The following is a 55,990-nucleotide window of genomic DNA, read 5'->3' as shown; positions in this document are numbered from 1 at the left end:
ATGGTTACCGGCTATAACGAACCGCTGTCGCACCTGATGCAGGCGGGATCCGACGCAATCCTCATTCCGTCGCGCTTCGAGCCCTGCGGGCTGACCCAACTCTACGGCCTGCGCTACGGTTGCGTGCCGGTGGTTGCCCGTACCGGCGGCCTCGCCGACACCATCATCGACGCGAACGAAGCCGGGTTGTCAGCCAAGGTGGCGACCGGATTCCAGTTCACGCCGGTCACCGCCGACGGGTTGCGTCTTGCGATCCGGCGCGTCTTCCGTGCATACAACGAACCGAAAGTCTGGGCGCGTCTGCAGACCCAGGGCATGAAATCGGACGTTTCCTGGGCCAGAAGTGCCGAGCGTTACGTCTCACTATATTCCGGTCTTCTCGGGAAAGGCTAAGTCAGAATGATAAGAACAGTCACCACCACACCCTATGGCGATCAGAAACCCGGCACGTCGGGCCTGCGCAAGAAGGTTCCGGTGTTCCAGCAGAAGAACTATGCCGAGAACTTCATCCAGTCGATCTTCGACGCGCTCGAAGGCTTTGCCGGTCAGACCCTGGTGATCGGCGGCGACGGCCGCTTCTACAACCGCGAAGTCATTCAGATCGCCATCAAGATGGCGGCCGCCAACGGCTTCGGCCGCGTACTCGTCGGCCGCGGCGGCATTCTGTCGACGCCGGCCGCCTCCAACGTCATCCGCAAATACGAAGCCTTCGGCGGCATCGTGCTCTCCGCCAGCCACAACCCCGGCGGCCCGACCGAAGACTTCGGCATCAAGTACAATATCGGCAATGGCGGTCCGGCACCGGAGAAGGTCACCGACGCGATCTATGCCTGCAGCCAGGTGATCGACACCTACAAGATCTCGGATGTCGCCGACGTCAACCTCGATGCCGAGAGCTCGCAGGAGATCGACGGCATGACTGTGACCGTCATCGACCCGGTGGCCGACTACGCCGCGCTGATGGAAAGCCTGTTCGACTTCGGCGCTATCCGCAAGCTGATCTCGGGCGGCTTCCGCGTCGTCTTCGATGCAATGAGCGCGGTCACCGGGCCTTACGCCAAGGAGATCATCGAGAAGCGTCTGGGCGCGCCGAAGGGCTCGGTCATGAACTTCATTCCGCTGCCGGACTTCGGCGGCCATCACCCGGACCCGAACCTCGTACACGCCCGCGCGCTCTACGAGACAATGATGGCGCCCAACGCCCCCGATTTCGGCGCAGCCTCCGACGGCGACGGCGACCGCAACCTCGTCATCGGCCGCGGCATCTTCATCACCCCGTCCGACAGTCTGGCGATGCTGGCCGCCAACGCCCATCTGGCGCCGGGCTATGCCAAGGGACTTGCCGGTATCGCCCGTTCGATGCCGACAAGCGGCGCCGCCGACCGTGTCGCCGAAAAACTCGGCATCGGCCTCTACGAAACGCCGACCGGCTGGAAGTTCTTCGGCAACCTTCTCGATGAAGGCATGGCAACGATCTGCGGCGAGGAAAGTGCCGGCACCGGCTCCAACCACGTCCGCGAAAAAGACGGCCTCTGGGCGGTCCTCCTGTGGCTCAACATCCTTGCCGTGCGCAAGGAAAGCGCGCTCGACATCGCCCGCAAGCACTGGGCGACCTACGGCCGCAACTACTACTCGCGCCACGACTACGAAGAAGTGGACAGCGATGCCGCCAACGGCCTAGTGGCAGCGCTCCGCGACCAGCTCGCGACCCTGCCCGGGAAATCCTTCGGCGCGCTCAAGGTCGCGACATCAGACGACTTTTCCTATCACGATCCGGTCGACCATTCCGTCAGCAAGAACCAGGGTATCCGCATCCTGTTCGAGGGCGGATCGCGCGTCGTCTTCCGCCTGTCGGGCACCGGCACATCAGGCGCAACGCTGCGTGTCTACATCGAGCGTTTCGAGCCGGATCCGGCCCGCCATGATATCGACACCCAGGAGGCGCTCGCCGACCTGATCCTCGTTGCCGATGAGATCGCCGGCATCAAGACCCGCACCGGCCGCACCGAGCCGAGCGTGATCACCTGACGGAGCGCCCATCAGGGGCGCGCAAGAGACTGATATAGCAAGAAAACCCGAGGGGTGACTGATTAATGCCGACCGATGCATTGTTACCCCTCGGCGCCACGCTTACCCCTGACGGTACACGGTTTGCCGTCTGGTCGCGCAATGCTGCGTGCATCGACCTCTGCCTGTTCGACAAGGCGGGCGCCAAGGCATTGCGTCAGCTGCCGATGTTGCGCGACGGCGATGTGCATAGCCTGATGGTTGCCGATGCGCCGAAGGGAACCCGCTACGGTTTTCGCGCTGATGGGGTCTATTCGCCCGACCACGGCCTCTGGTTCGATCCAGCGAAGCTGCTCGTCGACCCCTACGCCATCGAACTCGACCGGCCTTTCCGGCACGATCCGAGGCTCACCATCTTCGGCGAGGACACCGCCGATCTGGTGCCTAAGGCAATCGTCAGGGACGTCAAGACAGCCAAGCCGAAGCCGCCGATCTTCAGGGCGGGCGGGTTGATCTACGAGATCGCCGTCAAACCCTTCACAGCGCTGCATCAAGGCATTCCCGAGGCGAAACGCGGCACTGTCGCAGCGCTCGCCGAGCCCGTCATCATCGACCATTTGAAGCGGCTCGGCGTTTCCGCCGTCGAACTGATGCCGATCGTCGCCTGGATCGACGAACGTCACCTGCCGCTACTGGGGCTCAGCAATGGCTGGGGCTACAATCCGATCGCGCCGATGGCGCTCGATCCACGGCTGGTGCCGGGCGGGTTGAAGGAACTTCGCCAGACTGTCGAGGCACTGCGCAAGGCCGGCATCGGCGTCATCCTCGATCTGGTCTTCAACCATTCCGGGGAAAGCGATCGGCTCGGCACGACGCTGTCGATGCGAGGGCTCGACAACCTCGCCTATTATCGCCACGTCACCGACAGGCCGGGCGATCTCATCAACGACACCGGCTGCGGCAACACGATCGCCTGCGACCACCCTGTCGTCCAGGCGCTGATCCTCGACAGCCTGCGCCACTTCGTGCTGGCCGCCGGCGTCGATGGCTTCCGTTTCGATCTCGCCTCTGTCCTCGGCCGCGACATGACCGGTTTCCATCGGAACGCTCCCCTGTTTGAGGCAATCCAAGCCGATCCGGTGCTTGCCGACCGCGTGCTGATCGCCGAGCCCTGGGATGTCGGCCCCGGCGGTTACCAGCTCGGCAATTTTCCCGCTCCGTTTCTGGAATGGAACGACCGGGCGCGCGACGACGTCAGGCTCTACTGGCGCGGCGACCGGCACGTGATCGGTGCGCTTGCGACAGCGCTTGCGGGCTCTTCGGATACGTTTTCCCGCTGGGGCGACACCGGCACCCGAACGGTCAACTTCATCGCCGCCCATGACGGTTTTGCGCTTGCCGACATCGTTGCCTATGCCGGCAAGCATAACGAGGCCAACGGCGAAGAGAACCGTGACGGCCACAACGAGAACCATTCCTGGAACAACGGCGCCGAGGGCGCGACAACCGACCCCGAGATCACGGTTGCGCGCCGGCATGACGTGGCGGCGCTTCTCGGCACCCTGTTTGCGTCCCGCGGCACGATCATGCTGACCGCCGGCGACGAAGGCGGACGCAGCCAACGTGGCAACAACAATGCCTATTGCCAGGACAACGCCATCACCTGGATCGACTGGAGCGCGATGGATGAGACGCTGGTCGCCCATACGGCAGCGCTTTCGTCGCTGAGGAAGCGCTTCGGTGTGTTCGGCGAGACGACATTCTTTACCGGCAAGGACGATGTCGAATGGCTGCGCCTCGATGGTCGCCCGATGGCGGTGACCGATTGGGAGCACCCGGCAACGGACAACCTGACGATGGTGCTTGCCACACGCGACGGCAAGAAGACGCGATCGACGCGGCTTGCCGTCGTCGTCAATCGCAGCCACGCGCCGCACCCGATCCATCTGCCCGAAAGCCTCGACGGCCAGTGGCAAGATGCGCTTTCTGCAGAACTCCCACCCACCTTTGTCCCTCCTCGCTCCGTTTCCTTCTTCGTCGAAAATTTCTGAACTATTCCCACCACTTGCTAGAACTCACCCGACCGTCCTATAGATTCGTTGGGGGGCCACTTTCAGGACAGCCATATGCTGAAGGATATTTCACTTTCCGAAATCAGACCGCTGGTCGGCACCGAGATCGGCGTCTCCGACTGGATCACGGTCACGCAGGACACGATCGACAAGTTCGCCGAGGCAACCGGCGATTATCAGTATATCCATGTCGACCCGGTGCGCGCCGCCGCCGAGACGCCGTTCGGCGGCACGATCGCCCACGGCTTCCTGTCGCTGTCGCTGTTGTCGGCGATGAATTACAGCTGCCTGCCCAAAATCCGCGAACAGACGATGGGCATCAACTACGGCTTCGAGAAGGTGCGCTTCATCGCACCGGTGAAGAGCGGCACCCGCGTGCGCGGGCACTTCACCATCGCAGACGCGCGCTTCCGTGGCAGCAGCATGTTGATGATCACCTATGAGGTCACGGTCGAAATCGAGGGTGAACGCAAACCGGCACTGACGGCCACCTGGCAGACGATCATCCAGTTCGATCCGAAGGACCGCCCTGCCGATGCCTAAATCCTGCGATGGCAGCCCAAGCTCACCCTCTACGGCGCGGCTCTGATCAAAACGCAATCACGTGCCGGATGACCTTGCCCTGGTCGAGCAGGTCGAAGGCCTCGTTGATCTCCTCGAGCGGACCGGTGCTCGATAGCAGCCTGTCGACCGGCAGCTTGCCACGCCGATAAAGCCCGATGAAGCGCGGAATATCGCGGCTCGGCACGCAGCTTCCCATGTAGCTGCCGCGAAGCGTGCGTTCTTCGGCGACCAGGCTGACGGCTGGGATGGCAATCTGGCTTGAGGGATGGGCAAGGCCGGCCGACGCGGTCGCTCCGCCGCGGCGGGTGATGCGATAGGCAAGCTCGAACGCCTTGACCGAACCGGCCGCCTCCAGCGCATGATCGACACCGCCTGACGTCGCCTCGCGGATCGCATCCCCCACATCCGGATCGGTGGCGACAAAAGTGTCGGTCGCGCCAAGCGAGCGTGCCAGCGCCAGCTTGTCCTTTGAGAGATCGATCGCGACGACCCGCTCCGCGCCCGACGCGACCGCTCCGAGCACCGCGGCAAGCCCGACGCCACCGAGACCGACGACGGCGGCCGACTGGCCCGCCTGGACGCGGCAGGTATTGACGATCGCACCGACGCCGGTCAGCACCGCGCAGCCGAAGAGTGCCGCCTCGACCAGCGGCAGGTCCGCCTCGATCTTCACTGCCGAATGGCGCGAGACGACCGCATAGTCGGCAAAGCCGGAAACGCCGAGGTGATGATGGACTGGAACAGCGTCGCAACGAATCCGGCGCTCGCCGGAAAGCAGCGTTCCCCTGCCATTCGCCTCGGCACCTGGAATGCAGAGCGCCGGACGCCCTTCCGCACAAGGCTGGCAGTCGCCGCAGCTCGGCATGAAGCTCATCACCACCCGATCGCCGGGCTTGAGATCGCGCACTGCGCTGCCGACGGCCTCCACCGTGCCTGCCGCCTCATGCCCGAGCGCCATCGGCACGGGCCGTGGCCTGTCGCCGTTGATCACCGAAAGATCGGAGTGGCAGAGACCGGCAGCGCCGATGCGAACCAGCAGTTCGTCGGGTCCCGGTGTGTCGAGGTCGACGGTCTCGATCGAGAGCGGTCGCGACCTGGCATAGGGCCGCTCGACCGGTGCGTGCCTGAGCACTGCTGCCCTGCTGCCCGTGTCTTCAAGATGTCCTCCCGCTTGCAAACGGGGGCAGCTTAGCCGCCGGAGAAGGCCGGCGGCAAGGTCGGATTGCGGACCCGGCCACAGGGCGTTGCGCATCCCGAAGATCGCGCAGCAATTTGCCGGCCCGAGAGCGTTTCCAGCTTAACGCCTGAAAACGCTATATTTCTTTGTTGTACGCATTTCCTGACGAAAGAGCGCTTCGCAGTTTTCCTGGAAAAGCTTTAGTGGCCAGCGTCCGCCGCTCCTTCGGACAGCATGCCGAAGACATAGGGGGAAAACGACCGCCAGCATTCGACGCGGAACGTGTCCTCGGCGAGGCGCAGCAATACGATCTCGACCTTTCCGAGGATGGTGCGCGAGCAGGCGCCTACCGGGAAGATCGGCAGCGACAGGTCCTGCGGGCAGCCGCTGTTGATCGCGACTTCGGCGCCCGGACCGCTGACGATGACGGCGACGTTGCGATGGGAGACATCGACCGCCGAGTGCAGCGTGCCGCTCGATGCGGCCGCGGCCATCAGGTCACCTTCGCTCTCGTCGATCACCAGCCACTCGTCCGGCCCGAGCCAGAGCGCATGGCGTTTGCCGCTCAAAGCCGAGGTCTTCGGCCGTGCCGGCAAGGTCACGCCGAGTGCCGCCGAAAGACCGGAGAGCGCATCGGCACCGGCGCGCAGCGACAGGCGCGAAGCGGCGGGTGCCGGCGTCAGGACCACCTCGGCGAAACCGCCGCGGGCAGTAAGAGCAGCCTTGCGGGTTGCAGTTGCCAGATCAGCCATGGAGGCGACCCCCTTCCTTGTCAAAGAACACCATGTCGCTCACCTCGACGGCGATCGTCCTGTCGGCCATCGGCACGTACAGCGTCTGACCGAGGCGTGCGCGGCCACCAGCAACGACGGCGAGCGCGATCGAACGGCCGCAATTTTCCGACCAGTAGGACGACGTCACATGGCCAAGCATCGTCATCGGCTTCGGCTGGTTCGGATCGGCGACGATCTGTGCGCCCTCCTCCAGCACCACCTTCGGATCCTTGGTCAGGAGCCCGACCAGCTGCTTACGACCATCCTTGACGAGGTCAGGGCGCTTGAGACCGCGGATGCCGACAAAATCGGCCTTCTTCTTCGAGACTGCCCAGGACAGGGCAGCATCGTCGGGCGTCAGCGTCCCGTCGGTATCCTGGCCGACGATGATGTAGCCTTTCTCGGCGCGCAGCACGTGCATGGTCTCGGTGCCGTAGGCGCAGGCGCCCATGGGTTCGGCCCGCTCCCAGATCGCTTCCCAGACCGCCTGGCCATAATCGGCCGGCACGTTGACTTCGAAGCCGAGCTCGCCGGTAAACGACATGCGGAACAGCCGGGTCGGCACGCCGCAGATCTTGCCCTCGGTCACGCTCATATGCGGGAAAGCCTCGTTGGAAAGATCGATGCCTTCGACGAGCGGAGCGATGATCTCGCGCGCCTTCGGACCCTGCACGGCGATAACGGCCCATTGTTCCGTCGTCGACGTCAGCCAGACCTTCAAGTGCGGGAACTCCGTCTGCAGGTAGTCTTCCATATGGTGCATCACCCGCGGCGCACCGCCGGTGGTGGTCGTCACGTGGAAGCGGTCCTCGGCAAGCCTGCCGACCACGCCGTCGTCATAAACGAAGCCGTCGTCGCGCAGCATGATGCCGTAGCGGCAGCGGCCGGGCTTCAGCGTGTCCCAGGCGTTGGTGTACATCAGGTTGAGGAACTGGGCCGCATCCGGGCCGACCACCTCGATCTTGCCGAGCGTCGAGGCGTCGAACAGGCCGGCGACCTCGCGTACTGTCTTGCATTCGCGCGCGACCGCCTCATGCATGCTCTCGCCCGCCTTCGGGTAGAACCAGGCACGTTTCCAGTTGCCGACATCCTCGAACTCGGCGCCATGCGCCTCTTCCCAGGCATGAACAGGCGTCTTGCGGGCAGGATCGAACAGGCTTCCACGCGAATGGTTGACGATCGTGCCGAAGGTTACCGGCGTGTAGGGCTGGCGGAAGGTCGTCAGACCCACCTGCGGAATGTCCTTGCCAAGCGCTTCGGCGGCAATGGCAAGGCCATGCATGTTGGACAGCTTGCCCTGGTCTGACGCCATGCCGTTGGTGGTGAAGCGCTTGATATGCTCGATCGAATGCATGCCTTCGCGCACCGCAAGCCGGATATCCTTGGCGCAGACATCATGCTGGAAGTCGATGAAGGCCTTGACGGTGGTGTCGGGTCCGGCCCCTTCGGCAGCGCCGATCATGCCGCCGGTCCAGCTGAAGGCATTGTCGCCGTGGAGCGTCACCTGGGCGCCACCTTCGGCGCCTGCCGCGCGTGCGGTCAGTTCGCCGGCTGCCAACGCCTCGTCGATCGTTGCCTGCAGGTCGTCGGTGCCGTTGCAGGCGCCGATCGACAGGCAATCCTGCAGATAGGTGCCCGGCAGGAAGCGCTGCGTTGCCGCATCGAACTTCACCTTGCCGCGTGACTGCGAGAACAGGTGCACCGACGGCGTCCAGCCGGATGAAACCAGCAGCGCATCGACCGCGATCTTGCGCGCCGACCCGCCGCCATTGCGGGCAACGCTGATCGAGGAGACGCGCAGCTTGCCGCCGGCATTGACGACGAAGTGGCCGGTCAGCACCTCGATACCGAGGCGACGGGCTTCCGCAAGCACCGCTTCGCCGGGATTGTCGCGGCAGTCGACGATGGCAGGAACGGCAACGCCGGCGCGCTTGAGATCGAAGGCCGCCTCATAGGCGGAATCATGCGCGGTGTAGACGCCGACCTTGGAGCCGACGGCAACGCCGTAATGGTTGAGATAGGTACGTCCGGCCGAAGCGAGCATGATGCCCGGGCGGTCGTTGTTGGCAAACACCATGTGGCGTTCGATCGAGCCGTTGGCGAGGATCACCTTCTTCGCCCGCACCTGCCAGAGGCGCTCGCGCGGCAATGCCTTGTCGAGCACGGACAGATGGTCCGTCACCCTTTCGACGAGGCCGACGAAATTGTGGTTGTAGTAGCCAAAGCCGGTGGTGCGCGTGAGCACCGTGACGTTGTCCATCGCGGCAAGCGCCCTGGCTGTCGCCTGCGCCCAGTCCCAGCCGTCCTTGCCGTCGATCGTCGTGCCGCCTTCATAGCGCAGCGCGCCACCGACTTCCGGCTGCTCGTCGCAGACGATCACCTTGGCACCGGCCTTGGCTGCTGCAAGCGCTGCGGAGAGGCCGGCAGCACCGGCGCCGATCACCAGCACGTCGCAATGGGCATAGCGACTGGCATAATGGTCCGGGTCGGCTTCCGTCGGCGCGACGCCGAGACCGGCCGCACGGCGGATGAAGGGTTCGTAGATCGCGTGCCAGGCAGCCTTCGGCCACATGAAGGTCTTATAGTAGAAGCCGGCGGCAAAGAACGGCGACAGCAGGTCGTTGAACCCGCCGACGTCGAAGGCGAGCGACGGCCAGCGGTTCTGCGATTCCACCTTCATGCCATCGAAGACTTCCTGCACCGTCGCGCGCACGTTCGGCTGGCGGCGGGCCGCATCGCGCGAAATATCGAGCAGCGCGTTCGGCTCCTCGGCTCCGGCGGAAAGAATGCCGCGCGGACGGTGATACTTGAACGAGCGGCCGACGAGATGGATGCCGTTGGCAAGCAATGCCGAGGCGACGGTATCGCCTTCGAGCGCCGTCAGCGTGCGTCCGTCGAAGGTGAAGCGGGCGGTACGCGCCGGCGTCAGACGGCCGGCACCTGCAATACGGTTGGTGCCGCTCATCGTGCCGCTCCCTTGTCCTGCTCGCTGTTCAGAATGGCGGCAACATCGGGCTTTGGTTCGCCCGCCTTGTAGGTGGTGTAGAACCGGTCGCTGACCGTATCGCGCGCGGCATTGAAGAAGCGGCCGCAGCCGTGGATATGGCGCCAGCGTTCGAAGATCAGGCCCTTGGGGTTCTGCCGGAGGAAGAAGAATTCCTCGAACTCCTCGTCGCTGATCTCGGCAATGTTGGCAGGGCGGACGATGTGGGCGTCACCGGCATTGCGGAATTCGAGCTCGGAGCGCTCTTCTTCGCAATAGGGGCAATAGATCAAAAGCATCTCGAAATCCTTGGCAATCAGTGCGCAACGGCGGCAGCTGCCGCCTCGTCGATCAGTCGGCCGGTGCGGAAACGGTCGAGCGTCAGCCCGGCAGCCAGCCGATGCGGCTCGCCCCTCGCAATGAGGTGCGCAAAGAGGTTGGCCGAACCCGGCGTCGCCTTGAAGCCACCCGTACCCCAGCCGGCATTGAGGAACAGGCCCGGAACCGGGGTGACACCCTGGATCGGCGAACGGTCCTGTGTCACGTCGACGATGCCGCCCCACTGCCGCATCATCTTGACGCGGCGGAACATCGGGAAGAGTTCACAGATCGCATCCAGCGTATGGGTGATGATCTGCAGGCCGCCCGTCTGGGAGTAGGAATTGTACTGGTCGGTGCCGGCGCCGATGACGAGCTCGCCCTTGTCGGACTGCGAGATATAGGCATGCACCGAGTTCGACATGACGACGCAGGGGAACATCGGCTTCAGCGGCTCGGAGACCAGCGCCTGCAGCGGCTGGCTCTGCAGCGGCACGCGCACGTCGGCCATTTCCATCAGCACCGACGAGTGGCCGGCGGCAGAAACGCCGATCTTCTTGGCGCCGATGAAACCGCGACTGGTGTCGACGCCGGTCACCCGGCCGTTCTCGTCACGGCGGATGCCGGTCACTTCGCAATTCTGGATGATGTGCACGCCACGGTCGGACGCGCCGCGGGCATAGCCCCAGGCAACCGCGTCATGCCGAGCCGTACCGCCGCGACGCTGCAGCGCTGCGCCGTTGATCGGGTAGCGGGCGTTCTTGGCGATATCGAGCGGCGGGCAGTAGGCCTTGGCCTGTTCCGGCGTCAGCCACTCATTGTCGATGCCATAGAGGCGGTTGGCGTTGATATGGCGCTTGAACGACTGCTGGTCGTGGATGTTGTGCGAGAGCATCATGACGCCGCGCGGCGAATACATGACGTTGTAGTTGAGGTCCTGCGACAGGTTTTCCCAGAGCTTCAGCGAATGCTCGTAGATGTCCATGCTCTCTTCATAGAGATAGTTGGACCGGATGATCGTCGTGTTGCGGCCGGTGTTGCCGCCGCCGATCCAACCCTTTTCGAGCACCGCGACATTGGTGATGCCATGCTCCTTGGCAAGATAGTAGGCAGCGCCCAGCCCATGGCCACCACCGCCAATGATGATCACATCATAGTCCTTGCGGGGCTCGGGCGAGGCCCATTGCGGACCCCATCCCTTGTGGCCGCGCAAAGCCTCGCGCGCCACGGCAAAAACTGAATATTTGCGCATCCGCCTGTTACTCCATGAACCCCGGTGATCATTCTCGTTGGCGTTAGAAATCGCAAATCCGACGCCTGCGCAACGTTTCTTTTGCGACGCAAACGGGCGGACTTGCGCGGAGTTGCGACATCGCTGCATCACACCATCTGCGGCGCGATGATACACATAGCGTGGCGTCATTGCGGATTTTTCAGCACAGCCTCATGTCCTCGCTGGACTTTCCGCTGACGATCTGGTATCCGCACCTTCAATCGTCGAGCTTTCGGCTCAGCGAACGTAGCTTTTTTTGCCTCCGACACCTGACGTGAGGCAACAACTCGAAACAACCAAAGGAACGGGATTTCACGTGCAGGTACTTGTCCGCGATAACAATGTTGACCAGGCGCTCCGCGCTCTCAAGAAGAAGATGCAGCGCGAAGGCATTTTCCGCGAAATGAAGATGCGTGATTTCTACGAAAAGCCGTCCCAGAAGCGCGCCCGCGAAAAGGCTGAAGCCGTTCGCCGCGTTCGCAAGCTGGCGCGCAAGCGTGCACAGCGCGAAGGCCTCGTGGCCCGTTAATTTGTCGATTTTTCGACACTTTTCGATCTAAGTCGTGGCGGGGGCGAAATATCGCCGCCGCCTTTCTTTTGGTATGGACATCTTTTCCGTCGTCGGGCTAGCGTGACAATGCAGCCGGCAACGGTAGCCGGTCGCGGCGCTTGACGCCGGACGGTTTGCCGCAGGCCCTGGTAGCCTCGGCTGTGGGGCCCCGCGAAATTCGCCGGCCTCCTTGAACGGGAAGCCGTTGGCTTTCGGACCTAGTCGCATTGAGGGATCGACCTTTGACACTTGCTGCCATGACTGCGGACGTCGCCGGTTTCACCACCCAAGAGGCGCGCCGCCGCCACCAGCGCAAGCCGAAGCTTGCGGCCCTGTTCCTCCTCGGATCGGCTCTGCTTCTGTCGGCATGCCAGACCGAAGGGCCGGAATCGATGGCCAAGGTCGAGCGCGAACAGGGCTCCCAGGGAAATATCGCATCGCTGTCGAGCGTGATCGCCTCCAACCCGAGCGACCCCGAGGGCTATAACGTCCGCGGCTCCGCCTATGGCCGTGCAGGCGAATACCGACGCGCCCTGGCCGATTTCGATCAGGCGATCCAGCTCAACCCGCGCTTCTACCAGGCATATGCCAACCGCGCGCTCGTTCACCGCAACATGGGCAACACCCAGGCCGCACTTGCCGACTACAACATGGCGCTGCAGCTGAACCCCAACTACGACGTCGCCTATATCGGCCGCGGCAATCTCTATCGCCAGGCCGGCCAGCTCGATTCCGCCTTCAACGATTTCAACAAGGCGATCCAGCTCGACACCACCGACCCGCGCGCCTACCACAATCGCGGCCTGATCTACCAGGCCCGCAACCAGCACGGCCAGGCGATCGAAGACTTCTCGACGGCGATCTCGCTGTCGCCGAGCTCGCCGGAGCCCTATAACGGCCGCGGCATCTCCTACGTCGCCCAGGGCGATGACGACAATGCCTTCTCCGACTTCAACACCGCGATCACGCTCGACGGCAAGGTTGCCGAATCCTGGGCAAACCAGGCGCTGGTCTACGAGCGCAAGGGCGACAAGGCCAAGGCAGCGAAGTCCTACTCGCACGCACTGCAGCTCGACCCGAAATACGAGCCGGCGCGCGCAGGTCTCGCCCGCGTGAAAGCCGCTTAGCCTCTTAGGAGAGAAAAGCACTTCTCCCGTTTCAACGCCCGCGACCGGTTCGCGGCCGTTTTCGTTTTTTCGTCACGTCGTTGCGCCGCGCGTCCGGCATGACGCGTAAAGGACGCCGTAACGCCCTGAACCTGCTGCGTAATTTTGTCCATAAATCGATGTCGATTTAAGGAATTAGCCATTTGCTCCTCCAATGACGAACGGAACCTTCCCGGCCACCATCCGTTTGCCCAGGAACGAAAAACGGAGACTGAGCCAATGATCAAGAAAACCTTCATCGCGACACTGGCCCTGGCAGCCCTTTGCGCCGGCCCGTCCGCAGCGCAGAATTATGTCGCGCTCGGCCGCCTTGTCTGCGGCTCCGACGGCGGCACGGGGCAGATTCTGACCTCGACAAAGAACCTGCTGTGCACCTTCAGGCCCGCCAACGGCGCGCCGGCCGCAAGCTATGCCGGCACCATTCGCAAGATCGGCATCGACATCGGCAAGACCGGCAAGAGCACGATGGTCTGGGATGTCCTGGCCAAGACAGGTACTCCGATCACCAAATACGCGCTTGCCGGTGAATATTACGGCATCGGCGCCGACGCGAGCCTTGCCGTTGGCGGCGGCGCCAAGGTGATCGGCGGCGGTACCAACAAGGCCTTCATGCTGCAGCCAGTTAACGTGCAGGTCCAGGAAGGACTGAACATCGCGATCGGCGTCGACGAACTGACGCTCGCCCCGGCTAGCTGATAAGGCGAGATGACGAAAAGTCGGCAAGACGACCTTCGCCGGCAGTTCGACGCATCAAACGAAAACGCCCGCCATGTGGCGGGCGTTTTCTTTTCCAACATTTGACCCAACGGATAGACGCCTTTGTGTCGCTCACCCGAATGGCAAGGAACCTCAGTGGTTCATGGCCTTGACGATGTCTTCCGTCACCTTCTTGGCGTCGCCGAGCAGCATCATGGTGCCGTCCTTGTAGAACAGCGTGTTGTCGATGCCGGCGTAACCGGAGCCGAGCGAGCGCTTGACGAACAGGCAGGTCTTGGCCTTGTCGACGTCGAGGATCGGCATGCCGTAGATCGGCGACGACGGGTCGTCGCGGGCTGCCGGGTTGGTCACGTCGTTGGCGCCGATGACATAGGCGACATCCGCCTGGGCGAATTCCGAGTTGATGTCTTCGAGCTCGAACACCTCGTCATAGGGCACGTTTGCTTCCGCGAGCAGCACGTTCATATGACCGGGCATGCGGCCGGCAACCGGATGGATGGCGTATTTCACGTCGACGCCCGCCGCCTTCAGCTGATCACCGAGTTCACGCAGCGCATGCTGCGCCTGGGCGACGGCCATGCCGTAGCCCGGGACGATGATCACCTTGGAGGCATTGGCCATCAGGAATGCCGCGTCGTCGGCCGCGCCCTGCTTGACGGTGCGCTGGACGCCATCGTCAACAGCGGCTGCCGCCGCCTCGCCGCCGAAGCCGCCGAGGATGACCGAGATGAACGAGCGGTTCATTCCCTTGCACATGATATAGGACAGGATCGCACCCGACGAGCCGACGAGCGCGCCGGTGATGATCAGCGCCAGGTTGCCGAGCGTGAAGCCGATGCCGGCCGCGGCCCAACCCGAATAGGAGTTGAGCATCGAGACGACCACCGGCATGTCGGCGCCGCCGATCGGGATGATGATCAGCACGCCGAGCGCCAGCGACAGGGCGACGATCAGCCAGAACACGGTCGTGCTCTGGGTGAAGACCAGCATGATCACCAGGACGACGAGCGCGATCGCCAGGCCAGCGTTGACGAAGTGACGGCCGGTCAACAGGATCGGCTTGCCGGACATGCGTCCGTCGAGCTTGAGGAAGGCGATGACCGAACCGGTAAAGGTGACCGCGCCGATGGCGACACCGAGCGACATTTCGACCAGCGCCTGGGCGTGGATGTCACCGAGCGTGCCGATGCCGAAGCTCTCGGGCGCATACATCGCCGCGGCCGCGACCATCACCGCCGCCAGACCGACGAGCGAATGGAAGGCGGCGACAAGCTGCGGCATCGACGTCATGGCGATGCGGCGGGCGATGACCGCGCCGGCACCGCCGCCGATGGCAAGGCCGAGCACGATCAAGAGGAAGCCGCCGAAGGTGGGCTTGGCCAGCAGCAGCGTGGTGACGATGGCAATGCCCATGCCGACCATGCCGTAGGTGTTGCCCTTGCGGCTGGTGGCCGGGTGCGACAGGCCGCGGAGCGCCGTGATGAAGAGCACGCCCGAGACGAGATAGAGGAAGGCTGCGAAGTTAGCGTTCATCGGCCGGCCTCACTTGTCTTTTTTCTTGTACATGGCGAGCATGCGCTGGGTGACCAGGAAGCCGCCAAAGATGTTGACCGAGGCGAGCACGAGCGCGATGAAACCGAAACCGGTCGCAAGCCCGGAGGCCGAGATGCCGACGGCGAGCAGTGCACCAACGACGATGACCGAAGAGATCGCGTTGGTGACCGCCATCAACGGCGTGTGCAGGGCCGGCGTCACCGACCAGACGACATAGTAGCCGACGAAAATCGACAGGACGAAGATCGCCAGTCGGAAGACGAACGGATCAATTGCGCCGCCGGTGGCGCCGTGCGCGAGCGCGCCGGCAGCTTCCGCGGCATCGGGAAGGTTCAGCGCTGCCTGCTGGACAGCGGCAACCGCCTTGTCGAGCGCATCGAGCGCTTTTTCCAATGCTTCGTTCGCCATCAAAGATCCCCCTTCTTCTTCGGCTCGAAATTCGCATTGACGATGGCGCCGCCATGGGTGAGCGCCGTCGCCTTGACGAGCTCGTCCTCCATGTTGAGCGCCAGCGCCTTCGTTTCCTTGGAGACCATGGTCTCGAGGAAGGTCACGAGGTTCTTGGCGTAGAGACCGGAAGCCGATGCGGCGATCCGACCGGGCACGTTGAGGTGGCCAATGACCTTGACGCCCTCGACATCGGCGACCCTGCCGGCCTCGGCGCCTTCGACGTTGCCGCCGCGCTCGACAGCGAGGTCGACCGCAATGGAACCAGGCTTCATCGCCTTCAACATTTCGCGCGTGACGAGGCGCGGCGCCGGCCGGCCCGGGATCAGCGCCGTGGTGATGACGATGTCCTGCTTGGCGATGTGCTCGGCGACGAGTGCCGCCTGTTTCGCCTGATACTCTTTGGACATTTCCTTGGCGTAGCCGCCGGCGGTTTCGGCCGCCTTGAATTCCTCGTCCTCGACGGCGATGAACTTGGCGCCGAGCGAGGCCACCTGCTCCTTGGCGGCGGGACGCACGTCGGTCGCCGAAACCATGGCGCCGAGACGGCGGGCCGTCGCGATTGCCTGCAAGCCGGCAACGCCGGCACCCATGACGAAGACCTTCGCCGCGGGAACCGTGCCGGCCGCCGTCATCATCATCGGCAGCGCCCGGTCATATTCGCAGGCCGCATCGATCACCGCCTGGTAGCCGGCAAGGTTTGCCTGGCTCGACAGCACGTCCATCGACTGCGCGCGGGTGATGCGCGGCATCAGCTCCATCGCAAAGGCGCTAAGGCCGGCCTTGGCCATTTCGGCGACCGCATCCTCGTTGCCGTAGGGATCCATGATGGCGATGACGATGGCGCCGGACTTATAGCCGGCGATTTCGGCGCTGTTCGGCCGGCGAACCCGAAGGACGACATCCGCCGTCTTCGCATCGGCAACAGCACCGATCCTGGCACCAGCCTTCTCATATTCTGTATCCGGAATACGCGACAGAAACCCGGCGCCGGTCTCGACGACGACGTCGAAGCCCAGCCCTTTCAGTTTCTTCACGCTATCCGGCGATGCCGCAACGCGACCCTCGTTCGGATCCGTTTCCTTGGCAATAAAGACAATTTCGCTCACAAGTCCCCTCCCTGGCCGCAATCGAGCCAAGGCTGGAATGCGGGCATCCTGTCCGACTGCAAAGCGGCCGCTCATGCGAGCAGGCGCCCTCCCATGTGCAAAGCACACATTCCCCTGGAGACAGGCTCAGCCTGTCCTCCACTCTCCCCCTCACGCAGTGAGGATAAGCGCCGCGCGTTCTCCAACGAACGCTTCAAGGCGCTGCGAACTTTCATCAGCCGAAGCAAGACCATCGACGCTCCCGGTCGATGTCATGCGGCTTCAATCCGGACCTTGAGTCCGGCAGCCAAGGGCAAGCCTCCACCCGGCCTGTCCCTGGCAAGTCGTGTCAGTAGTGCCGATTAACGAAGGAAGAAGAAACCAGCGACGTTGATAAGGATGAACAGCACCAGCGAGCTGAAGAAGCCCATCGTGGTGAAGAAGGCGGCAGCCATGGCGATCAGCAGAGCCACGCAGAACAGCGTGAGGTATTTCGTTGCACTGAGGAAGAAATTGTAGGTCTTCTCGTGTTCCGCATAATCCATCGGAGCGCCCATTTCGACCGGTCCAGAATGATGCTCAGCCATCGTCCAATTCTCCCAGAATGCTGCGGCCCGACCCTTGGCCCTCGCCGCCCTTCAACCTTGATCCACGAAACGGCTTTGGCGGAAAACCGCACGGAAGCCCTTTAGCTGCCCATACACAATGCCAGGCCCGGGCGCAACGAAAACCCGCCGCTGCGCCCGGTCACCTGGGGCGATATGCCGCGTGCGTCTCTAGCGGAATACGGATGTGCGATAGGAACGGCCGGAACCGTTCTGTGCGATCCGCGCCGTCGGCAGAATCGTCAAAGGCGCGAACGGCACTTCCTGTCGGCCCGCGAACATCAGGCGACGCTCGAACGGCTCCGAATCGAAGATCGGATAGCGATCGAGGATCGAGGGCCGCTGCCCCCTCACCTGCGCAACCAGCAGCGCACCGTCGGCATTGTAGACGCCGAGGTTCTCGCGCTTGGCGACAACGGTCTCCGACGCAAAAATGCGCTTGTAGAACGCCGCATGCCGCGGCCGGCAGGCGGTCAGGCACCGGTCGGCGGTGAAGTATTCGCATGCCATCGCCACCGGGCGCAGCGTCAGGTAGGGAAGCGCGCGCATCTCGTCGCCGGTGACATCGGGGTCGACAGCCAACCGGCCGGGGTCGACCAGCACCATGCCCGCGTCGAGAAAGACGTCGATCTCGGGCCCGAAGATCAGCCCAGACGTGCTCGCCCTGTGCTCAGGCGTCACGTGATGAACACGCACCGTGCTGACCAGGTTCTCGTCGAGATAGATACCGAAGACATAGGCGTGACTGTCGAAATCGAGATCGTCGATCAAGGTCGAGCCGGTGAGTTCCATCAGATTGACGGCCTTGTAGGCCTTGTAGCGGAGCCGGGCGATATCCTCCATGTCCTCGCCCGTCTCGACCCGCCGGTATTCGACGCGATCGAGAAGAAGCATCAGCTTCTCAGAAAAACTCCCAGGCTCCGCCCGGTGAAGACCTTCACCCATTTCCTGACCCTCATGGTTAACAGATCGTTAACCTATTGACGGTCGGCACAGCAGCAACAACAAAATGGCACACATTACGATTAACCTATTGTTAACCTTAATATTTCGTAAAGTTTTATGGTTAACGATTGGTTAAGCCCGCCACCTCACCATCTTGGACAAGCGGCGGAGCAAGGAAGAGGATGGAGGACGCGGATCGCGGAGGAAATGACGGGCGACGTGGCGAGTTGTCAGGCGATACGCTTGCTTGACGGCGTGGTGACCGGTTTCTGGACACCATTCTTGCAGAAGGCCGCGATGGCGGACGCCGGCATCGGGGCCGCGAACACAAAACCCTGTATCAGATCGGCGCAGTGGTAGTCGTTGATCAGCTGCAATTGATCCGCCGTCTCCACACCCTCGACGACGATCTTCAGGCCGAGAGCACGACCGAGGTTGGCTGTGCCGCGCAGCAGCTTGAAGCGGCGCGAGTCCTCGCGGATGTTGCGCACGAAAGAGCGATCGATCTTGATGATGTTGACCGGCAGCGCATCCAGGTAGCTGAGGCTGGAATAGCCTGTGCCGAAATCGTCGATGGCGATCGTTATGCCGCTGTCACGCAGCTCGCCGAGAATGGCCTGCACCTTGGCCGGCTCATCCATCAGGCAGCTCTCTGTGACTTCGAGATGCAGCCGCGAAGCATCGAGCCCGGTGGCCCGCAGCGTATCCGCCACCACCGTGACGATGTCGTTGCTGCGCAGGTCGAGCACCGACAGATTGACCGAAACGGAAACCTCGCCGGGCCAGCCCATGCAATCCTTGCACGCCTGCTCCAGCACGAAGCGGGTGATCTCGGTGACGAGCCCCAGTTCCTCGGCAAGCTGGATGAAGACATTCGGCGGTACCGGGCCGCGCTCGGGATGCGTCCAGCGCGCCAAAGCCTCGCAGCATTCGAGACGCGCGCCGTTCGGCGTGAACATCGGCTGGTAGGAAAGCGTCAGGGCACCAGCATTGATCGCATCGCGCAGATCGCTCTTCAGTTTCTGGCGGTCGAGATAGCGGGCATCCATCTCTTCTTCGAATACGGTGCAGCCGCCCTTGTTGCGTGCCTTGGTTTCCGACAGCGCAAGATCGGCCTTGATCTGGAGTTCTTCCAGCCGGAAGGCGCTGCTCGGCACGAGAACGACGCCGGCGCTCATGGTCACGTTGAAGGTAAAGCCATTCGCCATATAGGCACCGCGCAACCCGGCGTGAACCGCGCGCATCTGCTCTTCGAGATCCGGCCGATGCATCCTGTTGGGGAAGAAGACGACGAATTCGTCGCCCATCAGGCGCGCGGCGATCGCCGTATTGCCGACCAGTGTCTTCAGCCGCCCGGCAATCGCCTGCAATAGCCTGTCGCCGACGATGTGGCCGCGCATGTCGTTGACATGCTTGAACTCGGCAACGTCGAGCACCATCAGCCCGACCTCGACGTCCTCCTTGCCTTCGAGCGCCACAGCGCTGTGGGCAAGTTCGGCGAAGTAATCGCGGCTCGGCAAGCCGGTCAGCGTGTCGAAGCGCACCATCTGAAGGATCTGTCTGTCGGCCTGGACGCGTGCGGTCACGTCCTCGAATATCAGCACGACCTCACCGTTCTCGTGTCGCCCAGCGGAAAACTCGAGAAAGAGGTTGTCGGTGACCGGCACCAGAACCTGAGTCTTCTTGCCCTTGATCAGAAGGTCGAGCTGCCGCGAGATCGCGCGCGTCTCTTCGACACTGAGCGACATGCGCCGGACGCCGCGGCGCACGACGTCATCCAGCAGCCGATCCCTCAGGTCGGCCTTGTCGCCCAGCATCAGCAGCGCGCAGGCGCGCTCGTTGGCAACGACGATCCGGTTGTCGCGGTCGAGCATCAGCAGCCCGTGCGTCATGTTGTTGAGTGCTGCGTCGAACTGGCCGGCGATCGTTGCGATTTCTCGGGCGGCCAGCACGTTCTCGTAGAGAAACGCGCGCACATTGTTGGCCATCATCCAGGTCGAAAAGATGAATGGCAGGATCAGAACCGCCAGGATGAGCATGAAACCATCCTGAAGCGTGATCAGCCCGATCACGATCGGCAGGCAGGCGGACGAGGACAGAAGCAGCACCGCCCGTTCGGAGCCGTAGTTTCGCCCGACCAGCGAGATCATCGACGCGAGCGTGACGGAGATGCAGGCCAGTTCCGAGAAGGAATCCCGGCTGACGGCGATCGCGTAGCCGCAGGCAATACCACAGGTGAGCGTCACGCTGACGCCGCCGAGAATGTAGCGATTCTCCCATTTCCGGACCATCGCTCGGTCGGCGTTGGAGAAATCCTGGCGATCAAAGCGCGCCATGTCGAGGTTGCGCAGCCCCCAGAGCACAACGATGGCGGCCGTGCAGAAGAGATAGAGCGGGTCGGTGGTCTTGAAATAGACGAGCACGAAAGTCACGACATGCGAAAGCATGCCGATCAGCAGAGTCCTGCGATGTTCGTAGAGCGAGCTCACGGACGACAGATAGACATCCGTCGGGAGAGCGCCCCGTTCATTGCGCGTCATGAACCCATAGCTCCGGTTTTCCGGATTTTTAGAGGCGATGATTTAACGAAAGATTTCGTGAAAACACCGCCTCCAAGCCTTGTATTGCAACATTCAAACGGTGCCCCATGGGAGTTTTTCCCAAACTCAACCTAGTATTGCGAAACCAACGGCCGGCGGATGCCTTCTACAACCATGCATAGACAAAATCACGTTTTGCTTTCTGACATTGTATTTAAGGCAATTCTGCTTGGCAAACATCATATCCACCGATTCACTCAGGATGTGGTTACCCAAAGCTGAAGAAAACGCATCAATTCCTGCCATGCACATACGAGCCTAGTTGCGGCCGGTATCACCATCACATCTGCGCGCTTCGCAGTTGACTTTCAGCCACATCTGGCGGCAAGGCTTTGCAAAGCGAGATACGGAGCCTGATGATGTCGAAACCTGTCGTTGCCATCCCCTGCGATTTCCGCGAATTCGACGGCAATGTTTGGCATGTCGTTGCCAACCAGTATGTCCGTGCCGCCGTCGAAGGCGCCGGCGTCATGCCCTTCCTCATTCCGGCGCTTGAGACCGGCAACGATATCGACGAGATCCTCGATCGCGTCGACGGCGTGCTGGCAAGCGGCGCCCGATCCAACGTTCATCCCTCGCTCTACGGCCGCGAGGCCAAGGACACCGACGGCCCCTTCGATCCTGGCCGCGATGCCACCAGCCTGCCGTTGATCCGGCGCGCGCTCGAGCGCGGCGTTCCGCTGTTTGCCATCTGCCGCGGCATCCAGGAGCTCAACGTTGCCCTCGGTGGCACGCTCGCAAGCGAAATCCAGGAGCAGCCGGGTGTCTGGGATCACCGCAAGCCCGACGTTTCCGAGCTGGATGTCGCCTACGGCATCCGCCAGGACGTGATCGTCAAGGAAGGCAGCTGTCTTGCGCCGGTGCTGGGTGCCGGTCGCGTTCGCGTCAATTCCCTGCATCGCCAGGCCATCGGCGCAACGGCGCCGCGCCTCGCCGTCGAAGCCGTTGCCGACGATGGCACCATCGAGGCGGTCTCGGTGATTGGCGCCAAGGCGTTCGCCGTCGGCGTGCAATGGCATCCGGAATACTGGGTGCGGACGGACGCACCGTCGGCGAGCCTGTTCAGGGCTTTCGGCGATGCCGTGCGCGCCTACGCGGCGCGGCGCATGGCCGCCTAGGGCATTTCCAGGAAAAGTGCGAAGCGGTTTTCCATCAGCAAATGCGCAAAAACAAAGAGATGGAGCGTTTCTGCACCTCCGTCTGAACCGGCAACGCTTTAACCGGCTCGGCGCGTGAACGGCGTTTCCGGCACTGGCGTCAGTGCCTTGCCGGTCGAAAACCAGGCCATGAGGTTATCGACCACCAGATCCGCCATGGCGTTGCGGGTAACAACCGAAGCCGACGCCACATGCGGCAACAGCGAAACATTCGGCAACCCCAGCAGCGCATCGGGCACATGCGGTTCGTTGTCGAAAACGTCGAGCCCCGCCCCCGCAATCACACCGGCCTGAAGTGCTGAGACCAGCACTGCCTCGTCAACCGTCGAGCCGCGCCCGACATTGATCAGGACGCCATTGCTTCCCAGTGCCGAAAGCACCGCGGCGTTGACCGTCTTTCGTGTCGCCTCCGTTCCCGGAACAATGACAACAAGCGTATCGACGGCGGCGGCAAGCCGTTCGAGCGTCGGGTGATAGGCATAGGCAAGCCCATCGCGTGGGCTGCGCGTATGGTAGGCGACCGAGACGCCGAAGGCTTCGAGCCGCTTGGCAATGGCAAGCCCGATGCGTCCGAGGCCGTAAAGCCCGACCGTGCGACCCCGCAATGACAAGGGCGAAAGCGCAAAGGCGCCATCCCGCACCCAACGCCCCTGGCGCAGCCACTGTTCCGCCTGCGGCAGCAGGCGCAGCGTGTTGATGAGCAGGCCGATGGCGGTATCGGCGACCTCTTCGCTCAGAACGTCAGGCGTGTTGGTGACGACGATGCCCTTGGAGGCGGCATGTTTCACGTCGACCCCGTCATAACCGACACCGAAATTGGCAACGATCTCAAGACCGGGCAGCGCATCCATCAGACCGGCGGGAACGCGGCCAGAGACGGCGATACCCCTGATATCGGCCATGTCTGCCGTCACAAGGTCAGGGTCCGCACGGTCCAGCCGCACGATCTCGAACATCTCGGGCAACCGCAGCAGCACCTGTTCGTTGATTTTTCCGGGCACGAGGATGCGGGGAAGGCTCGCGGACATGGGCACTCCTGGTATTAAAGCGCGTCGCGATCTCCAGGATTCGCTTGCCGCACTTTAGGTTCTTGCTTTTGTGCATGTCGCCTTCGCAAAACCGCTGCACACTTTTGCGCGACATGCATTAGGGATTTCTTCAGGCGGTGACGCGCAACGGGCCTGTCGACTGGCGGATGCGCATTTCCGGCTTGATCAGGTGGATGCCGTCGGGTTCGTGGCTGCCGGAAAGCTTGTCGAGAAGTGCGCGTGCCGCACTGCGGCCGACATCGGCCTGGCCGTTCCAGACGGTGGTCAGCGCCGGTGTCGCGATCGAGGCCTCCTCGAGGTCGTCATAGCCGGTGACGGAGATATCGACGCCTGGAACAAGGCCCGCACGCGCGATGCCGTTCATCATGCCGATCGCCACCAGATCGTTCCAGCAGACGACTGCGGTCGGCTTCTGCGGCAGCGACAGCAGATGCACAGCCGCCTCGAAGCCGCCCTGCTTGGAGCGCGGGCCGGGAATGCGCAATTCCGGATCGACCTCGATGTTGGCCTTGCGCAGCGCGTTGACATAACCCTGATAGCGGTCGCGACCGGTCGAGGTCTGGTCGGTGCCGCCGACCATGGCGATGCAGCGATGGCCAAGGCCGATCAGATGGTTGGTCGCCAGCGAGATGCCATAGGCGTCGTCGCCGCGGAAGATCGGCACGTCGAGCCCCTCAATCGAACGGGCGATCAGGATCGCCGGCATGCCGTTGTCCTCGGCAAGCTGGATATCTTCCGGCGGCGTGCCGATCGCCGGCGACATGATGACGCCGTCGCCGCCGAGCTGCAGCAGCGTTTCGATAAAATCGCGCTGCTTGTCGACCGAATCGTAATGGTTGGAGAGGATGAAGGTCTGCTTGTCGCGGTCGAGCTCCGCTTCGATCGCCTTCAGGATTTCCCCGTAGAACGGGTTCATGATGTCGTGCACGACGACGCCGATGATGCCGGACCGGGAGGTTCTGAGGCTGGCAGCGCGGCGGTTATAGATATAACCGAGTGCGCGGGCCTGCTCCTTGATCTTATCGCGTGTGAGGGTCGCCACCAATGGGCTGTCACGCAATGCCAGGGATACTGTTGCCGTCGAAAGACCGAGTGTTTCCGCGATCGTCGAAAGCTTGACTTTTTGCGCCACGATGCCCCCTGTTTAAGCCTAGTTGCCTACCCTCAAATTTAAATCCTATTTAAACTGTTTAAATCGCCGCCGCAATATGCCGCGAAACAAGGCTCAGTCGGCTGCGCGTGCCGCCTGCAGGTTGCTGTCGACAGCCCGCAAAAGCTTCATCAGCGTGCGCACCTGCTTGTCGGTCAGTCCGCGCGTCGCAAGGTTTTCCGAATGCTGGCCGGCCTCGGCGATCGTCTGCAGCCGGTTGCGCCCCGGTTCGGTGAGATAGACCTTGGTCAGCCGCGCATCGTCATCATCAGGGCGCCGCTCGAGGAAACCTTGCGCTTCCATGCGACCGATCGTGCGCGTCATCGTCGGCGCCTTGACGCCGAGCTTGGCGGCAAGCCCGCCCGCCGTCAGCCCGTCCATTTCGGCAAGCGCCAGCATCACACCGTCCTGGCCGGCATAGAGACCGCTTTCGAGCAGATTGCGCGACATCACCGTGCGCATCGAACGCGCCGCCTGGACAAGGATCGAGGCAAGATCGTGCGGTTCGGCGAGAAGATCGTCCTTCTTCTTGCCGTTCTTGCCCTTCTTTTCGGCCTTGTTCTTCTTGCCCATTGGACCTCCTGCCGAATCCCGCCTCAGACATTTATAGCAATACAGCTTGCGATTACGAACTGTATGACTCAAATAACATTTTTACGACAATTGACGTGAAGGATCGAAGAGAGATGTCGATGCCCCAAGCCCGATGGCAGGACAATCCGACCGATCTTCCGCAACAGGCCCGCCGCGACTGGATCGCCGTGCTGCCGCTCGGCGCCCATGAGCAGCATGGACCGCATCTGCCCTTCGATACGGACACGCTGATTGCCGAGGGTATTGTCGAACGCTGCATCGCCGCCCTGCCCGCGAACTTGCCCGTTACTTTCCTGCCGACCGAACCCGTCGGCTATTCGATCGAGCATATGGATGTGGCCGGCAGCCGGTCGCTCGGCTACGACGAAGCCGTGCGTCGCTGGCTTGGGATCGCCGAAAACCTGCACGGTCTCGGCCTCAGCAAATTCGTGATGCTGAACGCCCATGGCGGCAATTCGCCGCTGATGACGATCGTTGCGACTGAGGCGCGAGTGCGTTTCGGCATGCTGGCGGTGGCGACCAGCTGGACCCGTTTCGGCCAGCCAGATGGCTGGATCGCGCCCGAAGACAAGGCGATCGACATTCACGGCGGCGAGATCGAGACGTCGGTGATGCTGGCGCTCCATCCCGAAAAGGTCGAGATGGCGAAAGCCCGCGCCTTCCCCTCGCGCCAGAGCGACTACGCCGGACGCTTCCGGCATTTGCGCGCCTATGGCCCGCATGCCTTCGGCTGGAAGATGTCCGACCTCAACCGTGACGGTGTTGCCGGCAATGCCTCGGTGGCAACCGCGGCGCGCGGCGAACAGTTGCTGGCCCACGCGGTTACGGGCGTGATCGAGCTTTTGACCGATGTCGCCGACTTCGACATGACCGAATTCGCCTGAAGGACCGGCAGGGCGCGCCGACAAAACACTTTGTTTGTGCTTTTGCGCTATCAGCATGGACAGCAGCAAACGACGACAGGCGGCGCTAGGCCGGAACCCCATGGCGAAGATCATCGCGCTCGGCGCCTATTTCTACCAGGCCCTGATCGCCTTCGGCCTGCTGATCGTCGTCGCCCACTGGCTGGCCCCAGTCGACTATGCCGCCTATTCGCTGTTCATCTCGCTCAGCCAATTCGGCGCGATCGCCGCTTTCGAATGGGTGCGTTTCTCCTGCATGCGCTTCTATCCCGGCCAGACGGCGGAAATCGAAGCGGCGGAGCGGCGAACGATCGTTGCGGAGGCAGCGGCCTGCGCGCTTTTCTGCCTTGTCGCTGCGGCCGCGTCGCTCGCCTTCGGCGTCTCGCCGCTGGTGGCGCTGGTCGGCGGCCTCGTTGCCGTTGCGCAAGGCGGCAGCGACCTGCACCTGACCATGCTGCGCTTCCGCCAGGATTTTCGCGCCTTCTCGGTACTCCAGGGATCTCGCGCCACCATCCTGGCGGCGGGAACGTTGATCGGCGCGCTCGTATCGCCAACCTTCCTGTCGACGGTCACCGGCCTGCTTGGCGGTTATGCTCTCTACGCTCTGCTCGCAACCCTACTTTCGCGCAGATCAGGCCCGCGGTCTTCCGCCTCGCTCGACATGGCGCGCGTGCGAAAGCACCTCGTCTATGGCAGCGTTTCGGCGGGTGCCGCCAGCGCCTCGATGTTTGCACCGCTTGCGCTGAAGGCGATATTCACCTCGGTCCTCGGCCCCGGCGGCGCTGCCGGTGCGCTGCTGGCGCTCGATCTGCTGCAGCGCCCGTTCGTGCTGATCGTCTCCGCCCTCCAGGCGATCCAGTATCCCGAAATCGTCGCTGCTCACGACAAGGGCGGCGATACCCTGGCGCTTCGCCGTGAGCTCGGACAATACTACGCGCTGCTCACCAGCTTCGCGCTGATGATGGCGGCAGGCATCTTCGCCGTTCTGGTGCCGGCGACATGGCTGGTCATCAGCCCTGACCTGCAGGCCGGCTTCCTCGCGACGGCCCCGTTCGTCATTATCCTTTCGCTCGCGCGCGTTCTGACCCAGATCATGCTGCCGACACCGCTGCACTTGAAGCAGCGCCTGACCGCGATCTTCGCGCTCGCGGCCATCGACTGCGCGCTTCTCAATCTCTTCGCGCTTGCCAGCGCGTTCCTTTTGGCGCCAAGCGCCGCCACACTGATGGCAGGCGGCGCGCTCGGCGCCATATTCGCATCCTTGATCGGCCTGCGCCTGATGGCGACCTTGCCCTTCGACTTCACCTGGTCGCCGGTTCTCCTCGCCGCTGCCGGCCTTGGAGTCACCATTGTCGCCTTCGTGCTGTCTTACCGGTCCGCCACCGTCGCTACTGCCGCCGGGATTGTCATTGGTGGGGTCTGCTGCCTCTTGGCGCTCAATCGCCTGCGGCTCGGCATGCGCGCGTCAACCGCCGCGTGATCTCGGGCGCGATAGTGAACCGGGCGCGATAAGGAAAACTGAACCTCTTTCGGTTTAGATCTGGGCAAACCGAGAGGCGAAGAACACCATGAAGATCATTGTCGGAATAGCCACGGCGGGTCGCCGCGAAGTGCTGTCCGAAACACTGCTGCACCTGAGCCGGCAGGATCGCCAGGCGGACGCGATCCTCGTCTGCCCCTCGTCGCCGCAGGACGTCGATCTCGACTTTGTCAGCACGCTCGCATCGGAGATCACCCTGGTCACGGGCAGCAAGGGCTCCTGTGCGCAGCGCAACGCCATCCTCGACCACACGGGGACCGCCGATATCATCGTGTTTTTCGACGATGATTTCCTGCCCCAGTGCGATTTTCTGGCTGAAGTCGAAACCCTCTTCGAGAAGAGGGCCGACATTGCCGTGGCGACCGGCCTGGTGCTGGCCGATGGCATTCATGGCCCGGGCATCCCGGTCAAGGAAGGGTTGGAAATCCTTGCGCGCGATCGGGCAACGGGCAGACAGGCCACCCTCGAACCCGTTTACAACGCCTATGGCTGCAATATGGTTTTTCGCGTGTCGGCCATTGAAGCCGACGCCACCCGCTTCGACGAAAACCTGCCGCTTTACGGCTGGCAGGAGGATGTCGACTTCTGCCGCCGCCTCGCCCGCCACGGCCGCATTGTGCGCAGCGCCACCCTGCGCGGCGTCCATCTCGGCAACAAACGGGGACGTACTTCGGGTTTGCGCTTCGGTTACTCACAGGTGGCAAACCCGCTCTACCTTTTCCGCAAAGGCACGGTCGGTCTGGGCTGGGCATTGAAGCTTTTGAGCTCCAACATCGCCGCAAACATCGTCGGCAGTCTGAAATCTCAGGGGCTTGTCGACAGACGGGGCCGCCTTAAGGGAAACCTTATCGCCCTCGTAGATCTCCTACGCGGCAGGATAGATCCGCTGCGCACACTCGAACTCTAATCGCGCGTTCAGTTCCGAATAAGCAAGCTAGTCAGCCCTGCCCTGCGACCAGCAGGTTGAGCAGAATGACCGCGCTTGCGTTCCATGAGAACCGCATTGCATTTTCATGCCCCGAACGCCCCAGCTGTCGCCGAAGCGCATCATCGGCGGATATCTTCCGCATAACCTCGACGAGGGTTTCCGCCTTCGCCGGATCGAAATAGAGAGCCGCCTCGCCGCAGGCTTCCCTGACCGGGGGTATGTCAGCGGCCAGCACCGGGCACCCTTGTGTCATCGCCTCGAGCGGCGGGATACCGAACCCTTCATAGAGGCTCGGGAACAGGAAGGCGGTGGCGTGGCGCTGCAGCCCGGCGATCTCGGCGTCCGTCAGCCGCCCGGGAAAGATCAGGTTGCCCCGCGACGTCGGGGCGATGTCGCGAAAAACGCTGGGATCCGTACCGCCGACGACCACGAGCTTGCTGCCGGTAGCACCCAGGGCTTCGAAGGCACGCACCGCAAACTCGACGTTCTTGTTGGGCTTCAGTGTGCCGACGAGAAGGAAGAAGGGGGTCTCGGCAAGCCCCAGCTTCGCAACGATCTCCCGGTCCGGCTGAAGGTCGGAAAAGTGATCTGTGGCGTTGTAGATCACGTCAATACCCGATGCTGGAACGCGAAAGACATCCGCCAGTTCACCGCGCGAAAAATAGGAAACGGTGCCGATCTTCGCGCGACGCGTCAGGATGTAGCCGAGCGCGCCGTGGAACAGCCGGTAGCCGCGCCCGAAGGAAGCCGGATGACGGAAGAGCGTGACGTCGTGGATCACCACCACTTGGTCGGAATGCAGCACCGGTCCGCTGCCCCCGAGGCCGACCAGCGTATCGCGCCGCGTCCGCCAATAGAGCGGCCCCTGCTCCCAGAGATGGCCCGGGCCTGAGCCGAAACGCTCGATCGATATCGCCGACAGTGGCAGATCATCCGGCGCGGACGCTGGAGCCAGCAACCGCCAGCGCACATCCTTCAGCGCCGGCGGCACGTCGCCCGCGGCAATGCGGGCATCGAGCGCGCGGGTGATCTCGCGGGCAAAGCGCTGCACGCCGGTGAGCGGCTGAGTCAGGAACCGGCCGTTGATGGAAATCGTCTTCACGCATGCACCCCTTCGGTAGGACGCGAACTCTCCCTGATTTTGATGAAAGGAGCGTTATCGCTGCCCGGTTCGCCCGTCCCGGAGGCGGCAAAGGCGTGGCCAAAATCGGCTTCGCCATTTGCGCATCGCCGCCGCATCTCCTATATGAAACGCGACATGGATGCCCGCTCCCCGCATCCCGAGATCCCAGAGGTTCCCATGACCGAAACATCCCCGCAGAAGCCGATTCCCGTCACCGTGCTCACCGGATATCTCGGCGCCGGCAAGACGACGCTGTTGAACCGCATCCTCAGCGAGAACCACGGGCGCAAATACGCCGTCATCGTCAACGAATTCGGCGAGATCGGCATCGACAACGACCTGATCGTCGAATCCGACGAGGAAATCTACGAGATGAACAACGGCTGCGTCTGCTGCACCGTGCGCGGCGACCTGATCCGCGTGGTGGAAGGCCTGATGCGCCGGCCCGGTCGCTTCGATGCGATCATCGTGGAAACCACCGGTCTTGCCGATCCGGTTCCGGTCGCCCAGACCTTCTTCATGGACGACGATGTGCGCGCCAAGACCGAGCTTGATGCCGTCGTCGCGCTGGTAGACGCCAAGCACCTGCCGCTCCGGCTGAAGGACAGCCGCGAGGCCGAAGACCAGATCGCCTTTGCCGACGTCGTGCTCCTCAACAAGACCGACCTCGTCAGCCCGGAAGAGCTGGAGCGGATCGAGGCGACGGTTCGCGTCATAAATCCGTCGGCCCGCATCTACAGAACGCAGCGCTCCGAGATCGACCTCACCAAGGTTCTCGACCAGGGCGCGTTCAACCTTGAGAGAGCGCTGGAAAACGACCCGCATTTCCTCGACCAGGACGATCACGAGCACGATCACACCTGCGGCCCGGATTGCGGCCACGATCACCACGATCATCATGACCATGATCATCACCACCATCATGATCACGACCATCACCACCATGACCACGCCCCCTCGCCGATCCATGATGTGACGGTGCAATCGATCTCGCTGCGCGGCGGCGAGATGAACGCTGATCGCTTCTTCCCCTGGATCCAGAAGATCACCCAGACGGACGGCCCGAACATCCTGCGCCTGAAGGGCATCATCGCCTTTGCCGGCGACGCCGAGCGTTATGTCGTGCAGGGCGTGCACATGATCATCGAGGGCGACCATCAGCGTGCCTGGAAGGAAGGCGAAAAGCGCGAAAGCCGCCTGGTCTTCATCGGCCGCGACCTCGACCGCGAAAAGCTGGAGCGCACGTTCAAGGCCTGCGAAGCTTCAGCCTGATTCCGGAAGCCGCGATGCGGCTCTAAGATCAAATTAAGGAGAGCATGGCGTCGGTCCTTTTCGGCATCATGCTCCAACAGCATGCCGAACCAGGGGACCATGACAATCTGATGCCGACAGTCGCTCCGCTCGATCTCGAAGGCCACGTCGTTGGCGTGGCCTTTCTCAAGGGCATACCTTTCTTCGCCGAAGCCACCGGCGCCATCCACCGCCTCGACCACGGCCACAAGACGACGGAAGTCCACGAGGGCCTGCTGTCTCTGGTTCTCGACGAGGCGAACGAAACGCTTCTGACCGGCGGCGAGGACGGCAAGGTGATGCGCACGGCTGCCGACGGCACCGCGACGCTGGTTGCCGAAGCGCCGCGCAAGTGGATCGCCCAAGTCGCAGCCGGCCCGCAGGGCGCCGTCGGCTATGCCTATGGCAAGACCACCCATGTGCGGCTGGCCGACGGCACGACGAAAGAATTTGCCGAGGAGCGCACGGTCGAGGGCGTCGCCTTTGCGCCGAAGGGCTTGCGTGTTGCCGCCGCCCGCTACAACGGCGTGTCGATGCACTGGGTCGCGACCGCGGGCCAGCCGATTGATCTCGACTGGAAGGGCGCCCATACCGGCGTCACCTTCTCGCCCGACGGCCGTTTCCTCGTGACCACGATGCAGGAAAATGCCCTGCACGGCTGGAAGCTCGACGCAAAGCCCGGCGGCGAGGCACGCCACATGCGCATGACCGGCTACCCGGCCAAGGTGAAGTCGCTCTCCTGGTCCGCGAAGGGCAAGTGGCTCGCATCTTCGGGCGCGCCGGCCGCCATCGTCTGGCCCTTCCAGGGCAAAGACGGACCGATGGGCAAGGCGCCGCTGGAACTCGGCACCCGCGCCGACATCATGGTGACTTCCGTCGCCTGTCATCCGGCCGAAGACATCGTCGCCATCGGCTATCAGGACGGCATGATCCTCGCCGCCCGTTTCGCCGACAGCAAGGAAGTGCTGTTGCGCCGTCCCGGCAAGGGTGCGGTCACCGCCATGGCCTGGAGCAAGGACGGGCGCCAGCTCGTTTTCGGCTCGGCCGAGGGCGACTGCGGCATCGTCGATATCGCCGGATAACATTCGCTCGACGCTCTTCGACGGCGTTAGCGCAGTTGCCCCTCACCCTAACCCTCTCCCCGCAAGCGGGGCGAGGGGACGTGGCATACGCTCTGTCAAAGAATGCCGAAATATCTGGCCGGACGAAACCGCGCCACGAGTCCCTTCTCCCCGCCTGCGGGGAGAAGGTCGCGGCAGCGGGATGAGGGGCTGCCAAATCGCTCATGACAGCGATCCACAAACAATCAGATTTTCACCACTGCCGCGGTCACGTACATGAAGGCGACGCCGGCAACGAGCCCGCTCATGACGGGCGGCGTCAGGAGGACCTCGATCCGCTTTCCGCTCTGGCGCATCAGGTAAGCGCTGACCTCGACGATCACCTGCAGGATCGCGCCGGCCCCGATCGCCAGCGCCAGCGCCGACCATTGCGCCGACGTTGCCAGGCTGCCGAGCCACATGCCGATCACCGCCGGCCCGCCGGCAAGCAGCGTCAGGCCGACAAAGACCCATAGCGAGGGCCGCTGTTTCAGGATCGGCGCGGCGATGCCGATGCCTTCGGTCACATTGTGCAGGGCGAAGCCGAGCACCAGGAAGGTACCGAGCCCGGCCGATCCTGCGGCAAAGGCAGCACCGATCGCCAGCCCCTCGCCGAGATTGTGCAGCCCGATGCCAAGCGCGATATAGGTGGAAAGCGCCAGCCCGGTCGGCACGCCGCCGCGCCGGCCGATCGCCATCAGCAACAGGAAGCTGCCAAGCCCCGCAAGCACCACCATGACCGGCCCCTGGAAAATTGCCGCGGCCTGCGACGCCAGTTCCAGGGCTTCCGCACTTGCATCGATCAGCAGGAAGGCGAGCAGGCCGATCGTCAGCGACAATAGAAACGCCATGCCCGCCTGGCCGACGCCACGCAGCAGCGGGTAGAACATCAGGCCGACGGCGACCGGCACGATGCCGACGATGATGCCAACCAGCGCCTGCAGTCGCAATTGACCTGCCGTCGCCTGCGGCGTCGGCACGGCAACGGCAATGTCGTGGGCGAAGGTGGCGCCAGTGTTGGTCACCACCTTCAGCGCATGCGCCTCGCCCAGCATCCATGGGAAGGGCAGGCTCAGCCATGCCGCCTTGCCCCGCGCGATCGGACCAGGCGGATCCTGGGTGAATTGCCAGTAGGCGTCATCCACCTGAACCTGCGCCACCGTCATCGGCTCCGATCCACCGGCGCGAACCAAGAGGCGAAGGCCGCTGTCGTCGAGCACGGTTCGTTCGAAGGTCAGGTTTTCCACCGGCGGCGCGCCGTTGCGAAAGCCCGACAGCGGATCGGCCGACAGGATCCAGGCGACGGCGATGGCCAACGCGATGAGCGGCAGCGCCAGCCAAACCAGATTGGTTTTCGCCGCACGGATAGCGGCCCTCGGCAGGGTTTCGTTCATGCCAGCGCCTCCACGACGTCGAACATGCCGACCCAACCCAGTTCGGTAAACTCGGTCTGGTGCGGATGGAACATGTAGAGGCCGGGTTCATGCTCGGCGAAGGTGAACTCCAGAATGCCGCGCTGTGCCTGGCACTGGGTGATGAGGTCGACAGTTCTAAGCGTCGGCGTCAACGTCGTTCCCTGGTCGTAATAATCGAAGAAGTTCGCGTGCAGATGGAACGAATTGATCGGATCGAACTCGATGACATTGATGAGGTAGATGCGCACCGGCTTGCTTTTCACGATCCGGATGGGCCGCTTCATGAAGGCATGGGCGACGGTGTTGACCGCGTAAAATTCGTTTTCGGCATCGAAGTTGGTGTCGAAGGCGTTCATCACCATCACCAGTTCCTGCCAGCCGGCGTTCTCCGGCGTGCCGATGAGCCGCGAGCGGGCGACGTCGATCTGATCCGGATGGCGCTCCGGGTCCGGGTCGATGACGAAGGCGCCGTACATGCCCTTGTGGATATGCCGACGCAGCGGCATCGCATGGCAATGATAGAGATGGCAGCCGAAAGGCTTGGCGTCGAATTCATAGACGAACTCATCGCCGGGATCGACCATGCCGGCCCCCGGTACGCCATCCATCCGCGCCGCGTGAATGCCGTGAAAGTGGATCGAATGCGGGTGTGAGGCGTAGTTGCGAAAGACGATGCGCAGGCGCTCGCCCTCCTTGGCCCGAAGCGCCGGGCCAGGCACGCGGCCGTTATAGGTCCAGGCCGGAAAGGTGATGCCCGGCGCGATTTCGATGTCGCGATCCTCGGCAGCCATCTCGAAGGTCCGGAGCGTTCGCCCATCCGGCAGTACCGAGACGGTGCCGGTGTCCCAGTCGGTCAGCATGTCGGTCGGATCGAAACCGTTGGCGGTGTTATCGACGTCGCCGACCGTCATCATGGCGCCGTGCCCCATCGCCGGCATCGGTGCCGCCATGCCTTCGGACGCCCGCGCGGCCATCTGGTGGCCGCCACCGTGGGACGCGATCTGCGCCGGCGCCGCGCCGGCGCAGATCGCGGTGCCGCCGGCGGCCGCCAGCCCACCCATCAGCAGGCTGCGCCGTTTCAGCAGATCTTGCCTCACCGAATTGTCCATAGAAGTCGCCCCTCGCCCGATACGGCTCCACGTGTCCGCTCCGGATTGCAGAGGCGATGCCACAAGGCCCGATTTGATCGGCTCGCCTTATTGCGAACCGTTCGCAACTACATTGATAATGCAAATGCAACTCATTCGCAACTAATGATGATGCCAACGGATGCGATGAACGGATTGGTGCATCAGTGGGGTATCGTCGCGCGAAAAGCTACGGTGATTAAGTCCCCGAAGCACTTGGCTTCGGGGAAGTCTGCTGAAAAGCCAACAGCCGGCAAGTCGCAACCGTGATGATCGCACGGCAGCAGCAAGGGCCGCTCACCATTCCAGCTCCAACTGTGGGCGGCCGTTGGACGTCTTCTCGATCGTGCGCCCGGTCTCGTCGACCGTCGCGGTCACCCGCTGGCGAAACGCGGAGAAACTCTCGAAGGTAACGACATCGACCGGCTCGTCGAATTTCATCGTCAACCGGTAGCGCCCCGGCTGGGCCGTCAGCGCCTGCACTGAAAGGATTTCGCCTTCGAAGGGCTGACCGAGATAAAGGCCCTTCACCCGCGAGCCGAGCATCCAGGGATTGAACGGCGGCCGATTGCCGGCGGCAGCGTGAAGCGTGTTCCAATCGCGGTAGCCATATTGGGCGGCGACCAGTTCGAGGGAACGGGAGTGGTTGATATTCTCGCCTTCGCAGGATAGCCGCGATCGCAGGCGTTTCGCCTGGTCCTTGAGGGCATCGAGCGATGGTAGCGTGTTTGATCCGCGCATCATGACAGGGTCTCCTGCTGCGGCATGCATTATCAGAGATGGGAGCCCGCATTGCCACCGGTTCGCATGCCGTTTCGGCTGACCGTGTCTGAAAGAAGGGCTTCACCAAAGCATGACGCTCGCGGACGGCAGGGGCCCTTGCCCTCCGCGTCCATTAGGGCCAGCGACCTGAACTGTCAAATCCGGCGTTTTGCCTTGCCGACGAAGAAAAAGAGCGGATAACATGTCTGGGGGTCATCAGCTCATCGTCTCAAGACGAGACGCAGCACCTATTGCGCCTATCTCTACCGCGCAAAACGCAGGCGCTGACGGCATCGCTGCTGCTCGGGCCGGAGAGGAAGCCTCAACTCGAAGTCGATTACCCCCACTCCCTCCAGCGCGAGACCGATCCCGAGAAGGACCATCGCGTCGATCTCGTCGTCGCGCGCTCGGTGGATCTTTCTGAACGCATTCTGGCGGTTGCTCCGACGCCAAAGGTGTGAGACAGATTCGCCCTGCACACCGGAGTGTCCCATGGGCGGTACAACCATCCTCGCATTCGCCTTTGTCGCTTTCATCGGTATCGCCACGCCGGGCCCGACCGTGCTGTTGGCGCTGACCAACGGTTCGCGCTACGGCATCAAGCGTGCGCTTGTGGGCATGATCGGCGCCGTTCTCTCGGATTTCGTGCTGATCGGCGCGGTGGCGCTGGGTCTCGGCGCGCTACTCGCTGCCTCGGAATTCTGGTTTACGGTCGTCAAATGGCTCGGCGCCGCCTATCTCGCCTTTCTCGGCGTCATGCTGTTGCGGTCGAAGGGAACGCTCGATGTCGCCATCGACAAAGGCGCCGCCGACGTCGCGACGCCTGCGATTTTTCTGAAGAGCTTTCTGGTCGCCGTCACCAACCCGAAGGGTTATCTCTTCTTCTCGGCCTTCCTGCCGCAGTTCATTGACCTCGCCTTGCCGCAGGCGCCGCAATACGCAGTACTTGCCCTGGTCTTCGCCGCTGTCGATTTTGCCGTGATGCTCGGTTACGCGCTACTCGGCTCCCAGGCGGCTCGTTTTCTCAAGCATTCCGGGGCCGTCTGGCTCGAGCGTATCTGTGGCGGCGCCCTGCTTGCCCTTGCCGGTTCCCTCGCTTTCTATCGCCGCGCCACAAACTGACATGCTGTTCCGCAAGGCCATTCTCTACCAGATCGCCAAGGGCGACGTGACACTGGCCTTTCGGCGCTGGACCAGGCCAACAGTCAAGGCCGGCGGCAGCCTGCGCACAGCGGCCGGCATATTGTCGATCGACGCGATCGAGACCACCGAGGCCGAAGACATCAGCATAGAGGACGCACGTCGCGCCGGGTTCCCGACGCGTGAGGCATTGCTCGCCGAACTCGACGGCAGGCCCGATGGCACGCTTTACCGCATCGCCTTCCACCGCGCGGGCGACGATCCGCGTCTGTCCTTGCGCGATGACGCGACGCTTGCGAAATCCGACTGGGCCAAGATTGCCGCCAGGCTCGCCCGCTTTGACGAGGCCGCCGGTCAGATCTGGGCCGAAGCGACACTCCGCCTGATTGCTTCGCGCGACGGGATTACCGCCGCCGAGATCGCTGAACAGGTCGGCATGGATAAACTCAAGCTCAAGCCACGCATCCGCAAACTGAAGGAACTAGGGCTGACGGAAAGCCTGACGGTCGGCTATCGGCTGTCGCCGCGCGGACGGTCCTTCCTTAGCCAGGTATGAGCGATGCCAGCCAAGACAAGGGAGAAGACATGATCGGATATACGATGGTCGGAACGACCGATCTCAAACGCGCCGAACGGTTCTACGATCCGCTGATGGCGTTGATCGGTCAGGAGCGCTGCTGGTGCGACGAGCAGGTGGCGTCCTGGGGACGCAAGGATGATGACCGCGCGCCGCGTTTCTTCACCGGCTATCCCTTCGACGGAAATCCCGCCGGCATCGGCAATGGCGCCATGACCGCGTTCCTCGTGCCAAGCGCTGCGATCATCGACCGGCTGTTTGCAACGGCGATGGAACAGGGCGGCAGTGTCGAGGGCGAACCGGGCTTTCGCCCGCAATACGGAGACGGCTTCTACGCCGCCTATGTGCGCGATCCCGATGGCAACAAGCTTGCCTTCGTCTGCTACGACGCGCGACCGTCTGCCACGGAGGCGTGATCTCGGGTTTTTATGACCTGCTCCCCCACCCCTCGCATGAGGCGGATGGGGGAGCAGCGAAAAATCCGCCCCCGCAGGGTTGGAGACGGAAAGAGATCAGGCCGCGCGCCTGACCGGCGGCAGCGCCAACTTGCGGCCATTGGCGACGATGAGGCCGGCAGCGCCCTCGAGCCAGGCATCCCGAAGCTCAAGCGCCAGGAAACGGTTGCGCTCGAACGGACCGGGCATGACCAAATGCTGCGTGCGCGCGGCGAAGAAGCCGAAACGCTCGTAATAGGCGGCATCCCCGACCAGCAGGATCGCGCCGTGACCGCGGTTCTTGGCCTCTTCGATCGCTGCACGCATCAGCATGCCGCCGATGCCCTTGCCTTCATGGGCGGGATCGACTGCCAGCGGACCGAGCAGCAGGGCTGGAATGCTGTGGCCTTCGCGGCTGACGCCGGCCTCGACATTCCACAGGCGAACGGTGCCGATCACGTGACCATCGAGATCGCGGGCGACGAAGGCGAGGCCTTCGGCAGGCACGCGGCCGCTGCGCAGCTTTTCCGACGACTTGCGACGCCGCTCCGGCCCCATCGCCCGATCGAGCAGGTTTTCGCGGGCAACGACGTCACCCGGGTTTTCGTTATCGATAACGAATGTGGACGGCGCGAAAAACGCGCGCAGGGCATCAACAACAGCGGCCATCCGGGCCTCCCGTCATCAAAACCGCTTCAGGCGGCATCTAAGGAAATTGTGAAATGGCGCTCCCGCCCGAGGACGGGAGCAAACCGGATCAGATCACGTAGGACTTCAAGGGCTCGAAGCCGTTGAAGGCGACGGCCGAGTAGGTCGTGGTGTAGGCGCCGGTGCCTTCGATCAGAACCTCGTCGCCGATCGAGAGCGTGATCGGCAGCGGATACATGTTCTTCTCGTACAGCACGTCGGCCGAATCGCAGGTCGGGCCGGCAAGCACGCAGGGCTCCATTTCGTCGCCGTCACGGGCCGTGCGGATCGGGTAGCGGATCGCCTCGTCCATGGTTTCGGCGAGACCGCCGAACTTGCCGATGTCGAGGAACACCCAGCGGTGGCTGTCGTTATCAGACTTCTTCGAAACGAGAACGACTTCCGCCTTGATCACGCCGGCGTTGCCGACCATGCCGCGACCCGGCTCGATGATCGTTTCCGGGATGTGGTTGCCGAAGTGCTTCTTCAGCGCGCCGAAGATCGCCTGGCCGTAGGCTTCAGCGGTCGGCACGTCCTTGAGGTACTTCGTCGGGAAGCCACCGCCCATGTTGACCATCTTGAGCTCGATGCCCTGCTTGGCCAGCTGCACAAAGACGCGCTTGGCATCGGCAAGAGCCGAATCCCAGGCGTCGAGCTTCGTCATCTGCGAACCGACATGGAACGAGACGCCGTAGGAAACGAGGCCATGCTGATGGGCGTAGACGAGCACGTCGACAGCCATCTGCGGGACGCAGCCGAACTTGCGCGACAGCGGCCATTCGGCGCCTTCGCCATCGGTCAGGACGCGGCAGAACACGCGGGCACCAGGGGCGGCACGTGCAACCTTCTCGACTTCCTCATGGCTGTCGACGGCAAAGAGCGACACACCGAGAGCGTGCGCGCGGGCAATGTCGCGCTCCTTCTTGATGGTGTTGCCATAGGAAATGCGCTGGGCGGTCGCACCGGCGTCGAGCGCCATTTCGATTTCAGCGACGGACGCGCAATCGAAGGAGGAGCCCATGCCGGCGAGCAGGCGCAGGATTTCCGGCGCCGGGTTTGCCTTGACGGCGTAATAGATCGAGCTGTCCGGCATCGCGTGGCGGAAGGCCTTGAAATTGTTGCGCACGACGTCGAGGTCGACAACGAGGCAAGGGCCGTCGGGTCGTCGGGTGTTGATGAAGTCGATGATGCGTGCCGTGGTCATGGCCTTATTCCCCTGATCCAAAATGCTCCGCTTTCGCGGAGGACAAAGGGCATACGCGCGAATGCTCTGGAACCAGCCGGTGGAGACCCCGGAACCAAGCATGCGCTCGATGCGCGAACGGTGAATCAAAGCCCGCCTAGGCTTCAATTCGGCTTTGTCTGCCATGGATTGGAGGGGATAACCCAACCGCACTTCCGGCAATGAAGGTGTGCCTCTTCAGTAACCCCGGCTGTTGGAGAGCCGGCAGACACCAGAAAGGCCCGCACCGTCGTTGCTTCAAGATGTCCTCGCATTTCCCGGTTGGCCGGAATAGCGACTGGAGGGGTTAGTTCCAGGTACCTTACCGATACCCTCACCTAATCGAGGGTCGGCGGACACCCACAGGCACGTGCGACTTTGGGCAAGGGCGTAGGTAAGAAAAAACCTTGTCGTAATCAAGAGTTTTTTCGCGGCCGCTGTTGAATTTTTTTCGAGACCGGCAACACTGTCAGTGTTCACGTTTACTGAACAATCGACAGCGACGCAGTGACCGCCACAAACGCTTGAAAGAACTGGATTTATTTTAAGACCTCGCCTATCCGGTCGTCAAAATTCGAAGAGCGGACCGAACCGGCCACAAAGACAGCCGCCGAACAGAGAAACGTGAAAGAAGCATTCGCGGCGAATCAAGGCTCCCGCGACCAGGAAAGACGAAGGAAACACCGGCCATGGACACGCTCACCCGCATCCGCGCCTTCATCGATGTCGTGGACGCCGAAGGGTTTTCGGCCGCCGCCCGCCGCGTCGGCAGGTCGAAGGCGCTCTTGTCGAAATATGTGCGCGAGCTTGAGGACGAACTCGGCGCGCTTCTGCTTAACCGCACGACACGTCAATTCTCGATGACGGAAGCCGGCCACACCTATTATCGCACCGCGTCGGAAATCCTGAAGGAAATCGACAATCTCGCCGATCTCGTGCGCGCCAACAATTCCGACCTCAAGGGCCGGCTGCGCATCACCGCGCCCCGCACTTTCGTCGACGCCGAGATCGGCCAGTCGCTGGTCGATTTCGGCAAGCAGCATCCGGAACTGTCGCTGGAGATCGTTTCGGACGACCGCTTCGTCGACCTCGTCGAAGAGGGCTTCGATGTCGCCATCCGTATCACCCGACTTGAGGATTCGACGCTGATCGCGCGCAAGCTCGACGACTTCCAGGTCCTGATCTGTGCCGCTCCGGACTTCGTGGAGAAGGTCGGGCCGATCGCACATCCGACCGACCTTTCGAAGATCCCCTGCATTCTCGACACCAATGGAAAGTCCTATTCCAACTGGCGCTTCATCGAGCCTGACGGTTCCTCCTTCACCGTTCCCGTCAGTGGCCCGATCGAGGTCAACAGTCCGCTTGCCTCGGTGCGCGCTGCCGTCTCCGGCATCGGTGTGGCGCTGGTTCCCGATTTCATCGCACGGCCCAAGGTTGCCACCGGCGAACTCGTCACGCTCTTTGACGATTTCCTGCCCAGGGACCGCGGCATCTATGCGATCTATCCGCACCGCCGCTACCTGCCGGCCAAAGTGCGCACCCTCGTCGACTACCTGCACGCCTGGTTCCGCAAGCCGCATTGACGCGGCAAGGTCCCAAATCCGTCCCATTTCCAGTACATTGCGGGAACGATTCGAAGGCACTGCTGCGCCCTGACTGAAAGGATTGCCGTTTCATGAGAATTAAGCGCCTCGTCGTGGCCGGCCTTGCCATCCTGCTTGCGCCGACTTTGGCCTTTGCCCATCCGCACATCTTCGCCGAGGCCCGCCTGGAAGTGGCCTCCGACGACAAGGGTGAGGTGAGCGAGCTGAGAAATGTCTGGCGTTTCGACGAGCTATTTTCCGCAAGTGTCGTTCTCGACTTCGACAAGAACTCGAACGCCACGCTCGACCCGGACGAACTGGCGGAAGTCGGCCAGACCGTGCTGGAGTCACTGTCGGAGTACAACTACTACACGACGGCCCTGGAAAACGGCAAATCCATCAAGGTCAGCAAACCTGAGCACATCACCGTCGACTACAAGGACGGCCAGTTGCTGATGATCTTCGCGGTCAAGCCGGCCGAGCCGATGCCGCTCAAGGGCAAGCTCTCCTTCGGCGTCTACGACCCGACCATGTACACGGCCATGGATTTCCCGACCGATGACGACCTGACCGTGGTCGGCGACAAGATCGCCGCCTGCGAACACAAGGTCGTCCGCCCTGATCCTGACGAAGTCCTTGCCGAGAACAAGGACACGCTGACCGATGCTTTCTGGAGCGACCCGACCGGCACCGACATGTCGAAGCTCTTTGCAACCAGGATAGAGATCACATGCTGAACACCCGCAGGATCGGCCGCCTGATTGCCGCGACGCTCGTGTTGACCGCTCTGTCGGCCGGCCTTGCCGCGGCGCAATCGCCGCTCGGCATCGGCACTGCCGAACCGTCGTTTCAGACCACCGGCTTTCTCGGCGGCTTCTTTGCCTGGGTGAATGCAGAGCAGCAGGGCTTCTACCGCACGCTGACAGGCTCGCTGAAGGGCATGCGCGAAAACCCCTGGCAGCTCTGGTCGCTGATTGGCCTTTCCTTTGCCTATGGCGTCTTCCATGCCGCCGGCCCCGGCCATGGCAAGGCGGTCATCTCCTCCTACATGATCGCCAACGAGACTGAGCTGAAGCGCGGCGTGCTGCTCTCCTTCATGTCGTCGATCCTGCAGGGGGTCGTCGCCATCCTGCTTGTCGGCGCGGTTTATCTTCTTTTGCGCGGATCCTCGATCAGCATGACTGACGCGACGCGCTCTCTGGAAATTGCCAGCTACGCCCTGATCGCAGCCTTCGGCGGCTGGCTCTTGTTTCGCAAACTGCGCTCGATGATGCGTCCGACGGCTCTCATGGCAACGGCCGGCGGCGGGCATGTTCACGTCGAGCACGAACACGATCATCACGACCATGCCCACCATCGCCATGACCACACGCATCATCACCACGACCATGGCGCCGGCGAAGTCTGCTCCACCTGCGGCCATGCGCATGCGCCGGATCCGTCGATGCTCAAGGGCGATCGCTTCGCCATCAGCGAGGCCTGGTCGGCGATCGTCGCCGTCGGTCTGCGTCCGTGCTCGGGCGCACTGATCGTGCTGTCCTTCGCCTTACTCAACGGCCTTTATCTCGGCGGCATCCTGTCGGTCTTCGCCATGTCGATCGGCACCGCCATCACGGTATCGATCCTGGCGACGCTGGCCGTCACGGCAAAGGGTTTCGCCGTGCGCTACGCGTCAAGCGCCGCATCGGCCGCCCGCGTCTCGAACGGCATCGAGATCGCAGGCGCCCTGCTCGTGATTATCTTGGGACTGGTCTTGCTGGGCGCCGCGCTGCAAGGATAAGGCAGCTATGTGTTCGCCAGGACGTGCGCCGCTTCCGCAAGCCCGCCCCTTTCCCCCACCCCGGGGGAGGTCAACGTACGTCGTGCGTGGAGCCGCCACACGGACACGGTAGATGAATTTCGACACGCTTGAGTTCGAGGAAATCGCCGCCAACCTCGCACGGGCCGGCTGGGCAATCAAATACATCTGGTCCGGTGAAGCCACCGCTTTCAGGCTCTGGCTTTCCGAAACGCACGGGATTGCGGCGACCGACGTTGGAGGCGGCTACTCGTTCTGGGTTGTCGATCACTATTGGGCGCCGCCATCCGGCGCGCGGAATGTCTCTGACGCGTGGTACTCATTCGGCTACCGTCTTGAAGACGACCCAGAGCTAACGCCCGATCAAATCGGCTTCACGCGTGTGCGAAAGAAAAAACGCTATTGAGGAACCAGGCACGCTGTGGACGGGTCTTCCGAGGCAACTCCCTGCACGTCGGCCCCTAGACCTTACCATCACAGCCCGCGCTTGCGCTGATGCCGCGCGCGCAGCCAGAAGATCAGGAAGAAGCCGAGAACGAAGACGACGCCAAAGGCGCCGGCGAGCCACACCGAGATATCGCCAAGCCTCAGCATGATCGACGGTAGCACGAAGAAGCCGACGCCGACGACGGCCAGAATGACGGCCGCGGCGATCGCCGGCGACTTTTCCTTAGGGGCTTGGTTTTCTCTCGTCTTCTCGGGCGCGTTCACGCTCACTCCTTTGGCGCGAGGTCCGCGCGAATATCTTCCAGCCGCCGCTTCTGACGACCATCGGCATCGAAATTATCAGGCGACAGCCAGTTTTCGAATGCGGCATTGAGCAGCGGCCATTCGCTGTCGATCATCGAGAACCAGGCCGTGTCGCGGTTGCCGCCCTTGGATATCATATGCTGGCGGAAAATGCCTTCAAAACTGAAGCCGAGGCGGAGTGCCGTCGTCCGGCTTGGCTCATTCTCGCTGTTGCACTTCCACTCGTAGCGGCGATAGCCGAGATCCTCGAAGACATGCTTGGCCATGAGGTAATGCACCTCGGTCGACAGCGGCGAACGGGCCATCGCCGCACCATGCGCAACGGACCCGACCTCGACGACGCCATTGGCAGGATCGGCGCGCATGTAGTTCGCCATACCGACGACCTTGCCGCTCGCCTTGTCGCGGAACACTTCCGTGACCCAGCCGCCCTTTTCCTGGGCAGTGGTCAGCCAGGTGTCGAAATCGTCGATGCCGCGGAAATCGGCCTGCGCGAAATACTTGAGCAGCGGATTGATGCCCATACCGCCGAGCCCATCCCAGAGGTCCTGCCTGTGCATCGCACGGTCATAGGGTTCAAGCCGGACATAGCGACCCTCGATCGCCACCGGCTTCGGTGCCGGGCATCCCTTCCAGTTGCTCAGATCACGCATCGGCCACCTCTCCGGCTGCAGCAATTCAAAGTGCTATAGCGACCTTTGCGCGTCTGGTAAGACGCGCGGCGCTATCGACTTCGGCATAGGGCAGAGAAGCGGCCGACACAAATTCAAACTGGTGATCAATCCATGAGCGAAATGATCAGGCCGGGACCTTGGCCGACGACACGGTCGCTTCGATATGATCGACCAGCGCATCGGGAAGGCCGAGGCGACCGGCGAGCAGATCGAGATAGCCCCGCTCGGCGCGGCTTTCCGGCTCGATCGTCAGGCGCGACGCGGTATAAACCTCGACGCGCTCTTCCTCGGTCTTCGCAGCGTTGACGATGGCGTCGATATCGACCGGATTGGCCAGCTCGCCCTCGAGGAACGCCGACGCATCGGCCGACAGACCGGACACCGAAAGCTTATCCATGATGTGGCGGCGCTCGACCTCGTCGATATGGCCGTCGGCGCGCGAGGCGGCGATCATGGCGCGCACGAGAATAAGCGCGAAGTCGTGGCTGATCTTTTCCGGCTCGGCGGCAAATCCGGAATCGGTCGGCGGCGGCAAGAGTTCAGGCTGCTTCTGGGCGGTGGGATCGGTGACCGGCGCGTTGCCGGACTGATAGTTCTTGTAGGCCTGATAGCCGAGGCCGGCGATGGCTGCGAGCCCTCCGAGCACGGCCGCATTGCCGGTCAGCTGCCGGCCCGACTTGGTGCCGAGCAGAACGGCGGCGATGGCACCGGTTGCCAGCGGATTGTCCTTGGCGAGTTGCGTAACCTGGCCGGCGCGGTCGCGCACCGAGCCACCCGCTCCCGGCACCTGCGATCCGAGAAACTGGTCCAGCAATTTCTTCGCGTCGAACATGGGGTTTCGCTCCTTGTCGGTTCCAGGCGGATTAAAAACCATGCGGAACAGGGCGCCGCCTGCACCCGCTCCATCAAACCGATTGAGACATAGGAACGTTGCACTGGAAATACAAACTCGCGTTGCGCACGAAAATGGCCGGGCACACGAAAAAGGCCGGACTGACGCCCGGCCTCGAAATTCTCAAGCGATCGGGCGAGCCTCAGCCCTTGAGCGCAAAGGCCTCGGCCGCAAGCTTGGTGATGCCGGCCCAGTCGCCCTTCGTCACCAGATCCTTCGGCGCCACCCACGAGCCGCCGACGCAGATGACGTTCGGCAGCGACAGGTAGTCGCGGGCGTTCGAAAGCGAGATGCCGCCGGTCGGGCAGAAGAAGGTGCCGGCAAGCGGCGACGACAGCGACTTGAGATAGGCAGCGCCACCGGCCTGTTCCGCCGGGAAGAACTTCATGACGTCGTAGCCTTCTTCGCGCAGGCCCATGACTTCGCTGGCGGTCGCAGCACCCGGGAGCAACGGGGCGTCGTGGTCGTTGGCAACGTCGATCAGCTCCTGCGTCGTGCCCGGGCTGACGATGAACTGCGAACCGGCTTCGATCGCCGCCTCGAACTGGGCGGCATTGAGGATGGTGCCGGCACCGGCAACCGCACCCTCGACCTCGTTGGCAACGGCGCGGATCGCTTCGAGCGCCGCGGGCGTGCGCAAGGTGATCTCGATCGCTTTCAGTCCACCGGCGACGAGCGCCCGCGCCAGCGGCACGGCGGTCGCCACATCGTCGATCACCAGAACCGGGACGACCGGCTGCAGTTTGAGGATGGAAAGAAGCTTGTCGGTTTTCGCACTCATGCAGATCGTCCTTTTAAAACGATTGAATATGCGTTCCGCATACTCCGCCTGCTGCCGCTTGTCGAGGCCGAACACCAAGCCGGTTCACCATTCATACATAAGCAAAAAAGAAAATAACTTCGACAACAAAGAGATGCTTGAGCCTTGCCCGTAAAACGATAGTTTGATGACATCGACCCTCTCGAAATGCGGGATACCCATGGCGAAGGAGATAGAGCGCAAGTTCCTGGTGGCCTCCGACGGTTGGCGGGAGCGTGCCGACAAGGGCACCCAGCTCCGGCAGGCCTATGTCGTCACTATGGACGACCGGTCCGTGCGCGTGCGGATCCACGGCAACAAATGGGCGCGGCTGACAATCAAGATCGGCAAGTCGGCGCTGGTCCGCAATGAATACGAATATGATCTGCCGATGGACGACGCCAGCGAAATGCTGACCCAGGCAGTGGGCGTCGTTATCGAGAAACGGCGCTACCGGGTGCCGCACAAGGGCTTTGTGTGGGAGGTCGACGTCTACGAAGGCGCACTTGAGGGGCTCGTCGTCGCCGAGGTCGAGATGAAGCGGGAGACCGATCTGCCCGCACTTCCCGACTGGCTGGGACCGGAGATCACCGGGGACCGGCGCTATTCCAACCAGGCGCTCGCCACCAACGGGCCTGTGGAAGAACAAGCATGAGCTACGCCTTCCGCCCAGGCGGGGCCTTCACCGACGATTTCAAAAATGTCGGCGCCGAACAATTCGAGCAGGCGATCGAGGTCCTGCGGCTGCGCCCTGATGGCGTGCACGAGGCAATCCACGACGCCCGCAAGTGTTTCAAGCGCCTGCGTGCACTCTATCGGCTCATCGCCTCCGACGCGCCGCTGTTTCAAAAACAGGAGAATGCCCGCATTCGCAACATGGCGCGCAATCTCTCGGCTGTCAGGGACGCCGCCGCGCTCGTCGAAAATGCCCGCTATCTGCATGAGGGCGCCCGTAGCGACGACGAGGAGAAGGCGCTCGACCGCGTCTGCTCGCGACTGGCCGAGCGACGCGACCGGATTGCCGCCGGCCAAACCGATATCGAGGACAGGATCGCAGCCACCATCGTCAATTGCGAACAGGCCATGGCGGCGCTTGCCCATGTCTCCTTCGACGACCGTCGCCGCAAGACGGCCGACCGGCTGGCGAAGGGCTGGCGGCGCACGTTGAAGCGCGCTGCCCGCGCCGTTGAGGCCTGCCAGGCAAGCACCGAGGCCGCCGCCTTCCACGAGTTGCGCAAGCGCGCGCAGGATTATCGCATGCACCTTGCCTTGATGCGTGAGGCCTGGCCCTCGGCGATGCAGGCAAAACGCCTGGATGCCAAAGCGCTGGTCGAAATTCTCGGCCACCTCAACGACCTCGACGTCATGACCTCGCTCGTCAACGAGGATCCAGGCCTTGCCGGCGACAGCCAGGATCAGGCTCATCTGATCTCCGCTGTCATCGCTCGCCAGGAAAGCCTGCGCTTAGAGGCGCTGGATCGCGCAGCCAACGTCTTTCTCGATGCGCCGGATGTCGAGAGCCGGACCATCCGGCTCCTTTGGCTGGAGGCCAGTCGCTAGCCGCCGGCCGCGACAGATGGCCCCTGGAGGGGAGGTCCGGATTGCACTTGCGGCGCGAAAGCTGTATTTGCACGCCCCATGACCGACATTTCAACGACCCCGCGCCCCGAGACGCATGGCCAGTTCATGGTCGCAGCGCTCTATCATTTCGTCGCCTTCCCGCGTTTCGCCGAATTCCGCGAACCGCTGCAGACCGTTTGCGACGAGAATGGCGTCAAGGGAACCCTGCTTCTCGCCCATGAGGGCATCAACGGCACGATCGCCGGCACCGACGCCGGCATCACGGCGGTGCTTTCCTATCTGCGCTCGCAGCCGGAATTTTCGGGCCTGGAGCACAAGGAAAGCCGTGCTTCCTCGATGCCGTTCCTGCGCATGAAGGTGCGGCTGAAAAAGGAAATCGTCACCATGGGCGTCAACAACATCGACCCCAACAAGATCGTCGGCACCTATGTCGATCCCAAGGATTGGAACGCGCTGATCTCCGATCCCGAAACGATCGTCATCGACACGCGCAACGACTACGAGACCGCGATCGGCATATTCAAGGGCGCGGTCGATCCGCAGACCAAGACCTTCCGCGAGTTTCCAGACTGGGTGCGCAACAATGCCGGCCTGCACAACAAGCCGAAGATCGCCATGTATTGCACCGGCGGCATCCGCTGCGAGAAGGCGACCGCCTTCATGAAGGAGCAGGGCTTCGACGAGGTCTTCCACCTCAAGGGCGGCATCCTGAAGTATCTCGAAGAGGTGCCGCAGGAGGAAAGCCTCTGGGAAGGCGCCTGCTTCGTCTTCGACGACCGCGTGTCGGTCACGCACGGGCTTGAAGAGGGCGAGCACACGCTCTGCCACGCCTGCCGCCAGCCGCTGACCCCGGCCGACCTCGCCTCCCCGCACCACGAGGAAGGCGTGTCCTGCATCCATTGCCACGAAGTCCGCACCGACGAGGACCGCGAGCGTTACCGCCAGCGGCAACGCCAGATCACGCTTGCCAAAAAGCGCGGCGAGAAACATCTCGGAAGCTGAAGCGGCTGTCGAAGAAGTCGCGCCGCATCCGCCTGCCGGCACCTTCTCCCCGCAAGCGGGGCGAAGGGAGATGCCGCGCCATCCGTATCCCAAAGAACCGCCCATTCACATCAAGTCAGTATTTTCCGTAACGGAACCGCCGGCAACCCTGCACCCGGGCCACGTACCCTCTCCCCGCATGCGGCGAGAGGGTTAGAGCGAGGGGCAAATCTTGCTGTCTCGCCTCTAGCCCGGCAGCGCCTCGCATTCCTGCAGGGCCATCGCCGCCCGATCCCATTTGGGCCGGCTGCGCGTGAAGATCGCATCCGTTGGCGTGAACTCGGAGAGATCGTCAAGCGTGCCGGCATAGACCGTCAGTCGACCATCATCCGGCAGGCCACTTCCAAAAACCTGGCTGCCGCAGGTCTCGCAGAAATGGCGGATGGAAATGTTGCCATTCGCAGCAATGGTCTGGTAGCCGCGACAAGACCCCGTCGCAATCACATCCGAACGATCGAAAATCATGTAGCAGCAATGCCCGGTACCGGTGATCCGCTGGCAATCGCGACAATGGCAAAAGCCGGAATAGGACGGCGACCGCTTCGCCTCATACCGTATGGCGCCGCAGTGACATCCACCCTTCATGCCGGCCTCCTCCTGTGATTGCAGAGGAGATAGCGCGCCGCAGCCAGCATTCAAAAGAAAACCGCGCGCCGGGGTACGGCGCGCGGTTCGATATCGGGTTTCTACGGGCTGGAAATTACCAGCTCGGGATCAGCGCGCCCTTGAAGGTCTCGTTGATGAAGGTCTTCACCTTTTCGTCGTGGTAGGCTTCGACGAGCGTCTTCACCCAGGGCGCGTCCTTGTCGGCGGTGCGCACGGCAATGACGTTGGCGTAGGGCGACTTCTCGCCTTCGATGGCGATGGCGTCTTCCTTCGGATGCAGGTCGGCCTCGAGCGCGTAGTTGGTGTTGATCACTGCTGCGTCGACATCGGCGAGCGAGCGCGGAAGCTGGGCCGCATCCAGTTCGGCAAATGTGATGTTCTTCGGGTTTTCTGTGATGTCGGATGGGGTCACCTTCAGGCCGACTTCCGGCTTGACCTTGATGAGACCCTTGGACGCGAGCACGAGCAGCGCGCGGCCACCATTGGTCGGATCGTTCGGGATGCCGATCGTCGCGCCATCCTTCAGCTCGTCGAGGCTCTTCACCTTGCTCGAATAGACGCCCATCGGCGTGGTGATGGTGGTGCCGACGCTGACGATATCGAAACCGCGATCGGCGATCTGGTTGTCGAGGTAAGGCTGGTGCTGGAACGAATTTGCGTTGAGGTCGCCGTCGGCAAGCGCCTGGTTCGGAACGACGTAATCGGAGAATTCGAGGATCTCGATGTCGAGGCCCTTGGGCGCCGCGACTTCCTTCACCTTCTCCATGATCTGGGCGTGCTCGCCCGGCGTCACGCCAACCTTGATGGTTTCGGCCAGTGCGGTACCGGCCGTAAGGGCTGCGATTGCCGCAGCAATGATGAGCTTCTTCATGGGTATCTCCTTGTTGGTGATTTGAATGTCCTGGGAAATCAGTTCTTGCGGCTACGCCTGTCGAAGTGGCGTGCCAGTCCGTCGCCGGCACTCTGCACCAGCTGCACCAGCACGATGAGCACGATGACGACGACGAGCATCACGTCGGGCATGAAGCGCTGGTAACCGTAGCGGATGCCGAGATCGCCGAGCCCGCCGCCGCCGACCGCGCCGACCATGGCGGAGTAACCAATGAGGCTGACGGCTGTCATGGTCAGCGCCATCGTCAGCGCCGGGCGGGCCTCCGCGAGCAGAACCTTGAAGACGATCTGCATCGGCGTGGCACCCATGGCACGGGCCGCCTCGATCAGTCCCTTGTCAATCTCGCGGATCGCCGCCTCCACCAGACGTGCAACGAAGGGAATGGTCGCGATCGTCAGCGGCACGATCGCCGCCTTGGTGCCGATCGACGTTCCGGTGAGAAGCCGGGTGAAGGGAATGATGGCAACGACCAGGATGATGAACGGGGTCGAGCGCGCCGCATTGACGATCAGCCCGACGATGCGGTTGATCGTCGGTGCCGGAAAGAGTTCGCCCTTGCCGCTGGTCGCCAGGAATATGCCGATCGGCAAGCCGATCAGTGAGCCGATCAGGCCGGCGGCCGCGACCATGTAGAGCGTGTCGAGCGTGGCACCCCAGATCTTTAACAGGATATCAGGCGACATAGCCGAGCACCTCCGTGACCAGACCGTTTTCAGTGAAGAAGCGTTCGGCACGGCCTGCGGTTTCCGCATCCGCGCCATAGGCGACGACCAGCGAGCCGTAGGGCCGGCCGCCGATCTCGTCGATCGTTCCGGCGATGATGTTGACCTCGGCGCCGACCGACTTGATCAGCTGCGAAATCAGCGGCCGTTCTGCCGCCGCGCCAAAGAAGGTCAGGCGCACGACGGCGCGGTCGCCGACGGCAGCCTGCGGCTTCAGCGCGCGGGACACTGCGTCGGGCAGCTTCGAGCCCGGCAGGCCGGAGAGCATCGCCCGTGTCGTCTCGTGCTTCGGATGGGTGAAGACATCGAAGGTGTGGCCGCGTTCGACAATGCGGCCGTGATCGATGACGGCGACATCGGAGGTGACCGCCTTCACCACTTCCATCTCGTGGGTGATGAGCAGCACGGTCAGGCCGAGATCGGCATTGATGCGCTTCAGCAGTTCCAGGATCGATTGCGTCGTCTCGGGATCGAGCGCCGATGTCGCTTCGTCCGACAAAAGCAGCTTCGGCTCGGTCGCAAGCGCCCGGGCGATGCCGATCCGCTGCTTCTGGCCGCCGGAAAGCTCGGAGGGGTAACGGCCATGCTTGTCGGCAAGCCCGACAAGGTCGAGCAGCGGGCGCACGCGCTTTTCGATGGCTCCCTTGTCCATGCCGGCGATTTCGAGCGGCAGCGCCACATTGCCGAACACGGTACGCGACGACAGCAGATTGAAATGCTGGAAGATCATGCCGACCGAGCGGCGCAACGTGCGAAGACCCGCCTCGTCGAGCGCGCCGACATCGACGCCGTCGACGAGCACCTTGCCGCCCGTCGGCTTCTCCAGCCCGTTGACCAGGCGGATCAGCGTCGACTTGCCGGCGCCGGAGCGGCCGATGATACCGGTGATCGAGCCGCGGCCGACCGAAAGGGAGACGTTGTCGAGCGCGGTAAAGCCGCCGCTCTTGCCGGACGCTGCGAAATGCTTTGAAACGCCGTCGAAGATGACGGCGGCATCGCCGGGCGCCGGTGCTTTATAGGCGGAAACGCTCATCGTTCGGATACCCCCGAAAGAGGCGTTATCGTTATGGACGGGTACATAGGTGCTCTCGGATGCTCGAAACTCAAAATCCCGGACTCGGGGCGCGGGATGGAAGGCGCGTCTTGTCAGGCCGACATTCGACAACGCATTCGGAACAGGGAGCACTTCTCTAGCATTAGCCAACCGGTGAGTTCAACGTCGTTGCCGCAGGAAGAACATGCGACATAATCTACGGCCCTTATGGACAATAGATCCCGGCTTTTACAGGTATGATTTTCCGGGTTGCTTCACGTTTGCGGAAAAAACCGCTCTTTCGCAAATGGCGCTGAAAGAAGCCTGCTGCGCACCGGCCCGATAAGCGGGCCGATGCGCACGATCTGCCGATGACGGTCAAACGCCGATGGCGTGAGCGACCGGCGCCAGATGCGGCCAGACTTCGAGTGAGCCGCGATAGATCATGTTGAGTGCCACATAGAGGATGATGGCGAGACCGACATAGGCGATCCAGTGATAGCGGTTGAGCAGCCGGGCGATGAAGCTGGCGGCAATGCCCATCAGCGCGATCGAAAGGATGAGGCCGAAGACGAGGATCGTCGGATGCTCGCGCGCAGCGCCGGCGACCGCCAACACGTTGTCGAGCGACATCGAGACGTCGGCAATGACGATCTGGATGGCTGCCTGAAGGAAGGTCTTTCGCGGCGCCGAATTGGCCCCCTCGCCCTCAAAATCTTCGGCCCCGCCGGCGCGGATCTCGCGCCACATCTTCCAGCAGACCCAGAGAAGCAGAAGGCCACCGGCCAGCAGCAGCCCGATGATATCGAGAAGCTGTACCGTGACGCTGGCAAGCGCGATGCGAAGGACCGTGGCGGCAAGAATGCCGACCAGGATCGCCTTGCGGCGCTGCTCGGTCGGCAGACCGGCGGCTGCAAGGCCGATGACGACGGCATTGTCGCCGGCCAGAACCAGGTCGATGACGATGACCTGCAGAAGCGCCAGCAGCCCGGCAGAGGTGAAGATTTCCATGATCGATAGTCCCCCAGGCGCCCCGCACGCCTATTCGCTGTCGCTAACGCATAGAACAAGGGGCGTTGGCGGATCAAGGGGTTGAGACGGACAGCTTCGCAATACGCACCGGAATGATGGCACTGCGCAGCGCGTTGTTGCTTCAACGGCTATGCAGAGATTGTGGCGGACTTCACAGTTTACTGAGCACAGTTCTCTGATACGAAACACAACAAGACTGAGTCGAAAGGCAGGAGAGCGGATGCGCATCGTTTTGACCGGAAGTTCGGGGCGCATCGGCCGGGCGATCTACAATGCCCTGACGCCCGATCACGACGTGATCGGCATCGACCGCGCGCCTTTTGCGACGACGGAGATCACAGGTGACTTTGTCGACGGTGTCCTCCTGGAACGCGCCATGCAGGGGGCCGATGCCGTCATCCATGCGGCTGCTCTGCATGCGCCACACGTCGATACGATCCCGGACGCGGAATTCGAGCGCGTCAATGTGATGGGCACCCATCTCGTCATTGCCGCGGCTCAAGCCACCGGCGTCCGCCGTATCGTCTTCACCAGCACGACGGCACTGTACGGCCATGCGGTGAAAGAGGGTGCCTGCACCTGGATCACCGAGGAAACGCCACCGCAACCGCACACGATCTACCATCACACCAAGCTTGCCGCCGAGGCTTTGTTGGAAAACGCCGCCGACCGGGCGCTGCATATCCGTGTCCTGCGTATGTCCAGATGTTTTCCGGAGCAGGCCGACCGCATGGCGGCGTATCGGCTGCACCGCGGCATCGACGTCCGCGATGTGGCGGACGCGCATGTGGCGGCGCTCGACAATGACGGGCCTGCCTTTCAGCGGTTCGTCATTTCAGGCGAGCCGGCCTTCCTGCCGACCGATTGCCGTCATCTGGCAAGCGATGCAGCCTCGGTTCTGCGGGAGCGGGCGAGCAAATTTGCTCAGGCCTTTGCCGAGCGCGGCTGGTCGCTGCCGGCATCGATCGACCGTATCTACGATCCGAGTGCCGCCATCGGCGCGCTCGGATGGAAGCCGCGTTTCGGTTTCAAGGAAGTCCTGGCCCAGCTCGACCGCGGCAGCCTCGAGGTGCTGCCGGTGCGCAAAGCGGCCCCAGGGCGCTTCGATTGACAGGACGTCTTGCGCGCCTCAATGGGCGCGCAAGACTGATGACAAAGTCATCCATATGACCTGTTCGACATTCACGTGTCTTGTTGACTCCCAAAGCGCCCTCATTCCTGTGCCTGTCACAGGAATCCAGCCAGCCCAAGTCCTTGGGTTGAAAGATCTGTTGGCCCGACAGACGTCGGGCCGCTGGATCCCCGCTACAAGGGCGAGGATGAGGAGAACAGCATGTTTCGCCCGTCAACCAGGCTATCGCAGTGGTTTGCCATCAACCTGAGCTCTGCACGCCTCAACGGGCGCGCAAGGCACCAGCCATCAGATGTGGTTGCCCGCGGGAAACTCTTCGGCCAATGACTTGTACCAGTGGCCGCTCTTCTTGATCGTGCGCACTTGCGTCTCATAGTCCACATGCACGATGCCGAAGCGCATCTTGTAGCCTTCGGCCCACTCGAAATTGTCCATCAGGCTCCAGGCGAAGTAGCCGCGCATGGGGTAGCCCTTGGAAATCAGGTCTGCCGTCACCGACAGGTGCTCGGCGATGTAGTCGAGCCGCGGCTGGTCGTCGACCGCACCATTTTCGACGCCCATGTTGTAGCAGGCGCCATTCTCGGTGATGTAGCAATCGGGCAGGTCGTAGCGGGCGTTAAGCGTCTCCACCAGTTGGCCGAGCGCCGGCGCATAGACCTCCCAGCCGATATCCGTCTTCACGTCGCTGACCGGCTTGGCGTTGATCGTCGCGGGATATTCGGCACCGGCGGCAGCATCATCACTGACGCGCATTGGCGTGTAGTAGTTAAGGCCCCACCAATCGAGCGGCCGCGAAATCGTTTCCATGTCGCCGTCTTCGATATCGGGCATGCGATGGCCGAGCGCGCTCATGAAGCTTTCGGGATACTCGCCCTTGAAGATCGGACCGAAGAAGACGCCGTTGTGGAAATCGAAGGCGCGCTCAGCGGCCGCCTTGTCGGCAGCAGCGTCGCTGCCGGGATAGACCGAATGAGCGTTGATAACGATGCCGGCTGGCAGGTTCGGCCGCTCCGAGCGGATGGCGTCGACGCCGAGGCCATGTGCCAGGTTGGTGAAATGCAGCGCGTGCAGCGCCGCGTCCATGTTGCGCTCGCCCGGCGCGTGAATGCCGTAGAGATGGCTGAGCCACACCGAGCACCAGGGCTCGTTGAAGGTCGCGATCGCGTCGAGCCGGTCGCCGAGCCGAGCGATGACAGTCTTGGCATAACGCTGGAAGGCGTAGGCCGTGGTGCGCGCCGTCCAGCCGCCGTCGCCCATCAGCGCCAGCGGCAGGTCCCAGTGATAAAGCGTGGCGAAGGCCTTGATGTTACGCGCCTTCAGGCCGTCAACGAGACGGTCGTAGAAGTCGAGGCCCTTCTCGTTGATCGGGCCGGTGCCTTCGGGAATGATGCGCGGCCAGGCGATCGAGAACCGGTAGGCCTCGACGCCGAGGCTCTTGATCAGATCGAGATCATCGTCGAGCCTGTTGTAGTGATCGCAGGCGATATCGCCATTGTGCCGGCCGAAGACCCGGCCCGGCATGTTGGAGAAGGCATCCCAGATCGATGGCTTGCGCCCGTCCATCTTGGTGGCTCCCTCGATCTGGAAGGAGGCCGTCGCCACTCCGAACACGAAATCGCCCGGGAAACGTTGGGCAAGGGTTTTTGCTTCGATCATCAGCCTGTCTCGTCCTTTGCAGCGGCCCGCATCCGGCGGGCGGCCGCTCACCTTGTGTATTTTCATTCTTGTTGCGGGCGGGCCTAAAGCGACACCGGCAAAAGTCAACTCGCGAAAAAGGGCGAGGCACCCCTCGCCCTGCCCCCCGGCATGCTTTCCGACTACACCTTTACCCATGCGCCGTTTCGTTTTGACGACTGCACGCAGGCATCGACGAAGGCCATGCCCTTCATACCGTCGTCGATTGTCGGATAGGTGACGGCGGCATCGATCGCCTCGCCCTTTCGTTTGGCGAAGATCGCCCGGGCCGCTTCGGTGTAGATATTGGCAAACCCTTCGAGATAGCCTTCAGGGTGGCCAGAAGGAATGCGGCTGACGCGAGCGGCGGCCGGGCCGGAGCCGGCACCAGCCCGGGTGAGCAGCCGCTTCGGCTCGCCGAACGGCGTGTACCAGAGATAGTTCGGGTCCTTCTGCGTCCATTCGAGCCCACCCTTGGTGCCGTAGACCCGCACCATCAGGCCGTTCTCGTGGCCGGGCGCCACCTGGCTGCACCAGAGCAGCCCCTTGGCGCGCTCGCCGTCCTTTTTCTTGAAGCGCATCATCACATGGGCATTGTCGTCGAGCTTTCGGCCGGCAACGAAGCTGTCGAGGTCGGCGGCAAGTTCCTCGAGTTCCAGCCCGGAGACGAAGGCGCCGAGATTATAGGCATGGGTGCCGATGTCGCCGGTCGAGCCGCCGGCGCCGGAGCGGGCCGGATCGGTGC

The 55,990-nt window shown here is 62.8% G+C and carries 56 protein-coding genes (1 of these 56 cut by a window edge); 25 read left to right on the top strand and 31 right to left on the bottom strand.

Annotated elements, in window-relative coordinates:
- The 4 genes from glgA to IB264_RS20630 all read left to right on the top strand — a co-directional run.
- Window positions 1–393 carry the 3' end of a glycogen synthase GlgA gene (gene glgA / locus IB264_RS20645; RefSeq protein WP_025424849.1) on the top strand. It extends 1,050 nt beyond the left edge of the window, so only the last 393 of its 1,443 coding nucleotides appear in the window; its start codon lies beyond the left edge, outside the window; the stop codon is at window positions 391–393.
- Window positions 394–399: 6 nt separating this feature from the next.
- Window positions 400–2,028, top strand: a complete 1,629-nt coding sequence (locus tag IB264_RS20640; RefSeq protein ID WP_057205618.1) for an alpha-D-glucose phosphate-specific phosphoglucomutase — start codon at window positions 400–402, stop codon at window positions 2,026–2,028.
- Window positions 2,029–2,093: 65 nt separating this feature from the next.
- A complete protein-coding gene (glgX, locus tag IB264_RS20635) occupies window positions 2,094–4,058 on the top strand; it encodes a glycogen debranching protein GlgX (protein ID WP_025424851.1) in 1,965 nt (654 codons plus the stop codon).
- Between the two features lie 75 nt (window positions 4,059–4,133).
- Window positions 4,134–4,622 (top strand): MaoC family dehydratase, encoded by a 489-nt coding sequence (locus IB264_RS20630; RefSeq protein WP_025424852.1) that lies wholly within the window; start codon window positions 4,134–4,136, stop codon window positions 4,620–4,622.
- Window positions 4,623–4,668: 46 nt separating this feature from the next.
- Here IB264_RS20630 and IB264_RS20625 read toward each other — a convergent pair whose 3' ends face one another.
- The 5 genes from IB264_RS20625 to IB264_RS20605 all read right to left on the bottom strand — a co-directional run bounded on the left by IB264_RS20625 (window position 4,669) and on the right by IB264_RS20605 (window position 11,146).
- Window positions 4,669–5,820 (bottom strand): zinc-dependent alcohol dehydrogenase family protein, encoded by a 1,152-nt coding sequence (locus IB264_RS20625; protein WP_051509185.1) that lies wholly within the window; start codon window positions 5,818–5,820, stop codon window positions 4,669–4,671.
- A gap of 200 nt (window positions 5,821–6,020) precedes the next feature.
- On the bottom strand, window positions 6,021–6,572 hold the full coding sequence (gene soxG, locus IB264_RS20620; RefSeq protein WP_025424854.1) for a sarcosine oxidase subunit gamma family protein: 552 nt from the start codon (window positions 6,570–6,572) through the stop codon (window positions 6,021–6,023).
- Window positions 6,565–9,558: a sarcosine oxidase subunit alpha gene (locus IB264_RS20615; protein WP_025424855.1), complete on the bottom strand. Its 2,994-nt coding sequence runs from the start codon at window positions 9,556–9,558 to the stop codon at window positions 6,565–6,567. The genes soxG and IB264_RS20615 overlap by 8 nt, the downstream gene beginning before the upstream one ends.
- Entirely contained in the window at window positions 9,555–9,875 is a 321-nt protein-coding gene (locus tag IB264_RS20610; RefSeq protein ID WP_025424856.1) for a sarcosine oxidase subunit delta, read from the bottom strand. The genes IB264_RS20615 and IB264_RS20610 overlap by 4 nt, the downstream gene beginning before the upstream one ends.
- A gap of 17 nt (window positions 9,876–9,892) precedes the next feature.
- Window positions 9,893–11,146, bottom strand: a complete 1,254-nt coding sequence (locus tag IB264_RS20605) for a sarcosine oxidase subunit beta family protein (RefSeq protein WP_025424857.1) — start codon at window positions 11,144–11,146, stop codon at window positions 9,893–9,895.
- A gap of 337 nt (window positions 11,147–11,483) precedes the next feature.
- On the opposite strand from IB264_RS20605, the gene rpsU reads away from it, so the two are divergent.
- The 3 genes from rpsU (at window position 11,484) to IB264_RS20590 (ending at window position 13,579) form a co-directional block, all read left to right on the top strand.
- Window positions 11,484–11,696 carry a 30S ribosomal protein S21 gene (rpsU, locus tag IB264_RS34710; RefSeq protein WP_025424858.1) on the top strand — a complete coding sequence of 71 codons (213 nt, stop codon included), beginning with the start codon at window positions 11,484–11,486 and terminating at the stop codon, window positions 11,694–11,696.
- A 263-nt stretch (window positions 11,697–11,959) separates the two neighbouring features.
- Entirely contained in the window at window positions 11,960–12,844 is an 885-nt protein-coding gene (locus tag IB264_RS20595; RefSeq protein WP_038575705.1) for a tetratricopeptide repeat protein, read from the top strand.
- A gap of 258 nt (window positions 12,845–13,102) precedes the next feature.
- Window positions 13,103–13,579, top strand: a complete 477-nt coding sequence (locus IB264_RS20590) for a DUF992 domain-containing protein (RefSeq protein WP_025424859.1) — start codon at window positions 13,103–13,105, stop codon at window positions 13,577–13,579.
- A gap of 153 nt (window positions 13,580–13,732) precedes the next feature.
- Here IB264_RS20590 and IB264_RS20585 read toward each other — a convergent pair whose 3' ends face one another.
- The 6 genes from IB264_RS20585 to IB264_RS20560 all read right to left on the bottom strand — a co-directional run bounded on the left by IB264_RS20585 (window position 13,733) and on the right by IB264_RS20560 (window position 20,779).
- Complete coding sequence (locus IB264_RS20585; RefSeq protein WP_025424860.1) at window positions 13,733–15,133, bottom strand: NAD(P)(+) transhydrogenase (Re/Si-specific) subunit beta; 1,401 nt, start codon at window positions 15,131–15,133, stop codon at window positions 13,733–13,735.
- A gap of 9 nt (window positions 15,134–15,142) precedes the next feature.
- Window positions 15,143–15,562: a proton-translocating transhydrogenase family protein gene (locus IB264_RS20580; RefSeq protein WP_025424861.1), complete on the bottom strand. Its 420-nt coding sequence runs from the start codon at window positions 15,560–15,562 to the stop codon at window positions 15,143–15,145.
- Window positions 15,562–16,710: a Re/Si-specific NAD(P)(+) transhydrogenase subunit alpha gene (locus tag IB264_RS20575; protein WP_025424862.1), complete on the bottom strand. Its 1,149-nt coding sequence runs from the start codon at window positions 16,708–16,710 to the stop codon at window positions 15,562–15,564. The genes IB264_RS20580 and IB264_RS20575 overlap by 1 nt, the downstream gene beginning before the upstream one ends.
- 341 nt (window positions 16,711–17,051) lie before the next feature.
- Window positions 17,052–17,276 carry an aa3-type cytochrome c oxidase subunit IV gene (locus IB264_RS20570; RefSeq protein ID WP_025424863.1) on the bottom strand — a complete coding sequence of 75 codons (225 nt, stop codon included), beginning with the start codon at window positions 17,274–17,276 and terminating at the stop codon, window positions 17,052–17,054.
- Between the two features lie 189 nt (window positions 17,277–17,465).
- Window positions 17,466–18,188, bottom strand: a complete 723-nt coding sequence (locus IB264_RS20565; protein ID WP_234907904.1) for a hypothetical protein — start codon at window positions 18,186–18,188, stop codon at window positions 17,466–17,468.
- A 281-nt stretch (window positions 18,189–18,469) separates the two neighbouring features.
- On the bottom strand, window positions 18,470–20,779 hold the full coding sequence (locus IB264_RS20560) for a bifunctional diguanylate cyclase/phosphodiesterase (RefSeq protein WP_025424865.1): 2,310 nt from the start codon (window positions 20,777–20,779) through the stop codon (window positions 18,470–18,472).
- Between the two features lie 419 nt (window positions 20,780–21,198).
- Here IB264_RS20560 and IB264_RS20555 point away from each other — a divergent pair, with 419 nt between their 5' ends.
- Complete coding sequence (locus IB264_RS20555; RefSeq protein ID WP_025424867.1) at window positions 21,199–21,957, top strand: gamma-glutamyl-gamma-aminobutyrate hydrolase family protein; 759 nt, start codon at window positions 21,199–21,201, stop codon at window positions 21,955–21,957.
- A 98-nt stretch (window positions 21,958–22,055) separates the two neighbouring features.
- Here the strand turns inward: IB264_RS20555 and IB264_RS20550 are convergent, their stop codons facing one another.
- The 3 genes from IB264_RS20550 to IB264_RS20540 form a co-directional block, all read right to left on the bottom strand.
- A complete protein-coding gene (locus IB264_RS20550) occupies window positions 22,056–23,024 on the bottom strand; it encodes a 2-hydroxyacid dehydrogenase (protein ID WP_025424868.1) in 969 nt (322 codons plus the stop codon).
- Between the two features lie 130 nt (window positions 23,025–23,154).
- Window positions 23,155–24,177: a LacI family DNA-binding transcriptional regulator gene (locus IB264_RS20545; RefSeq protein WP_025424869.1), complete on the bottom strand. Its 1,023-nt coding sequence runs from the start codon at window positions 24,175–24,177 to the stop codon at window positions 23,155–23,157.
- Window positions 24,178–24,270: 93 nt separating this feature from the next.
- The gene (locus IB264_RS20540) at window positions 24,271–24,768 is read right to left on the bottom strand and encodes a MarR family winged helix-turn-helix transcriptional regulator (protein ID WP_025424870.1); all 498 of its coding nucleotides are present in this window, start codon (window positions 24,766–24,768) and stop codon (window positions 24,271–24,273) included.
- Between the two features lie 113 nt (window positions 24,769–24,881).
- Between IB264_RS20540 and IB264_RS20535 the strand changes: the two genes are divergently transcribed.
- From IB264_RS20535 to IB264_RS20525, 3 genes are all read left to right on the top strand, one after another.
- On the top strand, window positions 24,882–25,673 hold the full coding sequence (locus IB264_RS20535) for a creatininase family protein (RefSeq protein ID WP_025424871.1): 792 nt from the start codon (window positions 24,882–24,884) through the stop codon (window positions 25,671–25,673).
- 100 nt (window positions 25,674–25,773) lie between these two features.
- Window positions 25,774–27,171 carry a hypothetical protein gene (locus tag IB264_RS20530; protein WP_025424872.1) on the top strand — a complete coding sequence of 466 codons (1,398 nt, stop codon included), beginning with the start codon at window positions 25,774–25,776 and terminating at the stop codon, window positions 27,169–27,171.
- An 88-nt stretch (window positions 27,172–27,259) separates the two neighbouring features.
- Complete coding sequence (locus tag IB264_RS20525; RefSeq protein ID WP_025424873.1) at window positions 27,260–28,138, top strand: glycosyltransferase family 2 protein; 879 nt, start codon at window positions 27,260–27,262, stop codon at window positions 28,136–28,138.
- A gap of 31 nt (window positions 28,139–28,169) precedes the next feature.
- Here the strand turns inward: IB264_RS20525 and IB264_RS20520 are convergent, their stop codons facing one another.
- Window positions 28,170–29,261, bottom strand: a complete 1,092-nt coding sequence (locus IB264_RS20520; protein WP_025424874.1) for a glycosyltransferase family 1 protein — start codon at window positions 29,259–29,261, stop codon at window positions 28,170–28,172.
- A gap of 198 nt (window positions 29,262–29,459) precedes the next feature.
- On the opposite strand from IB264_RS20520, the gene IB264_RS20515 reads away from it, so the two are divergent.
- Together IB264_RS20515 and IB264_RS20510 are read left to right on the top strand one after the other, a co-directional pair.
- Window positions 29,460–30,554: a GTP-binding protein gene (locus IB264_RS20515; RefSeq protein WP_025424875.1), complete on the top strand. Its 1,095-nt coding sequence runs from the start codon at window positions 29,460–29,462 to the stop codon at window positions 30,552–30,554.
- Between the two features lie 110 nt (window positions 30,555–30,664).
- Window positions 30,665–31,654, top strand: coding sequence for a WD40 repeat domain-containing protein (locus IB264_RS20510; RefSeq protein ID WP_025424876.1), 990 nt, complete (start codon window positions 30,665–30,667; stop codon window positions 31,652–31,654).
- Between the two features lie 224 nt (window positions 31,655–31,878).
- Here the strand turns inward: IB264_RS20510 and IB264_RS20505 are convergent, their stop codons facing one another.
- The 3 genes from IB264_RS20505 to IB264_RS20495 all read right to left on the bottom strand — a co-directional run bounded on the left by IB264_RS20505 (window position 31,879) and on the right by IB264_RS20495 (window position 34,955).
- Window positions 31,879–33,066, bottom strand: a complete 1,188-nt coding sequence (locus IB264_RS20505) for a ZIP family metal transporter (protein WP_025424877.1) — start codon at window positions 33,064–33,066, stop codon at window positions 31,879–31,881.
- A complete protein-coding gene (locus tag IB264_RS20500; RefSeq protein WP_171520449.1) occupies window positions 33,063–34,148 on the bottom strand; it encodes a multicopper oxidase domain-containing protein in 1,086 nt (361 codons plus the stop codon). The genes IB264_RS20505 and IB264_RS20500 overlap by 4 nt, the downstream gene beginning before the upstream one ends.
- A gap of 363 nt (window positions 34,149–34,511) precedes the next feature.
- Window positions 34,512–34,955: a glyoxalase superfamily protein gene (locus IB264_RS20495; RefSeq protein WP_057207659.1), complete on the bottom strand. Its 444-nt coding sequence runs from the start codon at window positions 34,953–34,955 to the stop codon at window positions 34,512–34,514.
- Between the two features lie 272 nt (window positions 34,956–35,227).
- Between IB264_RS20495 and IB264_RS20490 the strand changes: the two genes are divergently transcribed.
- The 4 genes from IB264_RS20490 to IB264_RS20475 are packed head-to-tail and all read left to right on the top strand — an operon-like array spanning window position 35,228 to window position 37,109.
- On the top strand, window positions 35,228–35,437 hold the full coding sequence (locus tag IB264_RS20490; protein ID WP_038575712.1) for a hypothetical protein: 210 nt from the start codon (window positions 35,228–35,230) through the stop codon (window positions 35,435–35,437).
- A 31-nt stretch (window positions 35,438–35,468) separates the two neighbouring features.
- Window positions 35,469–36,098 (top strand): LysE family translocator, encoded by a 630-nt coding sequence (locus IB264_RS20485; protein WP_025424881.1) that lies wholly within the window; start codon window positions 35,469–35,471, stop codon window positions 36,096–36,098.
- Between the two features lies 1 nt (window position 36,099).
- Complete coding sequence (locus IB264_RS20480) at window positions 36,100–36,672, top strand: hypothetical protein (RefSeq protein ID WP_025424882.1); 573 nt, start codon at window positions 36,100–36,102, stop codon at window positions 36,670–36,672.
- A 29-nt stretch (window positions 36,673–36,701) separates the two neighbouring features.
- Window positions 36,702–37,109 (top strand): VOC family protein, encoded by a 408-nt coding sequence (locus IB264_RS20475; protein ID WP_025424883.1) that lies wholly within the window; start codon window positions 36,702–36,704, stop codon window positions 37,107–37,109.
- A 96-nt stretch (window positions 37,110–37,205) separates the two neighbouring features.
- Here IB264_RS20475 and IB264_RS20470 read toward each other — a convergent pair whose 3' ends face one another.
- Together IB264_RS20470 and odc2 are read right to left on the bottom strand one after the other, a co-directional pair.
- Window positions 37,206–37,796 (bottom strand): GNAT family N-acetyltransferase, encoded by a 591-nt coding sequence (locus tag IB264_RS20470; protein WP_025424884.1) that lies wholly within the window; start codon window positions 37,794–37,796, stop codon window positions 37,206–37,208.
- An 88-nt stretch (window positions 37,797–37,884) separates the two neighbouring features.
- A complete protein-coding gene (gene odc2, locus IB264_RS20465; RefSeq protein ID WP_025424885.1) occupies window positions 37,885–39,018 on the bottom strand; it encodes an ornithine/lysine decarboxylase in 1,134 nt (377 codons plus the stop codon).
- 707 nt (window positions 39,019–39,725) lie between these two features.
- On the opposite strand from odc2, the gene IB264_RS20460 reads away from it, so the two are divergent.
- The 4 genes from IB264_RS20460 (at window position 39,726) to IB264_RS20445 (ending at window position 42,823) form a co-directional block, all read left to right on the top strand.
- Window positions 39,726–40,619: a LysR family transcriptional regulator gene (locus IB264_RS20460; protein ID WP_025424886.1), complete on the top strand. Its 894-nt coding sequence runs from the start codon at window positions 39,726–39,728 to the stop codon at window positions 40,617–40,619.
- 92 nt (window positions 40,620–40,711) lie between these two features.
- Complete coding sequence (locus IB264_RS20455; RefSeq protein WP_025424887.1) at window positions 40,712–41,356, top strand: DUF1007 family protein; 645 nt, start codon at window positions 40,712–40,714, stop codon at window positions 41,354–41,356.
- Window positions 41,350–42,399 carry a nickel/cobalt transporter gene (locus tag IB264_RS20450; protein WP_025424888.1) on the top strand — a complete coding sequence of 350 codons (1,050 nt, stop codon included), beginning with the start codon at window positions 41,350–41,352 and terminating at the stop codon, window positions 42,397–42,399. The genes IB264_RS20455 and IB264_RS20450 overlap by 7 nt, the downstream gene beginning before the upstream one ends.
- Before the next feature lie 112 nt (window positions 42,400–42,511).
- Window positions 42,512–42,823 (top strand): hypothetical protein, encoded by a 312-nt coding sequence (locus IB264_RS20445; protein WP_025424889.1) that lies wholly within the window; start codon window positions 42,512–42,514, stop codon window positions 42,821–42,823.
- A gap of 68 nt (window positions 42,824–42,891) precedes the next feature.
- Here the strand turns inward: IB264_RS20445 and IB264_RS20440 are convergent, their stop codons facing one another.
- The 4 genes from IB264_RS20440 to IB264_RS20425 form a co-directional block, all read right to left on the bottom strand.
- Window positions 42,892–43,128, bottom strand: coding sequence for a hypothetical protein (locus IB264_RS20440; RefSeq protein WP_057207582.1), 237 nt, complete (start codon window positions 43,126–43,128; stop codon window positions 42,892–42,894).
- Window positions 43,129–43,130: 2 nt separating this feature from the next.
- On the bottom strand, window positions 43,131–43,820 hold the full coding sequence (locus IB264_RS20435) for a GNAT family N-acetyltransferase (RefSeq protein ID WP_038575716.1): 690 nt from the start codon (window positions 43,818–43,820) through the stop codon (window positions 43,131–43,133).
- Window positions 43,821–43,965: 145 nt separating this feature from the next.
- The gene (locus IB264_RS20430) at window positions 43,966–44,673 is read right to left on the bottom strand and encodes a tellurite resistance TerB family protein (RefSeq protein ID WP_025424891.1); all 708 of its coding nucleotides are present in this window, start codon (window positions 44,671–44,673) and stop codon (window positions 43,966–43,968) included.
- Window positions 44,674–44,875: 202 nt separating this feature from the next.
- Window positions 44,876–45,514, bottom strand: coding sequence for a 2-dehydro-3-deoxy-phosphogluconate aldolase (locus IB264_RS20425; RefSeq protein ID WP_025424892.1), 639 nt, complete (start codon window positions 45,512–45,514; stop codon window positions 44,876–44,878).
- Window positions 45,515–45,713: 199 nt separating this feature from the next.
- Between IB264_RS20425 and IB264_RS20420 the strand changes: the two genes are divergently transcribed.
- The 3 genes from IB264_RS20420 to IB264_RS20410 all read left to right on the top strand — a co-directional run bounded on the left by IB264_RS20420 (window position 45,714) and on the right by IB264_RS20410 (window position 48,115).
- A complete protein-coding gene (locus IB264_RS20420; RefSeq protein WP_025424893.1) occupies window positions 45,714–46,187 on the top strand; it encodes a CYTH domain-containing protein in 474 nt (157 codons plus the stop codon).
- On the top strand, window positions 46,184–47,092 hold the full coding sequence (locus tag IB264_RS20415; RefSeq protein WP_025424894.1) for a CHAD domain-containing protein: 909 nt from the start codon (window positions 46,184–46,186) through the stop codon (window positions 47,090–47,092). The genes IB264_RS20420 and IB264_RS20415 overlap by 4 nt, the downstream gene beginning before the upstream one ends.
- Window positions 47,093–47,170: 78 nt before the next feature.
- The gene (locus IB264_RS20410; RefSeq protein WP_025424895.1) at window positions 47,171–48,115 is read left to right on the top strand and encodes a rhodanese-related sulfurtransferase; all 945 of its coding nucleotides are present in this window, start codon (window positions 47,171–47,173) and stop codon (window positions 48,113–48,115) included.
- A gap of 225 nt (window positions 48,116–48,340) precedes the next feature.
- Here IB264_RS20410 and IB264_RS20405 read toward each other — a convergent pair whose 3' ends face one another.
- The 5 genes from IB264_RS20405 to IB264_RS20385 all read right to left on the bottom strand — a co-directional run bounded on the left by IB264_RS20405 (window position 48,341) and on the right by IB264_RS20385 (window position 52,418).
- On the bottom strand, window positions 48,341–48,739 hold the full coding sequence (locus tag IB264_RS20405; protein WP_025424896.1) for a GFA family protein: 399 nt from the start codon (window positions 48,737–48,739) through the stop codon (window positions 48,341–48,343).
- Window positions 48,740–48,854: 115 nt separating this feature from the next.
- Window positions 48,855–49,631, bottom strand: coding sequence for a MetQ/NlpA family ABC transporter substrate-binding protein (locus IB264_RS20400; protein WP_025424897.1), 777 nt, complete (start codon window positions 49,629–49,631; stop codon window positions 48,855–48,857).
- A 38-nt stretch (window positions 49,632–49,669) separates the two neighbouring features.
- Window positions 49,670–50,335, bottom strand: a complete 666-nt coding sequence (locus IB264_RS20395; protein WP_025424898.1) for a methionine ABC transporter permease — start codon at window positions 50,333–50,335, stop codon at window positions 49,670–49,672.
- On the bottom strand, window positions 50,325–51,407 hold the full coding sequence (locus tag IB264_RS20390) for a methionine ABC transporter ATP-binding protein (protein ID WP_025424899.1): 1,083 nt from the start codon (window positions 51,405–51,407) through the stop codon (window positions 50,325–50,327). The genes IB264_RS20395 and IB264_RS20390 overlap by 11 nt, the downstream gene beginning before the upstream one ends.
- A 378-nt stretch (window positions 51,408–51,785) precedes the next feature.
- Window positions 51,786–52,418 (bottom strand): TerC family protein, encoded by a 633-nt coding sequence (locus IB264_RS20385; protein WP_025424900.1) that lies wholly within the window; start codon window positions 52,416–52,418, stop codon window positions 51,786–51,788.
- A 241-nt stretch (window positions 52,419–52,659) separates the two neighbouring features.
- Here IB264_RS20385 and IB264_RS20380 point away from each other — a divergent pair, with 241 nt between their 5' ends.
- Entirely contained in the window at window positions 52,660–53,550 is an 891-nt protein-coding gene (locus IB264_RS20380; protein WP_025424901.1) for an NAD(P)-dependent oxidoreductase, read from the top strand.
- A 309-nt stretch (window positions 53,551–53,859) separates the two neighbouring features.
- Here IB264_RS20380 and IB264_RS20375 read toward each other — a convergent pair whose 3' ends face one another.
- Together IB264_RS20375 and IB264_RS20370 are read right to left on the bottom strand one after the other, a co-directional pair.
- Window positions 53,860–55,227 (bottom strand): GH1 family beta-glucosidase, encoded by a 1,368-nt coding sequence (locus tag IB264_RS20375; protein WP_038576503.1) that lies wholly within the window; start codon window positions 55,225–55,227, stop codon window positions 53,860–53,862.
- Window positions 55,228–55,388: 161 nt separating this feature from the next.
- Window positions 55,389–55,990, bottom strand: a 602-nt coding sequence (locus IB264_RS20370) for a Gfo/Idh/MocA family oxidoreductase (protein ID WP_245449194.1), incomplete at its 5' end; no start/stop codon positions are given.

Origin of the sequence: Ensifer sp. ENS11, from assembly GCF_014851895.1 — a bacterium.
Lineage (GTDB): Bacteria > Pseudomonadota > Alphaproteobacteria > Rhizobiales > Rhizobiaceae > Ensifer > Ensifer canadensis.
The sequence above is the reverse complement of the archived record's forward strand: the minus strand, read 5'-3'. Positions and strand labels throughout refer to the sequence as shown.

Bases quoted from the DNA above. Each gene is read 5' to 3' on its own strand.
- IB264_RS20430 (WP_025424891.1), bottom strand. From the start codon at position 44,673: ATGTTCGACGCGAAGAAATTGCTGGACCAGTTTCTCGGATCGCAGGTG.
- IB264_RS20570 (WP_025424863.1), bottom strand. From the start codon at position 17,276: ATGGCTGAGCATCATTCTGGACCGGTCGAAATGGGCGCTCCGATGGAT.
- IB264_RS20555 (WP_025424867.1), top strand. From the start codon at position 21,199: ATGTCGAAACCTGTCGTTGCCATCCCCTGCGATTTCCGCGAATTCGAC.
- IB264_RS20445 (WP_025424889.1), top strand. From the start codon at position 42,512: ATGAATTTCGACACGCTTGAGTTCGAGGAAATCGCCGCCAACCTCGCA.
- IB264_RS20580 (WP_025424861.1), bottom strand. From the start codon at position 15,562: ATGGCGAACGAAGCATTGGAAAAAGCGCTCGATGCGCTCGACAAGGCG.
- IB264_RS20420 (WP_025424893.1), top strand. From the start codon at position 45,714: ATGGCGAAGGAGATAGAGCGCAAGTTCCTGGTGGCCTCCGACGGTTGG.
- IB264_RS20480 (WP_025424882.1), top strand. From the start codon at position 36,100: ATGCTGTTCCGCAAGGCCATTCTCTACCAGATCGCCAAGGGCGACGTG.
- IB264_RS20590 (WP_025424859.1), top strand. From the start codon at position 13,103: ATGATCAAGAAAACCTTCATCGCGACACTGGCCCTGGCAGCCCTTTGC.
- IB264_RS20435 (WP_038575716.1), bottom strand. From the start codon at position 43,820: ATGCGTGATCTGAGCAACTGGAAGGGATGCCCGGCACCGAAGCCGGTG.
- IB264_RS20410 (WP_025424895.1), top strand. From the start codon at position 47,171: ATGACCGACATTTCAACGACCCCGCGCCCCGAGACGCATGGCCAGTTC.
- IB264_RS20385 (WP_025424900.1), bottom strand. From the start codon at position 52,418: ATGGAAATCTTCACCTCTGCCGGGCTGCTGGCGCTTCTGCAGGTCATC.
- IB264_RS20550 (WP_025424868.1), bottom strand. From the start codon at position 23,024: ATGTCCGCGAGCCTTCCCCGCATCCTCGTGCCCGGAAAAATCAACGAA.
- IB264_RS20450 (WP_025424888.1), top strand. From the start codon at position 41,350: ATGCTGAACACCCGCAGGATCGGCCGCCTGATTGCCGCGACGCTCGTG.
- IB264_RS20425 (WP_025424892.1), bottom strand. From the start codon at position 45,514: ATGAGTGCGAAAACCGACAAGCTTCTTTCCATCCTCAAACTGCAGCCG.
- IB264_RS20375 (WP_038576503.1), bottom strand. From the start codon at position 55,227: ATGATCGAAGCAAAAACCCTTGCCCAACGTTTCCCGGGCGATTTCGTG.
- IB264_RS20505 (WP_025424877.1), bottom strand. From the start codon at position 33,066: ATGAACGAAACCCTGCCGAGGGCCGCTATCCGTGCGGCGAAAACCAAT.
- IB264_RS20615 (WP_025424855.1), bottom strand. From the start codon at position 9,558: ATGAGCGGCACCAACCGTATTGCAGGTGCCGGCCGTCTGACGCCGGCG.
- IB264_RS20400 (WP_025424897.1), bottom strand. From the start codon at position 49,631: ATGAAGAAGCTCATCATTGCTGCGGCAATCGCAGCCCTTACGGCCGGT.
- IB264_RS20475 (WP_025424883.1), top strand. From the start codon at position 36,702: ATGATCGGATATACGATGGTCGGAACGACCGATCTCAAACGCGCCGAA.
- IB264_RS20390 (WP_025424899.1), bottom strand. From the start codon at position 51,407: ATGAGCGTTTCCGCCTATAAAGCACCGGCGCCCGGCGATGCCGCCGTC.
- IB264_RS20495 (WP_057207659.1), bottom strand. From the start codon at position 34,955: ATGCGCGGATCAAACACGCTACCATCGCTCGATGCCCTCAAGGACCAG.
- IB264_RS20540 (WP_025424870.1), bottom strand. From the start codon at position 24,768: ATGGGCAAGAAGAACAAGGCCGAAAAGAAGGGCAAGAACGGCAAGAAG.
- IB264_RS20535 (WP_025424871.1), top strand. From the start codon at position 24,882: ATGTCGATGCCCCAAGCCCGATGGCAGGACAATCCGACCGATCTTCCG.
- IB264_RS20565 (WP_234907904.1), bottom strand. From the start codon at position 18,188: ATGCTTCTTCTCGATCGCGTCGAATACCGGCGGGTCGAGACGGGCGAG.
- soxG (WP_025424854.1), bottom strand. From the start codon at position 6,572: ATGGCTGATCTGGCAACTGCAACCCGCAAGGCTGCTCTTACTGCCCGC.
- IB264_RS20380 (WP_025424901.1), top strand. From the start codon at position 52,660: ATGCGCATCGTTTTGACCGGAAGTTCGGGGCGCATCGGCCGGGCGATC.
- IB264_RS20630 (WP_025424852.1), top strand. From the start codon at position 4,134: ATGCTGAAGGATATTTCACTTTCCGAAATCAGACCGCTGGTCGGCACC.
- IB264_RS20605 (WP_025424857.1), bottom strand. From the start codon at position 11,146: ATGCGCAAATATTCAGTTTTTGCCGTGGCGCGCGAGGCTTTGCGCGGC.
- IB264_RS20515 (WP_025424875.1), top strand. From the start codon at position 29,460: ATGACCGAAACATCCCCGCAGAAGCCGATTCCCGTCACCGTGCTCACC.
- odc2 (WP_025424885.1), bottom strand. From the start codon at position 39,018: ATGACCACGGCACGCATCATCGACTTCATCAACACCCGACGACCCGAC.
- IB264_RS20405 (WP_025424896.1), bottom strand. From the start codon at position 48,739: ATGAAGGGTGGATGTCACTGCGGCGCCATACGGTATGAGGCGAAGCGG.
- IB264_RS20415 (WP_025424894.1), top strand. From the start codon at position 46,184: ATGAGCTACGCCTTCCGCCCAGGCGGGGCCTTCACCGACGATTTCAAA.
- IB264_RS20460 (WP_025424886.1), top strand. From the start codon at position 39,726: ATGGACACGCTCACCCGCATCCGCGCCTTCATCGATGTCGTGGACGCC.
- IB264_RS20560 (WP_025424865.1), bottom strand. From the start codon at position 20,779: ATGACGCGCAATGAACGGGGCGCTCTCCCGACGGATGTCTATCTGTCG.
- IB264_RS20470 (WP_025424884.1), bottom strand. From the start codon at position 37,796: ATGGCCGCTGTTGTTGATGCCCTGCGCGCGTTTTTCGCGCCGTCCACA.
- IB264_RS20530 (WP_025424872.1), top strand. From the start codon at position 25,774: ATGGCGAAGATCATCGCGCTCGGCGCCTATTTCTACCAGGCCCTGATC.
- glgX (WP_025424851.1), top strand. From the start codon at position 2,094: ATGCCGACCGATGCATTGTTACCCCTCGGCGCCACGCTTACCCCTGAC.
- IB264_RS20640 (WP_057205618.1), top strand. From the start codon at position 400: ATGATAAGAACAGTCACCACCACACCCTATGGCGATCAGAAACCCGGC.
- IB264_RS20395 (WP_025424898.1), bottom strand. From the start codon at position 50,335: ATGTCGCCTGATATCCTGTTAAAGATCTGGGGTGCCACGCTCGACACG.
- IB264_RS20510 (WP_025424876.1), top strand. From the start codon at position 30,665: ATGCCGACAGTCGCTCCGCTCGATCTCGAAGGCCACGTCGTTGGCGTG.
- IB264_RS20485 (WP_025424881.1), top strand. From the start codon at position 35,469: ATGGGCGGTACAACCATCCTCGCATTCGCCTTTGTCGCTTTCATCGGT.
- IB264_RS20525 (WP_025424873.1), top strand. From the start codon at position 27,260: ATGAAGATCATTGTCGGAATAGCCACGGCGGGTCGCCGCGAAGTGCTG.
- IB264_RS20585 (WP_025424860.1), bottom strand. From the start codon at position 15,133: ATGAACGCTAACTTCGCAGCCTTCCTCTATCTCGTCTCGGGCGTGCTC.
- IB264_RS20455 (WP_025424887.1), top strand. From the start codon at position 40,712: ATGAGAATTAAGCGCCTCGTCGTGGCCGGCCTTGCCATCCTGCTTGCG.
- IB264_RS20610 (WP_025424856.1), bottom strand. From the start codon at position 9,875: ATGCTTTTGATCTATTGCCCCTATTGCGAAGAAGAGCGCTCCGAGCTC.
- IB264_RS20500 (WP_171520449.1), bottom strand. From the start codon at position 34,148: ATGGGTGGGCTGGCGGCCGCCGGCGGCACCGCGATCTGCGCCGGCGCG.